Source organism: Prosthecobacter algae, from assembly GCF_039542385.1.
In the GTDB taxonomy this organism is placed as follows: Bacteria; Verrucomicrobiota; Verrucomicrobiia; order Verrucomicrobiales; family Verrucomicrobiaceae; genus Prosthecobacter; species Prosthecobacter algae.
The window spans coordinates 54,470-109,939 of sequence record NZ_BAABIA010000003.1 but is presented as its reverse complement, the minus strand read 5'-3'; the positions used below and the strand labels follow the sequence as shown (position 1 = coordinate 109,939).

At 58.2% G+C, this 55,470-nt stretch carries 60 protein-coding genes (2 of these 60 only partly in view); 29 read left to right on the top strand and 31 right to left on the bottom strand.

Features of this window, described 5'->3' with window-relative positions; genetic code table 11:
• From ABEB25_RS07365 to ABEB25_RS07330, 8 genes are all read right to left on the bottom strand, one after another.
• Window positions 1-577, bottom strand: partial view of a tetratricopeptide repeat protein gene (locus tag ABEB25_RS07365; RefSeq protein WP_345735748.1) — the 5' portion only. Its footprint begins 317 nt before the window's first position; only the first 577 of its 894 coding nucleotides appear in the window; its start codon is at window positions 575-577; its stop codon lies beyond the left edge, outside the window.
• Window positions 578-721: 144 nt separating this feature from the next.
• The gene (locus ABEB25_RS07360) at window positions 722-2,236 is read right to left on the bottom strand and encodes a sugar transferase (RefSeq protein WP_345735747.1); all 1,515 of its coding nucleotides are present in this window, start codon (window positions 2,234-2,236) and stop codon (window positions 722-724) included.
• Window positions 2,237-2,407: 171 nt separating this feature from the next.
• Window positions 2,408-3,631: an FAD-binding domain-containing protein gene (locus ABEB25_RS07355; protein WP_345735746.1), complete on the bottom strand. Its 1,224-nt coding sequence runs from the start codon at window positions 3,629-3,631 to the stop codon at window positions 2,408-2,410.
• Window positions 3,632-3,687: 56 nt separating this feature from the next.
• On the bottom strand, window positions 3,688-4,230 hold the full coding sequence (gene ruvC / locus ABEB25_RS07350) for a crossover junction endodeoxyribonuclease RuvC (RefSeq protein WP_345735745.1): 543 nt from the start codon (window positions 4,228-4,230) through the stop codon (window positions 3,688-3,690).
• A 109-nt stretch (window positions 4,231-4,339) separates the two neighbouring features.
• On the bottom strand, window positions 4,340-4,816 hold the full coding sequence (locus tag ABEB25_RS07345; protein WP_345735744.1) for a TQO small subunit DoxD: 477 nt from the start codon (window positions 4,814-4,816) through the stop codon (window positions 4,340-4,342).
• A 6-nt stretch (window positions 4,817-4,822) separates the two neighbouring features.
• The gene (locus ABEB25_RS07340; RefSeq protein WP_345735743.1) at window positions 4,823-5,521 is read right to left on the bottom strand and encodes a polysaccharide biosynthesis/export family protein; all 699 of its coding nucleotides are present in this window, start codon (window positions 5,519-5,521) and stop codon (window positions 4,823-4,825) included.
• Between the two features lie 141 nt (window positions 5,522-5,662).
• On the bottom strand, window positions 5,663-5,866 hold the full coding sequence (locus ABEB25_RS07335) for a hypothetical protein (protein ID WP_345735742.1): 204 nt from the start codon (window positions 5,864-5,866) through the stop codon (window positions 5,663-5,665).
• 17 nt (window positions 5,867-5,883) lie between these two features.
• Entirely contained in the window at window positions 5,884-6,120 is a 237-nt protein-coding gene (locus ABEB25_RS07330) for a hypothetical protein (protein WP_184211914.1), read from the bottom strand.
• 182 nt (window positions 6,121-6,302) lie between these two features.
• On the opposite strand from ABEB25_RS07330, the gene ABEB25_RS07325 reads away from it, so the two are divergent.
• From ABEB25_RS07325 to nuoF, 9 genes are all read left to right on the top strand, one after another.
• Window positions 6,303-6,977 (top strand): 3-keto-disaccharide hydrolase, encoded by a 675-nt coding sequence (locus ABEB25_RS07325; RefSeq protein ID WP_345735741.1) that lies wholly within the window; start codon window positions 6,303-6,305, stop codon window positions 6,975-6,977.
• A gap of 86 nt (window positions 6,978-7,063) precedes the next feature.
• Window positions 7,064-7,447, top strand: coding sequence for a cytidine deaminase (gene cdd, locus ABEB25_RS07320; RefSeq protein ID WP_345735740.1), 384 nt, complete (start codon window positions 7,064-7,066; stop codon window positions 7,445-7,447).
• Window positions 7,448-7,580: 133 nt separating this feature from the next.
• Window positions 7,581-7,976 carry a BamJ family beta-barrel-assembly machinery protein gene (bamJ, locus tag ABEB25_RS07315; protein ID WP_345735739.1) on the top strand — a complete coding sequence of 132 codons (396 nt, stop codon included), beginning with the start codon at window positions 7,581-7,583 and terminating at the stop codon, window positions 7,974-7,976.
• Window positions 7,977-8,134: 158 nt separating this feature from the next.
• A complete protein-coding gene (gene rpmH / locus ABEB25_RS07310; RefSeq protein WP_184211906.1) occupies window positions 8,135-8,317 on the top strand; it encodes a 50S ribosomal protein L34 in 183 nt (60 codons plus the stop codon).
• 18 nt (window positions 8,318-8,335) lie between these two features.
• Window positions 8,336-8,701, top strand: coding sequence for a ribonuclease P protein component (rnpA, locus tag ABEB25_RS07305; protein ID WP_345735738.1), 366 nt, complete (start codon window positions 8,336-8,338; stop codon window positions 8,699-8,701).
• Window positions 8,698-9,036, top strand: a complete 339-nt coding sequence (yidD, locus tag ABEB25_RS07300) for a membrane protein insertion efficiency factor YidD (RefSeq protein WP_345735737.1) — start codon at window positions 8,698-8,700, stop codon at window positions 9,034-9,036. The genes rnpA and yidD overlap by 4 nt, the downstream gene beginning before the upstream one ends.
• Window positions 9,037-9,084: 48 nt before the next feature.
• On the top strand, window positions 9,085-10,959 hold the full coding sequence (locus ABEB25_RS07295; RefSeq protein ID WP_345735736.1) for a YidC/Oxa1 family insertase periplasmic-domain containing protein: 1,875 nt from the start codon (window positions 9,085-9,087) through the stop codon (window positions 10,957-10,959).
• A gap of 154 nt (window positions 10,960-11,113) precedes the next feature.
• Window positions 11,114-11,569 (top strand): Jag family protein, encoded by a 456-nt coding sequence (locus tag ABEB25_RS07290; RefSeq protein ID WP_184211898.1) that lies wholly within the window; start codon window positions 11,114-11,116, stop codon window positions 11,567-11,569.
• Window positions 11,570-11,681: 112 nt separating this feature from the next.
• The gene (gene nuoF, locus ABEB25_RS07285) at window positions 11,682-13,079 is read left to right on the top strand and encodes an NADH-quinone oxidoreductase subunit NuoF (protein ID WP_345735735.1); all 1,398 of its coding nucleotides are present in this window, start codon (window positions 11,682-11,684) and stop codon (window positions 13,077-13,079) included.
• 128 nt (window positions 13,080-13,207) lie between these two features.
• Here nuoF and ABEB25_RS07280 read toward each other — a convergent pair whose 3' ends face one another.
• From ABEB25_RS07280 to ABEB25_RS07270, 3 genes are all read right to left on the bottom strand, one after another.
• A complete protein-coding gene (locus ABEB25_RS07280) occupies window positions 13,208-14,287 on the bottom strand; it encodes an inorganic phosphate transporter (protein ID WP_345735734.1) in 1,080 nt (359 codons plus the stop codon).
• A gap of 13 nt (window positions 14,288-14,300) precedes the next feature.
• A complete protein-coding gene (locus ABEB25_RS07275) occupies window positions 14,301-14,930 on the bottom strand; it encodes a DUF47 domain-containing protein (protein WP_345735733.1) in 630 nt (209 codons plus the stop codon).
• A gap of 148 nt (window positions 14,931-15,078) precedes the next feature.
• Complete coding sequence (locus ABEB25_RS07270; protein WP_345735732.1) at window positions 15,079-16,389, bottom strand: hemolysin family protein; 1,311 nt, start codon at window positions 16,387-16,389, stop codon at window positions 15,079-15,081.
• Window positions 16,390-16,533: 144 nt separating this feature from the next.
• Here ABEB25_RS07270 and ABEB25_RS07265 point away from each other — a divergent pair, with 144 nt between their 5' ends.
• From ABEB25_RS07265 to ABEB25_RS07245, 5 genes are all read left to right on the top strand, one after another.
• A complete protein-coding gene (locus tag ABEB25_RS07265; RefSeq protein WP_345735731.1) occupies window positions 16,534-17,466 on the top strand; it encodes a ribose-phosphate diphosphokinase in 933 nt (310 codons plus the stop codon).
• Window positions 17,467-17,530: 64 nt separating this feature from the next.
• A complete protein-coding gene (locus tag ABEB25_RS07260; RefSeq protein ID WP_345735730.1) occupies window positions 17,531-18,187 on the top strand; it encodes a 50S ribosomal protein L25 in 657 nt (218 codons plus the stop codon).
• Between the two features lie 33 nt (window positions 18,188-18,220).
• Window positions 18,221-18,841, top strand: coding sequence for an aminoacyl-tRNA hydrolase (gene pth, locus ABEB25_RS07255; protein ID WP_345735729.1), 621 nt, complete (start codon window positions 18,221-18,223; stop codon window positions 18,839-18,841).
• A gap of 22 nt (window positions 18,842-18,863) precedes the next feature.
• Window positions 18,864-19,148: a 30S ribosomal protein S6 gene (locus ABEB25_RS07250; RefSeq protein WP_184211879.1), complete on the top strand. Its 285-nt coding sequence runs from the start codon at window positions 18,864-18,866 to the stop codon at window positions 19,146-19,148.
• A 150-nt stretch (window positions 19,149-19,298) separates the two neighbouring features.
• On the top strand, window positions 19,299-20,051 hold the full coding sequence (locus ABEB25_RS07245; protein ID WP_345735728.1) for an AAA family ATPase: 753 nt from the start codon (window positions 19,299-19,301) through the stop codon (window positions 20,049-20,051).
• A gap of 1 nt (window position 20,052) precedes the next feature.
• Here ABEB25_RS07245 and ABEB25_RS07240 read toward each other — a convergent pair whose 3' ends face one another.
• A complete protein-coding gene (locus tag ABEB25_RS07240) occupies window positions 20,053-20,784 on the bottom strand; it encodes a 7-carboxy-7-deazaguanine synthase QueE (RefSeq protein ID WP_345735727.1) in 732 nt (243 codons plus the stop codon).
• Window positions 20,785-20,895: 111 nt separating this feature from the next.
• Between ABEB25_RS07240 and ABEB25_RS07235 the strand changes: the two genes are divergently transcribed.
• The 9 genes from ABEB25_RS07235 (at window position 20,896) to ABEB25_RS07195 (ending at window position 32,371) form a co-directional block, all read left to right on the top strand.
• Window positions 20,896-21,405, top strand: coding sequence for a C40 family peptidase (locus ABEB25_RS07235; protein WP_345735726.1), 510 nt, complete (start codon window positions 20,896-20,898; stop codon window positions 21,403-21,405).
• Window positions 21,406-21,707: 302 nt separating this feature from the next.
• Window positions 21,708-24,578 carry a tetratricopeptide repeat protein gene (locus tag ABEB25_RS07230; protein ID WP_345735725.1) on the top strand — a complete coding sequence of 957 codons (2,871 nt, stop codon included), beginning with the start codon at window positions 21,708-21,710 and terminating at the stop codon, window positions 24,576-24,578.
• 37 nt (window positions 24,579-24,615) lie between these two features.
• Window positions 24,616-25,506 carry a tetratricopeptide repeat protein gene (locus ABEB25_RS07225; protein ID WP_345735724.1) on the top strand — a complete coding sequence of 297 codons (891 nt, stop codon included), beginning with the start codon at window positions 24,616-24,618 and terminating at the stop codon, window positions 25,504-25,506.
• A gap of 65 nt (window positions 25,507-25,571) precedes the next feature.
• A complete protein-coding gene (locus ABEB25_RS07220; protein ID WP_345735723.1) occupies window positions 25,572-26,426 on the top strand; it encodes a MotA/TolQ/ExbB proton channel family protein in 855 nt (284 codons plus the stop codon).
• A 43-nt stretch (window positions 26,427-26,469) separates the two neighbouring features.
• Entirely contained in the window at window positions 26,470-26,907 is a 438-nt protein-coding gene (locus ABEB25_RS07215) for an ExbD/TolR family protein (RefSeq protein WP_184211865.1), read from the top strand.
• Between the two features lie 4 nt (window positions 26,908-26,911).
• Window positions 26,912-27,379 (top strand): ExbD/TolR family protein, encoded by a 468-nt coding sequence (locus tag ABEB25_RS07210; protein WP_345735722.1) that lies wholly within the window; start codon window positions 26,912-26,914, stop codon window positions 27,377-27,379.
• Between the two features lie 149 nt (window positions 27,380-27,528).
• Complete coding sequence (locus tag ABEB25_RS07205; RefSeq protein WP_345735721.1) at window positions 27,529-29,334, top strand: prenyltransferase/squalene oxidase repeat-containing protein; 1,806 nt, start codon at window positions 27,529-27,531, stop codon at window positions 29,332-29,334.
• A 369-nt stretch (window positions 29,335-29,703) separates the two neighbouring features.
• A complete protein-coding gene (gene rpsO, locus ABEB25_RS07200; protein ID WP_345735720.1) occupies window positions 29,704-29,961 on the top strand; it encodes a 30S ribosomal protein S15 in 258 nt (85 codons plus the stop codon).
• Between the two features lie 253 nt (window positions 29,962-30,214).
• Window positions 30,215-32,371, top strand: a complete 2,157-nt coding sequence (locus ABEB25_RS07195; RefSeq protein ID WP_345735719.1) for a polyribonucleotide nucleotidyltransferase — start codon at window positions 30,215-30,217, stop codon at window positions 32,369-32,371.
• Window positions 32,372-33,085: 714 nt separating this feature from the next.
• Here ABEB25_RS07195 and ABEB25_RS07190 read toward each other — a convergent pair.
• From ABEB25_RS07190 to ABEB25_RS07175, 4 genes are all read right to left on the bottom strand, one after another.
• Window positions 33,086-34,354: a glutamate-5-semialdehyde dehydrogenase gene (locus ABEB25_RS07190; RefSeq protein WP_345735718.1), complete on the bottom strand. Its 1,269-nt coding sequence runs from the start codon at window positions 34,352-34,354 to the stop codon at window positions 33,086-33,088.
• Between the two features lie 213 nt (window positions 34,355-34,567).
• Window positions 34,568-36,571, bottom strand: coding sequence for an ATP-dependent zinc metalloprotease FtsH (ftsH, locus tag ABEB25_RS07185; protein WP_345735717.1), 2,004 nt, complete (start codon window positions 36,569-36,571; stop codon window positions 34,568-34,570).
• Between the two features lie 193 nt (window positions 36,572-36,764).
• A complete protein-coding gene (locus ABEB25_RS07180) occupies window positions 36,765-37,196 on the bottom strand; it encodes a hypothetical protein (protein WP_345735716.1) in 432 nt (143 codons plus the stop codon).
• Window positions 37,197-37,269: 73 nt separating this feature from the next.
• A complete protein-coding gene (locus ABEB25_RS07175) occupies window positions 37,270-38,553 on the bottom strand; it encodes a glucuronyl esterase domain-containing protein (protein ID WP_345735715.1) in 1,284 nt (427 codons plus the stop codon).
• 149 nt (window positions 38,554-38,702) lie between these two features.
• Here ABEB25_RS07175 and ABEB25_RS07170 point away from each other — a divergent pair, with 149 nt between their 5' ends.
• Window positions 38,703-39,101, top strand: coding sequence for a hypothetical protein (locus ABEB25_RS07170; protein ID WP_345735714.1), 399 nt, complete (start codon window positions 38,703-38,705; stop codon window positions 39,099-39,101).
• Between the two features lie 51 nt (window positions 39,102-39,152).
• Window positions 39,153-39,335, top strand: a complete 183-nt coding sequence (locus ABEB25_RS07165) for a hypothetical protein (RefSeq protein WP_345735713.1) — start codon at window positions 39,153-39,155, stop codon at window positions 39,333-39,335.
• 54 nt (window positions 39,336-39,389) lie between these two features.
• Here ABEB25_RS07165 and ABEB25_RS07160 read toward each other — a convergent pair whose 3' ends face one another.
• From ABEB25_RS07160 to sppA, 6 genes are all read right to left on the bottom strand, one after another.
• Window positions 39,390-40,634: a polysaccharide pyruvyl transferase family protein gene (locus ABEB25_RS07160; RefSeq protein ID WP_345735712.1), complete on the bottom strand. Its 1,245-nt coding sequence runs from the start codon at window positions 40,632-40,634 to the stop codon at window positions 39,390-39,392.
• A gap of 74 nt (window positions 40,635-40,708) precedes the next feature.
• A complete protein-coding gene (tsaB, locus tag ABEB25_RS07155) occupies window positions 40,709-41,365 on the bottom strand; it encodes a tRNA (adenosine(37)-N6)-threonylcarbamoyltransferase complex dimerization subunit type 1 TsaB (RefSeq protein WP_345735711.1) in 657 nt (218 codons plus the stop codon).
• Window positions 41,362-41,796: a tRNA (adenosine(37)-N6)-threonylcarbamoyltransferase complex ATPase subunit type 1 TsaE gene (gene tsaE, locus ABEB25_RS07150; RefSeq protein ID WP_345735710.1), complete on the bottom strand. Its 435-nt coding sequence runs from the start codon at window positions 41,794-41,796 to the stop codon at window positions 41,362-41,364. Before tsaE ends, tsaB begins: the two co-directional genes overlap by 4 nt.
• A 4-nt stretch (window positions 41,797-41,800) precedes the next feature.
• Window positions 41,801-42,685, bottom strand: coding sequence for a thiamine-phosphate kinase (locus ABEB25_RS07145; RefSeq protein ID WP_345735709.1), 885 nt, complete (start codon window positions 42,683-42,685; stop codon window positions 41,801-41,803).
• Window positions 42,669-43,532, bottom strand: coding sequence for a CPBP family intramembrane glutamic endopeptidase (locus ABEB25_RS07140; protein WP_345735708.1), 864 nt, complete (start codon window positions 43,530-43,532; stop codon window positions 42,669-42,671). Before ABEB25_RS07140 ends, ABEB25_RS07145 begins: the two co-directional genes overlap by 17 nt.
• 18 nt (window positions 43,533-43,550) lie before the next feature.
• Window positions 43,551-44,567, bottom strand: a complete 1,017-nt coding sequence (gene sppA, locus ABEB25_RS07135) for a signal peptide peptidase SppA (protein ID WP_345735707.1) — start codon at window positions 44,565-44,567, stop codon at window positions 43,551-43,553.
• A 184-nt stretch (window positions 44,568-44,751) separates the two neighbouring features.
• Here sppA and ABEB25_RS07130 point away from each other — a divergent pair, with 184 nt between their 5' ends.
• From ABEB25_RS07130 to ABEB25_RS07115, 4 genes are all read left to right on the top strand, one after another.
• Window positions 44,752-45,645 carry a sugar phosphate isomerase/epimerase family protein gene (locus ABEB25_RS07130; protein ID WP_345735706.1) on the top strand — a complete coding sequence of 298 codons (894 nt, stop codon included), beginning with the start codon at window positions 44,752-44,754 and terminating at the stop codon, window positions 45,643-45,645.
• 49 nt (window positions 45,646-45,694) lie between these two features.
• Window positions 45,695-46,270 carry a DJ-1/PfpI family protein gene (locus tag ABEB25_RS07125; protein ID WP_345735705.1) on the top strand — a complete coding sequence of 192 codons (576 nt, stop codon included), beginning with the start codon at window positions 45,695-45,697 and terminating at the stop codon, window positions 46,268-46,270.
• Between the two features lie 31 nt (window positions 46,271-46,301).
• Window positions 46,302-48,413: a c-type cytochrome gene (locus ABEB25_RS07120; RefSeq protein ID WP_345735704.1), complete on the top strand. Its 2,112-nt coding sequence runs from the start codon at window positions 46,302-46,304 to the stop codon at window positions 48,411-48,413.
• A gap of 68 nt (window positions 48,414-48,481) precedes the next feature.
• Window positions 48,482-49,942, top strand: coding sequence for a DUF7133 domain-containing protein (locus ABEB25_RS07115; RefSeq protein WP_345735703.1), 1,461 nt, complete (start codon window positions 48,482-48,484; stop codon window positions 49,940-49,942).
• Between the two features lie 19 nt (window positions 49,943-49,961).
• Here ABEB25_RS07115 and ABEB25_RS07110 read toward each other — a convergent pair whose 3' ends face one another.
• From ABEB25_RS07110 to ABEB25_RS07070, 9 genes are all read right to left on the bottom strand, one after another.
• Window positions 49,962-50,198, bottom strand: a complete 237-nt coding sequence (locus tag ABEB25_RS07110; RefSeq protein ID WP_345735702.1) for a hypothetical protein — start codon at window positions 50,196-50,198, stop codon at window positions 49,962-49,964.
• A gap of 143 nt (window positions 50,199-50,341) precedes the next feature.
• Window positions 50,342-51,055: a hypothetical protein gene (locus tag ABEB25_RS07105; RefSeq protein WP_345735701.1), complete on the bottom strand. Its 714-nt coding sequence runs from the start codon at window positions 51,053-51,055 to the stop codon at window positions 50,342-50,344.
• Between the two features lie 20 nt (window positions 51,056-51,075).
• Complete coding sequence (locus tag ABEB25_RS07100) at window positions 51,076-51,705, bottom strand: host-nuclease inhibitor Gam family protein (RefSeq protein WP_345735700.1); 630 nt, start codon at window positions 51,703-51,705, stop codon at window positions 51,076-51,078.
• 37 nt (window positions 51,706-51,742) lie between these two features.
• On the bottom strand, window positions 51,743-52,876 hold the full coding sequence (locus tag ABEB25_RS07095; RefSeq protein WP_345735699.1) for a hypothetical protein: 1,134 nt from the start codon (window positions 52,874-52,876) through the stop codon (window positions 51,743-51,745).
• The gene (locus tag ABEB25_RS07090) at window positions 52,851-53,696 is read right to left on the bottom strand and encodes an HNH endonuclease signature motif containing protein (protein WP_345735698.1); all 846 of its coding nucleotides are present in this window, start codon (window positions 53,694-53,696) and stop codon (window positions 52,851-52,853) included. Before ABEB25_RS07090 ends, ABEB25_RS07095 begins: the two co-directional genes overlap by 26 nt.
• A 2-nt stretch (window positions 53,697-53,698) precedes the next feature.
• Complete coding sequence (locus ABEB25_RS07085) at window positions 53,699-53,902, bottom strand: hypothetical protein (protein WP_345735697.1); 204 nt, start codon at window positions 53,900-53,902, stop codon at window positions 53,699-53,701.
• A gap of 4 nt (window positions 53,903-53,906) precedes the next feature.
• Window positions 53,907-54,587, bottom strand: a complete 681-nt coding sequence (locus ABEB25_RS07080; RefSeq protein ID WP_345735696.1) for an ASCH domain-containing protein — start codon at window positions 54,585-54,587, stop codon at window positions 53,907-53,909.
• A gap of 5 nt (window positions 54,588-54,592) precedes the next feature.
• Window positions 54,593-55,093 (bottom strand): hypothetical protein, encoded by a 501-nt coding sequence (locus tag ABEB25_RS07075; RefSeq protein ID WP_345735695.1) that lies wholly within the window; start codon window positions 55,091-55,093, stop codon window positions 54,593-54,595.
• Window positions 55,094-55,115: 22 nt separating this feature from the next.
• On the bottom strand, window positions 55,116-55,470 hold the 3' end of the coding sequence (locus ABEB25_RS07070) for a hypothetical protein (RefSeq protein WP_345735694.1). Its footprint extends 815 nt past the window's final position; 355 of the gene's 1,170 nt are visible here — the last part of the coding sequence; the start codon falls outside the window, past its right edge; the stop codon is at window positions 55,116-55,118.

The window sequence follows — 55,470 nt, the reverse complement described above, 5'->3', positions numbered from 1 at the left end:
CGGCGGTGTAATAGAGGCTGCCGAGGTTGTTGTAAACGGAGGCGACTTCTTCGGTCTCGCGACCGCGTTTGGCCTCCAGGGTTTCCAGGGCACGCAGGTAATGCTGCTCGGCCAGGGCAAACTTGCCGAGGCCCTTGTAAATCATGGCAAGGTTGTTGCGCAGTTGCGCGGCGGTTTCCTCGTTCGCCGGAGTCAGGGCTTCATAGTCACTGATGGCCTGTTCGTAGAGCGGAATGGCTTCAGCTTCGCGCTGACTGAAATCCAGGAGGGTGGCCAGTTGGGTGCGCACGTGGGCCACCTCATCTGCCGGGATCGTGGCGCGTGCGGAAATTTCCAGCGCTTCGCCGTAGCTGGCCTCTGAGCCTGCGACATCTCCCATCTCGCGCTGGATTTCTGCCAGCACCTGCAATCCGGTGAAGAGGCGGGGTAGTTCGGCCGGATCATCTTCGACGGCTTCGCGCAGGCCAGAGAGCGCGCTGGTGGCGGCACTCAGGGCTTCCTCCAGGCGGCCTTGGCCCAAAAGATTGGCGGCGTGGTTGTCCAGCAGGTTGGAAAAGCTCGAAAGACTCGCAGACACGGTGTTTGGGCGGGGGGTTTGGTAAAAGCCTGATAACATCAGGGATGCTACCTTCCAACATCAAGCAAAAAAGAAAGGGTGAGGATATGGCGGGACAACAATCAGACCAATGAGGATTCCCTCCGGGCAGCGGGCGGTCTGGGGTCAGTAAGCGTTGTCACGTTTAAAGAAAGTCAGGAACATGATTTGGACGTCCAGCAGGAGGCTCCAGTTTTCCAAGTACCACAAGTCGCATTTGATGCGTTCTGCCAAGTCTGTGTCGCCCCGCAGGCCCTTGACCTGGGCCCAGCCTGTCATCCCCGGTTTTGCATGGTGCCGGGCGTTGTAATGCGGGATTTCATGCTTGAAGTCGGCGATGAGTTCGGGGCGTTCCGGACGAGGCCCGACGAGGCTCATCTGTCCCTTCAGCACGTTCCAAAACTGGGGAACTTCATCAATGTTCCATTTCCGCATGAAGGCCCCCACTTTGAGACGTCGTGGATCGTCCTGCACACACCACTGGGCTCCGGTATTGGCCTCGGCGTTGAGTTTCATGGAGCGGATCTTGATGATGTCGAAAGGCACGCCGTTCATGCCCCAGCGGCGCTGACGGTAGAAGATGGGGCCGCCAGATTCCCACCAGACCATGAAGCCAAAAAAGGCGATGATGGGAGCGCTTAGGATAAGACCCACAGTGGCACCGGCGATGTCGAGTGCCCGCTTGGCCATCACATTCAGCGTGCTGTCCAGCGGCAGTCGGTTCACGCCTAACACGGGCGTGCCAGCGATGGTTTCCAGCGACAGGCCGGAGACAAAGATTCGGAAAACGGATGGGGCCAGCTTGAACTGGATCATCTCGCGCTCGCAAAGGTTGGCAAGTTCCACCAGGTGCTGGCGGGAAAGGTCTGCGACAATGATCATGTCCACCTCATGCCGTGCGATGACGCGGTGAATGTCCTCCAAGTAACCAACAAAAGGAATGTCTAGCGGCGGGGCACTGGCGTCTCGCCAGCCAGAGGCATCCACCCAGCCGATGAGTTCGAAGGCATGGGCTTTGTCCTGGCTCAGCGTTTCCCAAAGCCTTTGGGCATCCTCATTCCAGCCGACAAATAGCGTGCGCTGCTGGAGGGAGCGGATGCGTGAGGGGGAATGTAGGAAGCGGTTGAAGGCGATGCGCCAGCCCAGCAGCAGCAGCAGGGCACAGGCACCGTTCAGCGCCACATAGACGCGGGAGATCGGAGGCTCCATTTTCAGGGCCAGCGTCATGGCCAGGAAAGCCAGGGTCCAAATCAGGACAGCCTTGCCCAGGCGGGAGGCGATCCAGCGGTTTCGCAGGAGGACATTGCGATGGTAGATGCCCTGCCAGCCAATGGCCAGAATGAGCGTCAGGCTGCCCAGGGTCATGTGGCCTGTATACTGGCGCAGCGTCATGTCATTCCAGTTGCCAAAATCGCGCAAAAAGGAGTGAAAGCGCAGCCAGTAGGCCGCGTGGCCTGCAGCGACGGCCATAATCAAGTCCCCCAAGATGGCGACGAGGACCCAGAGATGGGGAGAAGCCGTTTCCTTCAAACGCCAGGCACGTCGCTCTTCGAGTTTTTGCAGCAAATTACCCGTCACCGCTCCAGGCGTGCCGATCAGCATACGGTCGGAATTGGAAGGTGTTGGATTTACCTTGGACATGGTTGGGTATGGTATTTGTAAATATACCGTCAAATATGGATGAAAATCAACCGGAGAGTGAATTGTTTATAAAAATGAGAATATATTATGCAAGTTTTATCAAATGTGATAAAATGAGGCGTGGCCGCCGTGCTCGTAGTTTAGTCACGCCTCCCTCCCTCTTGAGGGTGCTCACTTGCTCACTTGCGCTCTCGCCTTTTCCCAGAAAGGAAAGAAGCCGGATTTCGCTAAAGTGTGGACTTCCACATCCGATGGGCGGCGGATGAGGTGCAAATGGCAATGGATTTCTGCCAGTCGACGACGGATCTGGGGCAGGGCATCCGCGATGGGACCAACAAAAGGTGCATACGCGACGATGTCCCGAAGCTGCTCCCTCTGCGCCCATTCAAACAGCCCCTCGGCTGTGGTCGGGGCCTCTTCCAGCGTGGTGGGACAGGCAAAATACTCTCCGGACCTTGTGAGGGCATCTGCCAAAGCAGTGTGGAAATGCTGGATTCGTCCACGGCTTAACTGAAAGTGTGCGTAAGCGGGCGCGCTGGTGACGGCAGCGATGGCGGAGGGACTTAGTTGGGCGAGTGGTCCCACTTCCGGGCAGAGATCATCGGGGTGCAGCCAGAGTCCGAAATGGGTGGTGAGCCGGGGGGCTTGGGTAGGGAAATCTGCCGGAGGCTGGGGAGATGTCTCCGCTGGGGCTGACAAAAGGGCCGGGCTGACCCGGTCGTCTTCCAAAAGTTCTAAGCCTGGGCTGTCCTGGAGGAGGTGGGCGGCCATGTATCTTTCCAGATTGCTGCGACGCACGAGGTAGGTCTTGCCCCGGGTTTGCAATCCCGCCACCCAGCGCCAGGAGAGGGTGTTGCTGGCGGGGTCTGCGTCCAGCAGATGACGAAAAAAGAAATCGGCCCCGAGCTGCCACGGCAGACGCTCCACATGGATCCAATAGCTGGCGAACCACATGCGGGCATGGTTGTGCAAATACCCAGTGGCTGCCAGTTCCCTGGCAAAATGGTTCATGACCGCGATGCCGCCCTCACCCTGCTCAATGGCATTTAGACGTGCTTTTTGTTCGGCGCTCAGATTCTGCCTTTCCGTGCGGAGGGCCTGCCGGTATTGCCGCCAGACTTGCGGACGCATTTCCAGCCAGCCTTTCCAGTAGCGCCGCCAGCAGACTTCTTGCAGCCACTTTTCCACACTTGGCAGGCTGTGGCGTGCCAGGGTGTCGGTGATGATTTCATCCTCTAATATGACACGGGTGCGCAGGGCAGGGGACAGTCGTGAAACATGGGGATGCTCTACTTCCACATGGTTTCGTCGTGCCGCGTAGCTAGGGGTGGCGGGGAGAAACTCGTGCCAGCGAGCCAGTGCGGCATGACGGGTGAGTGGAAAGGCGGCAGACATCTCCCGGATACGCTTCCAAGAGAAAGTCTGGACTGCGGATTGGCCTGGGAAGCGAATTACACCCGCTTCATTTCCAGGGCGATGGCGGCTCCGGCATCAGCATTTTGAAAATGGGCAATGCCCACTGCGAGTGCGTCGGCAGCATCTGCCGGGGGTGTTTCACGTAGCCTCAGCATGGAGCGAATCATGAAGGCTACTTGGTCCTTTTGCGCGGCCCCGCGCCCCACCGCAGCCTGCTTGACCTCTTTGGGCGCGTACTCGTAGATGGCCAGCCCGTGCTCGGCGGCCGCAATGAGGCAGGCCGCCCTGGCTGTGCCGAGCACGATGGCCGTTTTGAAGCTCTGCACATAGATGGTGGCCTCGATGGCGCAGACCGTGGGGCTGTGCTGGCGGATGACCTCCTGCAACTGCTCACGAATGGCCACAAGGCAGCCGGAGTGCAGGAGTTTTGGTTTGTTCGAGATCACCCCGTAAGCGATGGCTTTGAGATCCCGCCCTGTCTTTTCCAAAATGGCCCAGCCGGTGTTGCGCAGGGCCGGGTCAATGGAAAGCACGCGCTCCGTGACTGGGGGGCTGGCGGCTGGACGTGAGGCTGGCATAAAGGTGGTGGAAAATCAGTCTGCCGCCAGAAAGGCCCTCAGTCACCCCGAGGGCACAGGCTGAGGGATTGCGGCCTAACTGGAAGTGTGTTGCGGTGGAAGCCGGGGCTCACCATTTTTTCTTTTTGGGCTGACCCCAGCTTTCACCCAGGCGGAAAAGCTTGTCGATCGAGACTGCTCCCGATCCATAGAGCAGCAGGGTAAAGGCGATCAGCAGGTACAGCCAGCCGATCTCTGTGTAAGCAGGTCCTGCCTTTAAAATGACACCGATGGCCACTGGCATGAAGGCCACGGCAAAGAGTCGAGTGAGGAAGCCAATGCACCAGCTTGCAGCGACAGCCGCCACGACGATGGCGATGGTGGGCGCCAGCAAGGCAGGGTAGGGGAGACCAGCATCGTTGAAGGCCTTCACCCAGTCCCATCCCTGCTCCTCCCAGAGGAACTGATAGGCCCCTTCGGCAGCTTTCCAGCCGTGCTGGGTGAGCAGCAACACCCCAGCCCCGATGCGCAGGATGGCGATGGTTTTGAAGAGGCTGCTCCAGGGATTCTGATTTGCGGCTGGATTGCCGCCGATGTGCTCAATCATGAAAGATCAAAGGTCAGGGGACAGATAGATGATGTCGCCGGGCTCAGGCTCGCGCTCGTCCGCCGCTTCCAGGCTGGGGTAATAGCGCCGCTGGCCTTCTCGAATAAGATAGATGCCCTGATTGGTGGAGCCGACCTTGCGTCCGCCTGCCACGGTGACGGCCTGTTTGATGGTCATGTCTTCCCAGGCAGGAATAAACTCATCCTTGATGACATCCCCTGTGATGGAGACCACCGGCACATCTTCTACCGAGAGGATGTGGACGGTGACAGGGCGTGTGATGCGCATGCCCACGCGGAAGGTCGAGGTCAAGGCGGCGACCGCCTCAGGAAGGGTGGCCCCACCGATTTTGGCACTGCCGATTTCATCGCCGAAATCAATGACGCCCGAGGAATCAATCATCGCCACGCCATTGTAGATGCGGTTGGTGGAGCGGCTGCCTTCATAGACATGGAGGCGCAGGGTGTGGCCATAGCCCAGGGTGCCACGGGAATTGAAAGGCATCTGCGGATCATCCTCCGCAGCCTTGTCGCTGTCTGGCATGCCTGGTAGGATGCGAGTCACCTTTTTCAGGGTGGAGAAACTGGGCATCGGCGGCACCGGGATCTTGGTAAGGTCCGGGGTCAGTCGCTTGACGGTGGCGCAGGCGCTGAGGCCAGTCAGCAAGGCCAGGGCCGGCAATAAGGTTTTGGAGAAGGAAGGCATGGAAAGAGAAAGGAGTGAGTAGGCTCAGCGCATTCGCGCCGGGGAGAGACACTGGACGTCACGTCTGGAAATGACAAGGCCAACGTCAAAGACGCTGGCCTCATGTCCGGGTCAGGGAATCCCTGGGGAGGGGCTGGGATATCAGGCGGCCAGCTTCTGCTTGCCTGCCTGCATCAGCATCTGCGCCAGATCGGGCATGTAGCGGACGATTTCATTGGCCAGCACTTCCAGGCGGGCATCGGACTTCCAGCCGCCACGGGGGCTGCGGTCCTTGTCGTTCATTTCCAGGCTCATGATGGTGGTGAACACCTGGGTATCGCTCTCGGCAGTGGATGAAGTGATCATAGTAGGGTAGGGTATCGTTAGGCGGGCAGTGGCAGGGCCACGACGTCGCCGTCCTGAATCATGAACTTTCTCCGAGTCAGCAGCCCATCCTTGATCTTCGCCTCGATCGCCTGGCTGATCAGCAGCCTGGCGGCTTCAGCCGGACTGCTCCCGTATGTACCATCGAGGGTCAGATCCTCCAGATACATCTTGATCTGGGGAGTGACTGCGATGGTCATCGAGACCGAATCGAAGCTGTTAGTAGGGCGAGCCATGGGATAAAAACCCGGAATTAATGGCATTAAAACCGATCCAACTTGTTTGTTCAAGTTGGAACTGGATTATTTTGGGGTTTTAATGGGGTTAAAACCCTCCCTTTTAATTAAGACATATTAAATATATGCGGTTTTTGCAGGCTTGACGATGGATTTTTCTGCGGGCGACGTTTTTTCCGCCCATGAAAAAACAACTTCTCATTTCTCTCGTGGCCGCCCTTTCCCTCAGCGCACAGGCTGAAGACGGCTGGCAAACCTGGTTCAAAGACGGCCTCGGCGATGCCAAAATCGTCAGCGGTCAGGCCACCTACACGGTCGAAAACGGCATCCTCACCGGCACCACGGTGGAAGGCAGCGGCAATACCTTCCTGGCCAAAGGCCCCTTTAAGGACTTCGAACTCCAGTTCGAGGTGAAAGTGGACAACGAACTGAATTCGGGTGTGCAGGTGCGCAGCAAAATCGCCAAAGAGGGCGATCCCGCCCCTGAAGGCGCGAAGGGCGACAAGCCCTTGCCTGCTGGCCGCCTCTACGGTCCGCAGTGTGAGATCGCTATCAACGGCACCGCTGGTGACTTCTACGATGAAGCCCGCCGTGGCACCTGGTGGAGCATCCTGACCAAGACGGAAGCCGTCCGCAGTGACGAAGCGAAGGCTGCCTTTAAAAAGGGGGAGTGGAACCACTACCGCATCGTGGTGAAGGGCGATCACTACCAGAGCTTCGTCAATGGCGTGAAGACCGCTGATTTTACCCAGCCAGGCGATCCTGAAGGCCACATCGGCTTCCAGGTGCATGGCATTAAAAAAGGCACCGGCCCCTACAAGGTGCAGTGGAAAGAAGTGAAGTTTAAGGCGCTGTAAGCAGCCGCAGGCGTTCCCATTTAGCTCTTTTTTGGCGGAGGCAGGTCCCAGTACCTGCCTCCGCTTTTTTATGCAATCGTGGCGGCATGCCAGATCTTCTTGCCCAGGCCCAGACCGTTGCTGAAAGAGCGTATGCGCCGTATTCCAAATTCCAGGTCGGCTGTGCCCTCGAGACGGTCTCGGGTGGCATTTACCTGGGCTGCAATGTCGAAAATGCCAGCTATGGCCTGACGATCTGCGGGGAGCGCAATGCCATTTTCCAAGCGGTGGCTCAGGAAGGTACGGGAATGAAAATCCGCCGTTTGGCGGTGGTCTGTTTGGGCCATGAATTCCCGCCCTGTGGTGCTTGCCGCCAGGTGATGGCGGAATTTTCACTGCCTGCAGGGCTGACAGAAGTCACTTTTTTACAGGGGGGCCAGCCAGTCACGCGGACGATGGCCCAACTCCTGCCGGAAGTATTCGGCCTTTGAAGGGCATGAAAGAGATGGCGGTCCAAAGATCCTTTGCAAGGGATCTGGGATGCTCCGGGGGTTGCATGTCGGCGGGGCCTCGCTAGGCTAGTCCTCCTTTTTTTAACCCAGCCACCCCTCCATTCCATCCATCATGTCCGACATCGCACTCGCCAAAGGTGAAAAATTTCTCGAAGACAACGCCAAAAAAGATGGCGTGGTCGTGACCGCCAGCGGCCTTCAGTACAAGGTCATCACCGAAGGTGCCGGCAAGAGCCCCTCCGCCACGGATACGGTGCTGGTACACTATGAAGGCACACTGATTGACGGCAAAGTTTTCGACAGCTCCTACAAGCGTGGCGAACCCATCGAATTCCCTCTGAACCGCGTCATTGCAGGCTGGACGGAAGGTGTGCAGCTCATGAAGGAAGGTTCCAAATACCGCCTGTATCTGCCATCGAAGCTCGCCTACGGCCCACGGGGTGCCGGACGCGACATTGGCCCCAATGAAGCCCTGATTTTCGACGTGGAACTGCTCAAAGTGCGGTAAACACGATCTGCCCGACGGCAAAGACTGGCTCAGCACTTATTTGACAAAGGGGGGACAATGCGTAATCTCGCGCCCCCTGTTGCTGGGGCTAGGCTGTTTTTGACGATGCGCCGGGCCCGTTGCGAAAGGAAAAAGACGTTTTAGCACCCCACACGATTATGCCCAAGAGGACCTACCAAGCATCCAAGCGCACCCGGAAACGCCAGTTCGGCTTTCGCAAACGCATGAAGACTGAAAATGGCCGCGACATCCTTCGTCGCCGCCGCGCCCGTGGACGCAAGCGCCTCATGCCAGTGGGCGTCGAGGTCCATTACAAGCGCCACGTGCAGCAGCACGCCTAGTGCAGGCAGGCCCGCCCCATGCGTCTTCCCTCACGCCTTCACCTGAAGGAGTCCCGCGATTTCGCGCGGATCAAAGAGAAGGGACGCAGCCAGGCGGGCCGCTTTTTTGTCCTGGCACTGCTGCGTGATGACTCTGTCGCTGATTTTCAGTTCGGTCTGGTCACCAGTAAACGACTGGGAAAGGCGGTGGTGCGCAATCGCGTCCGGCGCCAACTGCGCGAAATCATTCGTGCTCACCGGGCGGAGATCGCCCCAGGGTGGCAATTTGTCACGATTGCCCGCTGGCGGGCGGCAGATGCCCCTTTTGCCGAAATGGAGCAAGACTGGGTTCGCCTGGCCAAACGTCAGGGACTGTTCTTGAAACCCGCGCCTCCCACGCCATGAAATGGCTCGTCCGCATCCTCATCCGTGGTTATCAGCGCGTCATCTCCCCTGTTTTACACTTCATCGGCGGCCCAGGCACGGGCTGCCGCTTCACGCCGACCTGTTCGGAATACTTCCTGCAAGCCGTGGAAAAACACGGCATTTTCAAAGGAAGCTGGTTGGGGACCGTGCGCATCATTCGCTGCAATCCCTGGGGTGGCCATGGCCATGACCCCGTGCCGCCTGCCGTTACAAAAGGCGGACGTTCCTGTCAGGGACAAACTGGCAATTCGTGCTCTGGTCAGCACGGGCAGGAAGATCCTGCGCCAAGCGCTGCCGATGAGGCCGGGCGCTGAGTCCTCTCTTTTCTAGTCTCTTTTCACTCATCTCTTTTTTCTACAAGCATGGATCGCAAAGCCTGGATCGTCGTTACCCTCTGTGTCATTGGCCTCGGTGTGAACCAATGGTTCTCCTTCAAAAACCAGCAGGCCTATGCGGCCCAGTTGGCTCTGGCTGAAGCGAACAAACCCAAAAACACGGAGACCCAGCCTGCGGTGCCAGGCGTGGCCACCACCTCCACGGATGGCGCTGCCACCACCACGCCCACGCTTTCTGCCGCCAAGCCGGATGCCGTGGCGGCCGCGACGGCCAATCTGCCTGAGGAGAAGCACACGCTCGTCTCCGGCAGCGTGACCTATCACTTCAGCAGCAAAGGGGCCGGTGTGGCCAAGGCCGTTCTGGCCGCCGGGGACAAAATCACCCTGAATGAAGTGGGACGTAAGACACTGGAGCCCATCGGTGCCCTGCGTCGTGAGGCCACTGGGATCGACATCGTTCCCTACAAGATCATCGAGAAGAGCGACAAAGGCGTGACCTTCGAAGGCGTGTCTGCCGATGGCATCACCATCCGCAAAGCCTACAAACTGACCGAAGGCGAAAAGTCTGACGAGCACCTGCTGGCCCTGTCCATCACGCTTACCAATACGGGGACCGTCCCGCACAAGTCTGAGGAATATTACCTCTACACGGGTGCTGCCTCCAGCATCAGCCCCGATGAAGTGCTGAAGCCGAGTTTCTTTTGGAATGATGCCGGTGATGCGGATCACAAAGACACCCATTCTTTTGCTGGCGGTTGGTTTTCTCAGGAGAAAAATGAGCACCGCGCCAGCCACACCCGGCTCCGCTACGGCGGTGTCATGAGCCGATTTTATGCGACCATTGTCAGTCGCGTGACCCCTGGCGGCGACAAGCCGGGTAAAATCTGGTCCACTCGTTTCTTGGTGGATCACGGCGGAGACAAGTATGCGGCCTATGACTCTGCGAAGAGTGATTACGCCATCGAGTCCGCTGTCAGCCTGCCTCCTGTGGAACTCGCCCCTGGAGCCAGCCTGACCGAGCAGTATGAGATCTATCTCGGCCCGAAAGAGTATCACCGCCTGAGCAAGTTGGAAGGCCAGCGCGACTTCATCATGTTCTACGGCATGTTCGGCTGGATCAGCAAGCCGCTGAACATCGTCATGCGCTGGATGCACGACGTCAGCGGCAACTGGGGTGTCGCCATCATCCTGCTGACCCTCGTCATCCGCACCGTCCTTTGGCCGCTGCAGTCGAAGGCCCAATATTCCATGAAGCGAATGGGCATGCTGGCTCCGAAAATGAAGGAGCTTCAGGAAAAATTCAAAGACGATCCGCAGAAGCAGCAGATGGAAGTCATGAAGCTGTACAAGGACTACGGTGTGAATCCCGTGGGCGGCTGCCTGCCCATGCTGATGCAGATTCCGATTTTCTTCGGCTTTTACAGCGTGCTGCAAAACGCGGCTGAGCTGCGTGGCCAAGGCTGGCTGTGGGTGAAGGACCTGTCCATCTCCGACACCATCTACACCTTCAACTTCCCCTTCTCCCTGCCGATCATGGGCACGGACTTCGACCTCAACCCGCTGCCGCTGATCATGGGGGTGACCATGATCCTGCAGATGAAGCTGACGCCGCAGCCCGCCACCGTGGACAAGAGCCAGAAGATCATGTTTGCCATCATGCCCTTCTTCTTCCTGTTCATCTCGTATAACTTCGCCGCCGCCCTCTCCCTCTACTGGTCCACGCAGAACCTTTTTGCGATCTTCCAGAGCCGCGTGATGAAGCTCTACATGAAAGACCCGGTCCTGGAAAAAGTGGAGCCCAAACCCAAAGGCCCAGCTTCACAAAATCCCTTCTTCAATCCCATGAATCCGAATCAGAAGGAGAAGAAGACCAAGCCGAAAACCCCGAAACTGGGCGGCTAGCCTCTTTTATTAAGCCCCATTCAGGCAACTGAGTGGGGCTTTTTTGTGCACCGAGGAGCAGGCAGATTGGGTTTTACATGATCTCTCGGCAAAGAATCTCCGCAGTTCCTCATTGAGGCTGGTGGCATTCGGACGTACTTTGAGCTTACGCGCCATGACTCCTCTCTCTCACGCCCGCCAGATTGTGGATACCATGCTGGGTTACCTCGGCTTCACGGTGAAGATTGACGAACTAGAAGGCCCCGAAGGCCCCACCCTCCAACTCCACACGGAGGATTCCCAGCTCCTCATTGGCCGGCGAGGCGCGACCATGGAGGACATCCAGTATCTTGTGAACCGCATCCTCCAGCGCCACATTCCTCAGGCCCCGCGCATCCGGGTGGACATCGAATACTTCCGCTCCATCCGCGAGGACAAGATGGTGGAACAGGCCCGCGAAATGGGCGAGCGCGTCCGCGCTACGGGTCAGAGCCAGACCCTGGACCCAATGAACAGCTACTACCGCCGCCTGATCCACAATGTCTTTGTGAACGATCCCGAAGTGCAGAGCGTGAGCCTGGACGGTGGAGACAGCCGTTTTAAGCGCATTTTGCTGAAAAAGCGGGGTTAAGCGGCTTGGCCTGCCTCAGCAGACCGAAAAAAAGATTCTCCATATCGGTCGCTTGTGAAATTTTTCACAAATCCCGGTTGCCGCCTCCAAGCGTAGCTTGATACTGCAAAATATGGCCTCCGCTGTTCAGTATCTCCCTGGCAAAGAACCGCACTCACGTGAGAAGCGGCTCATCTTCAAAAACATTGACCGTGTCGGTTACGATCCGTCCATCGAATGTTACCTGAACGATGGCGGTTATGAGCAGCTCAAAGTGGCGCTGAAGATGGAGAAGACCGCCATCATCAATGAAGTCAAAACCGCAGGTCTGCGTGGCCGTGGCGGTGCAGGTTTCCCCACCGGGGTGAAGTGGGGTTTCATCCCGCCGACGAACACCAAGCCCGTCTATCTCATCTGCAATGCGGATGAGTCCGAGCCCGGCACTTTCAAAGACCGCTACATCCTGCATCAAGACCCGCACCAGTTGGTGGAAGGCATGGCCATTGCCTGCTTCGCCACTGGGGCCAAACTGGCCTACATTTACATCCGCGAGGAGTTCCCTTACGCCGCTAAGATTGTGGAAAAAGCCATCGCCGAAGCCCGTGCCAAAGGTTTCCTGGGCAAGGATATTCTGGGGTCCGGTTTCGACTGCGAGATCTACGTGCATCGCGGTGCCGGTGCCTACATCTGCGGCGAAGAGACGGGTTTGATCGAATCCCTGGAAGGCAAGCGCCCTTACCCGCGCATCAAGCCGCCTTATTTCCCGGCCGCCCTCGGTCTCTACATGTGCCCCACCATCGTGAACAACGTTGAGTCCCTCTGCCATGTGAAGCACATCATCCAGATGAGCGGTGCGGAATATGCCAAGCTGGGCACGCCTAACAACACGGGCACCCGAATTCTCTGCGTGAGCGGCGACGTGCAAAAGCCTGGCTACTACGAAGTGGAAGTGGGCAAGGTGACCATGGGCGAAGTGATCAACGATCTTTGCGGCGGCCTCAAGCCTGGCCGTAAGCTCAAGGCCATCATCCCTGGCGGTAGCTCCTCCAAAGTCCTGCGTGCCGATGAGAAATTCAAACTCAAGGATGGTCGTGAACTCACCATCACGGACATCCCGATGGACTTCGACACCATGGCCGCCTGTGGTTCCATGGCCGGTTCCGGTGGCGTCATCATCATGGATGACAGCCGCAGCATGACTTGGGTCATCAACAATCTGAATAACTTCTACGCTCACGAGTCCTGTGGCCAATGCACACCTTGCCGCGAAGGCAGCCTGTGGATGAAGAAGATCAGCGACCGCATCGTCGCTGGCACCGCCAGCCCGGACGATGTGGACACCCTGGAAAGCGTGGCCAACCAGATCGAAGGCAAGACCATCTGCGCTTTCGGTGAAGCCTGTTCTTGGCCGACCCAAAGCTTCATCAAGAAATTCCGCGAGGAACTCACGACGAGCTGCAAACCCGAACTCGCTGGCAAGATCGTCTCCGAAGAAGGCCTCGTCGCCGCTGCCAATTTGGCGATGAAGTAACGAGCCGACTCGGAGTCCGCTGATTAGAATCAAAAAAAGGGTGAAGGCGAAGGCCTTCACCCTTTTTGTTAGGTCTTGCGACTTTTTGGAATCCAGGGGCTTTTGCCCGGAAGCCGAGCAGCCCCACCCTACGTCAGCACTTTGTAGATGACGTAAGACAAGGCTGAAGTGACCGGAATGGTGAGCACCCAGGCCCAGACGATGCGCTCGACGAGGCTCCAGCGGATGGAGTTCCAGCGCTTGGCTGCGCCCACGCCCATGATGGAGGTGGTGATCGTATGAGTGGTGGAAACGGGCATCCCTAAGTGGCCTGTGACAGCGAGGATCGTGGCCGCTGTGGTTTCGGCCGCAAAGCCGTGCACGGGCTTCATCTTCACCATTTTATGACCCAGGGTTTTGATGATTCGCCAACCTCCAGCCCAGGTGCCTGCGGCCATGACGAGGGCGCAGGTGATCTTTACCCAGCTCGCCACCTCAAACTCCGGTGTGCGGAGAAAGCCCAAAATGCTAGGCACATTATCCAGCGTTCCTGCTGTGGTGGCCGTGAAGAGGGTGAGGGCGATGATACCCATGGTTTTTTGGGCATCGGCAAAGCCATGGCCGAAGCCCATGTAGGCAGCGGAGACGATTTGGAGCTTGGAAAACACAGTATTGATGGTGTGCGGACGCCAGTTGCGGATGAGCCAAAAAAGCAGCCCCATGACGATAAAGCCGACCACGAAACCCAGCACTGGAGAGGTGATCATGGGGATGACGACTTTGTGGAAAATACCGTCCATGGTCACAGCACCTGTCTTGGCATCCACTTTCGCCTTGGACCAAATGAGCACATGCCAGTTGCCGTTGGCGGAAGCCAGGGTGGCACCGCAGAGCCCGCCGATGAGGGCGTGGCTGCTGCTGCTGGGGAGACCGAAATACCAGGTCAGGAGATTCCAGATGATGCCCCCGAGCATGGCGCAGAGGATGGTCATGGTGGTGACGTGGGCGATATCCACCAGGCCGGCACCGATGGTTTTGGCCACGGCGGTGCCCCAAAAGGCACCGATCAAATTGGCCGTGGCAGCCAGGGCGAGAGCCTGGCGGGGAGTGAGAACCTTCGTGGAGACCACGGTGGCGATGGCATTGGCGGTGTCGTGAAAGCCATTGATGTATTCAAAGGCCAGCACCACCAGCAGCACCACCAGGAGCAGGATGAGAGCAGAAGTCATGCGCGGAGGCGGATCAGGAATACTTCAGCACGATGTGGGACACCACATTGCCAGCGTCGCGGCAGCGGTCATACACCTTTTCCATGAGCTCATAGAGATCCTTGAGCATGATGGTTTGGATGGGGTCGCGCTGGCCGGCGTAGAGTTCCTTCAACAGGCCCATCATGAGTTTATCCGCCTCACCCTCAATGTGCTGCAGCTTGGCGTTCATGTCCTTCACACGCTCCAGGTGCAGTTTTTTCCGCAGTTCTTTGACGATGTTCAGCACCGTGGTGGTGGCTTCTTCCATCATCTGAAGGTGGCGGCTGAAATCCACATCCTGCAAACGCCCACCCGTGATGATGACGCGCTCGGCGATCTTTTCGACGGTTTTTGGGATCTTGTAGAGGACGTTGGAGAGGGCTTCGATGTCTTCGCGCTCCAGCTCGGTGACAAATGTGCGGCAGAGTTCTTCGTTGATCTGCTCGGTGATCTTTTTGTCTTTCCGGCGGGTGAGAATCAGTTCATCCAGGTTCTGGGTGGCGACGGGCTGGGTGATGAGTTTCCCCAGGGCCTGGACGCTGTGCAGGGCCTCTGCGGCGCTGGCTTCCAGCAGGTCGTAGAAGATGTCGTTTTTGCCAAAAAGCTTCTGCAGGGAGATCATGGGTAGGGTCGGGGAGTCCGTTGCGATGAACGGGTCCCCCAAGATGGAGCAGAGCCGATGGAATGTGTCAAATCTGTAACACTCGGCAAATCAGCGATCCGTGTGCCGATCCTGTTTTTAACCCATGAAAATCAGCACGCCTAAACGATCACACCCGCTGTGTGGCGGCTGGACAGATGCGCACTTTGTCAATGCGCTGGCGGTCCATGTCGGCCACCTCAATTTTGCGCCCTTGCCAGTCGAAGGATTCCCCTTCGGCAGGGACGTGCCCCAGGATGTGCATTACAAAGCCCGCCACCGTGCGGTAGTCATCGTCATCAAAAGAGGCAGGGAGAGGCAGGTCGGTGAGACTAGCCGCTTCTTCCATTTCCATCTGGCCATCGACGAGCCATGATCCGTCATCGAGCTGCCGCCCTCCGGGGGCATTGGGCGTGGGTTCATTGGGCATGGTGCCCAGGATGGCCTCCATCATGTCATTGAGGGTGATGAGGCCCTGCATGGCCCCGAATTCATCAATCACGAGAGCTTGATGGCGGTTGTTTTTGCGGAACTGCTCAATGATCCGCGCGGCGGGCATGGATTCCGGCACAAAGAGCGGGGTGACGAGGAGAGATTGCAGATCACTGGCCGTGAGTTTTTCTGCTGCCTTCCAGAGGGCTTTCACGGAGATCATGCCCAGCACGTCATCGCGGGTGCCCTGATAAACAGGGAAGTAGGAGTGGCCGCTCTCGATCATGCGCTTGCGGTTTTCTTCAGGGCTGTCGGCCAGGTTGATCCAGACGATCTGCGGCTTGGGCGTCATCAGGTCGGCTGCGGTCAGTTCATCCAGCTCCAGCACGCTTTCCAGCATGTCTTTTTCGTGGCTTTTCAGGGCTCCTGTTCGGTGGCCTTGGATGATGGAGGCGCGCACTTCTTCCTCAGACATCACTTCCTCCGCGCCTGGCTTGACGCCAAAAAGCCGCACGAGGGCATCGCTGGAAAAATCCAGCAGGCGGACGATGGGGGAAGCGAGGGCCGAAAGGCGGGTCATGGGCCCTGCCAAGGCGGCTGCCCAGCGTTCGGGCGCATGAATGGCGAGGCGCTTTGGCAGCAACTCCCCCACCACCACACTGAGGAAGGTGATGATAGAGACGACGATGACCATGCTGATCGTGGGTGCCCACTGGCCCAGCCAGGGGATGGCGGTTAAAGCGGGCTCCAGTTCCCGAGCCAATCCGGCACCACTGGCCGCACCGGCGATGATACCCACCAGGGTGATGCCCACCTGCACGGTGGAAAGAAAGATCCCCGGATCCGCCTGCAACTCCAGGGCTTGGACGGCGCTCTTTTGCCCTTCATGCGCCATCATTTCCAGTCGGGTGCGGCGTGCAGAGATGAGAGCGGTCTCAGCCATGGCAAAGACGCCATTGAGGAGGAGCAGACCCAAAAGAATGAGAAGTTCAGTCAAAATGCCAGACATGATAATAAAGATAGCTAGAGAGGCGGGAAGGGGATGCAATCGCAGAGGCAACTCTGAAGGCTTTCCCTGTGGAACCCGTCATTCGGACGCATGTACTTTTGAACGGCAGTTGATTTCCATGGCGAGCGCGTCTAGTTCCGCCCGATGACGGACAACTTGAAGATTTTAAGTGGGTCAGCGCACCCCGAACTCGCGCGCCTGATTTGTGAAAATTTGGGCACCAAGCTTTGCGAGGCCACCCTCACCACCTTTCCGGATGGTGAAACCTTTGTGCAGATCCACGAAAACATTCGTGGCAGCGATCTTTTCATTGTCCAGCCCACCTGCCCGCCGACGAACCAGAACCTGATGGAGCTACTCATCATGGTGGATGCCGTGCGCCGCGCCAGCGCCCACCGCATCACCGCTGTTCTGCCGTTTTTTGGCTATGCCCGTCAGGATCGCAAAGACCGCCCGCGTGTGCCCATCACCGCGAAGCTGGTGGCCAACCTTCTGGTGGCCAGTGGTGTGAACCGCGTGCTGACGGTGGACCTTCACGCCGGTCAGATTCAGGGTTTCTTTGATATCCCTGTCGATCATCTCTATGCAGGGCCGGTGCTGATGAAAGCCATCAAAGAGCGCCAGATTGAGGACCTCGTGGTCGTCTCGCCGGACGTCGGCGGTATCAAAATGACTCATGCCTATGCCAAAGCCCTGAAGGCCCCGATGGCCATTGTGGCAAAAAATCGTGTGAGTGCCGAAGAAGTTGAGGCGCTCAATGTGATCGGCGATGTGAATGGTAAAAATGTGCTGCTGGTGGATGACCTTACGGAAACCGCCGGGACTTTGACGGCTGCCGCAGAGCTGCTGCTGAAGCACGGTGCCAAGGCCATCTACGCAGGTGTTTCCCATGCGGTGCTAGGGGAAAAGGGCCACAGCCGCATTTCAAAATCCCCGATTTTGGAACTCTTTTCCACCAATTCCACCCCGCAGGCGCAGGGTGAAAAAGTGACGACTTTGGACATTGCCCCCCTGCTCGCGCAGGCCATCCGGCGCATTCACGACAACGAGTCCGTCACATCTCTCTTTGACATCTGAAAATGGCCGTGTATCCTCGCGGCCCTTTTCCCCTCTAACATACTGTTCAGAAGAACTCACGGACATGGCCAAAATCCTCGACATCATCGCACAACCCCGCAGCAGTGAAGGCACTGCTGCCGTCAACCGCCTGCGCAAGGCCGGTTCCATCCCAGCGGTGGTCTATGGCCGCAAGACCCCTCCTGCCAATGTGCAGGTGGATGCCAAGACCTTCACGAAGCTCATCGAGAGCAGCGCTTCTGACAACATCCTGGTGAGCCTGAAAATTGATTCTGCTGAGCAACTGGCCCTCGTCCAGGAAGTGCAGCACGACCATCTCCGCGGCGGCATCCTTCACGTGGACTTCCACGCGATCGCCATGGACGAAGAAATTCACGCTGAAGTTCCTCTGAACCTCACGGGCGAATCCCCTGGTGCCAAGGCTGGCGGCCTCATCGAAGCCATCCACCACAATCTCGAAGTGCGCTGCCTTCCGAAGGACCTTCCAGAAGGCATCGTGGTGGACATTTCTGACCTCCAGGTCGGCAAAGCCATCCACGTGGGCGACATCAAGCTTCCAGAAGGCGTCCGCGCCAAGCTGGCTGACGATGTGGTCGTCATCATGTGCGAAGAGCCAAAGGTGGAGCCTGAAGCTCCTGCCGCTGCCGCTCCTGCTGCCAAGGGCAAAGCCGCTCCTGCCGCCAAGGCTGCAGCTCCTGCTGCCAAAGCTGCTAAGAAGTAATCCTTGTCCGGAGTCTGACTCCAACCGCCTACGGTGCCCGGTGATGAAACAGTTCCCCGCGCCGCTGGCGGCCTGAAACCCAGGCTCATCATCGGACTCGGCAATCCCGGGATTGATTACCGCGACACTCGTCACAACATCGGCTTTATGGCGGTGGATGAGTTAGCGAGGCTCTCGGGAGTCTCCTTCACGGAGGAAAAACGCTGGCATGGTTGGGTAGCCAAAATTCCTGGTGCCCTCCTGCTGAAGCCTTCGACCTTCATGAACGACAGCGGGCGCTGTGTGCAACTGGTGAGCCAGTTTTACAAAGTGCCCGTTCAAGAACTCCTTGTGATCTACGATGATGTGGATCTCCCGCTGGGCCGCATGAGAATGCGCCTGGCAGGCTCCGCCGGAGGTCACAATGGGCTCAAGTCAATGATCCGCTCCCTGGGGTCAGATGCCTTTCCTCGCTTGAAGTTAGGCATTGCGACTCCTTCGGGCCGCCCTGCTGGCGAACGTCTCGTGGGGCATGTGCTGGGAAAATTTCGTGAAGACGAGCGGACAGAACTCGCCATCATGATTCAGCGTGCTACAGATGCCGTCCGCCTTGCCTGCCAGTCCGGGCTGGAGACCGCGATGAACTATTTCAACCGCAAAGAAGAACAACCTTAAACCTCAACAGAATACACCACCGATGAAGCGCAAATACGAAGCCATGATCGTCCTCGACATGAAGGGCAAGGAAGAATCCGTCGAAGAACTCGTCAGCGGCATCGGCCGTGAGATGGAGAAGTCCGGCGTGAAGCTTGAGCAGATCGACAAGCTCGGCAAACGCAAGTTCCCCTTCAACCCACGCCACGTCGAGAGCGGCTATTTCGTGAATTACCAGATCGAGGCTGACAATGCCGGTCTGGACAGCATCCGCGCCAAGCTGAAGCTGCATGACAGCGTTTATCAGCAGTATTATCAGCGCCGCTAATCGCGGGTTGAGTCGCTTTTAAATCCCCCATGAAACCCCGGCCTGGCGTGCATACGCAGGATCGGGGTTTCTTTTTTGGGTGGGCGGACCTTTGTGGGAGGACTAAAGTCTGGCTTGCGCGGCGGCGAGGAAGCAGAACGTTTGTTCTTCATGCTGAAACCTGCGCCCTCTCAATACCTGCACACGGTGACGCTGCGGCGGGGGGAGGTGCCGGGATTTGAAAATTACCCTTTTGATATTCCGGCAGTGCGTCATTTGGATGCTTTGGAACTGCACCCCAAGGTGACGTTTTTTGTGGGCGAAAATGGATCTGGAAAATCCACCCTGCTGGAGGCCATAGCTGAGAAACTGGGCTTCAGCATGGAGGGCGGCACGAAGAATACGAATCTGATGATGCACGAGTATCGGTCTGCACTGACCTCGAAGATCACGCTTTCGCGCAGCCATCTCCGGCCCATGGATGGCTTTTTCCTGCGGGCGGAGAGCTACTATAATTTCGCCACGCTGATTGATGAGTTAGGGAACTGGTCCTATGGGGGCAAAAGCCTGCATGAGCAGTCGCACGGCGAGTCCTTTTTCGCGACGCTGGTGCATCGCCTCGGTGGCCACGGGATCTATCTTTTTGATGAGCCTGAGGCGGCGCTTTCACCTCAGCGACAGATGTCTTTGCTGGTGAGGATGCATGATCTCATCGGTGAGTTTTCGCAGTTCATCATTGCCACGCATTCCCCCATTCTCATGGCCTACCCCGATGCCTGGATTTATGAGTTCAGCGAGGATGGGATCAAACGAGTGGCTTATGAGGACACGGAGCACTTTCAGATCACCAGCCGATTCATGCGAGATCCCCAGGGCATGATGCGGCGGCTGCTGGGGACCCAGGATGAACTGGACCTCGGTTAAATCAGGTTCCCCGGGTATTGCCGAAGAGCTCGATGTGCAGCCGGGGGCTGAGGCGGTAGCCGTGGGTTAGGCAAGCATTGACCAAGAGATCATAGCGGGTGCGCATGATCTCCATGCTGGTGCCTTCGGGCATCAGGAGGATTTTTTCTGGAGGCACGGGGATGCCGATGGCCGTGACAACCCGCTGAGCCTCATGCAGATCCGCTTCATTGGAGATGACAAATTTGAGCTGGAAATCCCGGGACTGCTCCAGCCAGGCCCGCAGGACTGCGGGCTGAAGGCGGGTCTGATCATGGCGGGTAGCCCATGCAGCCCCGGCTTTTTCGGTGCTGGGGACGGAATTGGCCAGCTTCGGGCTGAGGGAGGCCAGGTCAATGGTGACCGGAGAGGGGAGGACGGTGCCGGCGGTTTCGATGGTGATGTGTTTGCCTGCGTCACGCAGTTGGAGAAGGAATTCGTGGATGCCCTTGGCCACCATCGGCTCTCCTCCGGTGACCACGACATGGCGGGTGGGGTGGCGCAGCACTTCCGCCAGGATGGCATCCAGGCTCATTTCGGGGCCTTCCGGCGACCATGAGGCATAGGGCGTGTCACACCAGGTGCAGCGCAGGTTGCAGCCAGAGGTACGCACAAACACCGATGGCACGCCCGTGAGCGAGCCTTCCCCCTGAACTGAATAAAAAATCTCCGAAATGCGCATCGGCTCCAGGATAACGAGGAGTCGCCTTGGCACAAGGGGAGCGGCGGTCTGTGGGTGATGAGGACGGCCTCATGGGATTTTTAATGGTGGAGGTGTAAAGACGGGCGGGCCTTGCCACTTTGAAAAGGCCGTTTAATTTCGCCGATGCCCGTCCGTTTTTGGCCCTTATTTTTCATCGTCCTCGCCCTCTGCCTCAGCAGTTGTTCTTCGCAGAAAAAAGTCTGGGATTACGAGTATAGCCGGGGCAAAACGGCCGTGGTTGTGGGTGGCAAGGCGGTGCCGCCGGCAGGTCTGCCAGCGCCTGTGATGCGGGCGATCAGTGCGGGCAATCGCATCGCCGGGTTGCCGTACAAATACGGTGGCGGCCATCGTTCCTTTGTGGACTCGGGGTATGATTGCTCGGGAACGGTGTCTTACGTTCTGCATGGGGCCGGTTTTTTGAGCAGTCCAGGCACCTCTAGCAGCTTGCGTAGCTATGGCAAGGCGGGGGTGGGCAAGTACATCACCGTGTACTCACGCAACGGCCACACTTTCATTGTGGTGGCTGGCTTGCGCCTGGATACCGGCTACAATGGGGAGCGAAAAGGCCCGCGGTGGTCCAATAAATCACGCCCGATGAAGGGCTACGTGGCTCGGCATCCACCTGGGTATTGATATCGAGGTGTCGCTTGGTTGACGTTTGAAAACCCGCCGATGGCTGAGGGGGATCGCCAGTCTCTTGCCGGAAGTGCCATGAATGCAGATTTTTCTGACATTCTTTGGGACCGAGTTTCAGATCGTTCGTGACAAAAAAAGTGCTCCTGGTAATCTCAGCTTCCTTTTTCACGAAAAATGTCTGGTTATTGCCCTGTGATTCAACGCCCCTGGATTATCTTTGATCATTCCCACCCGGGGTGCGTGTCAGAATTGTGATTGTTCTGATCAGGTCCGCCATGATTTACTCGTCTCCGTCTGCCATGCGAAACGCTCTCTGCTTTGCTCTTGTCCTTGCCTCCGGGCCTCAGTTGATTGCCCAGGCCCCACCGCCTGCAGCCCCGGCCGCGCCTGCGGCTCCGGCTGCTCCTAGCGGTGCCCTGAACATCCAGCAGGAAACCGAGGCGCTGATGGCCGAGGCCATGCGTCTTTTCCAGGAGGCCAAGTATCCTGAGGCGCTTTCGAAAATTGATCAGGTGAAGAAAAACCTGAGCAACAAACCCTTTGCTCAGGTGCTCTTCATCGAAGGGGCCGCCTACTTCAATCTCAACGAGTACGACAAGGCCATCACGGCCCTGGAGGAGTACATCAAGTCCTTCCCGGAAGGGGAGCAGATCAGCCCCGTGAAGATGGCCCTGGGCCGTAGCTACATCAACAAGGGCGATGCAGACAAAGGCATCACCATCCTCAAAGAGGTGGTGGCCCAGTCTCCCGATCTCAAGTCCGAAGCCGGTCTTTTCGTGGCTGAGGCGCTGAAAAAGCAAGACAAGGTGGATGAGGCTCTGGCCGTCCTGAAATCAGTCCTCGAAGGTGGCATCCGCAGTTCCGAGGCCATCCAGGCCGCGATGATGGCGGCAGATCTGCATGTGGCTAAAGGTGAACTGGATCAGGCGGGTGAGCTGATGGAGAAGGTGAAGGGTTTTGCCACCGGCGGTGACAACGTCGCCCAGATGAACAACATCTACCTACGTCTGGGTGACCAGATGCTAGAAAAGAAAAGCTTCCGCGAGGCCCTGGGCGCCTACCAGTTTGTGCGCCGCAAGAGTGAAATCACCCGGCTTCAGAAGGACGTAATCGCCAAGATCGAGCAGAGCCTGAAAAGCCCCGGCAAAGGCCCCATCAAGGGCACGAAGGAAGAGCTGGAAGAAAAGCTGAAGACCAACAACGGGCTGCTGGAGGAAATCGAAAAGCGCACGGATTACGATGCCTCCCTCTACTACCGTCTGGGCCGTTGTTACTTTGAGATGGGCCGTTTCTGGGAGTCGCTGCTGGCCTTTGATGTGATCGTCAAGGAGTTCAAGGAATTCCCCCAGCGCGACCGCTGCGTCTTCGGCATGATCATTGCCAATGCCCAGCTCAAGCGAGTCACCTCAGCCCGCAAGCTTTGCGAACGCTACATCAACGAGTTCCCAGACGGCGCTGATCTCGGCACCGTGTCTGAAATGTACGGGATGCTGGCCTATGAAAACGGCAAACTCCAGGATGCCGCCGACGCTTTCAATAAGGCTGAAGGCTTTCCCAAGTCAGACAAGGAGCGCCTGCGCTTTCTGCGTGGCAACGTGCTTTTTGAAATGCAGCGTTTTGACGATGCCCGTACCACCTATGAGCTGCTGCTAAACGAGTTCCCTGAGTCTGCCTATAAGGACGACTCCCTCTACCGCATCGCCCTCATTTACTTCTATCAGAACGATTCGATCAACACGACGAAGGCGCTGAATAACTACATGAAGGAGAACCCGAAGGGGCAGTTCATCGTCGATGCACGCTACCGTCTGGCCTTCATCAAGTTCCAGAGCCGGGACATCGACAATGCGATGAAGGATCTTGAGAGCATCGTCAAGGATGCGCCGAACGATCCCAACATCGGTCAGGTGCACAGTTTGTTAGGCGATGGCTACAACCAGAAGGGCGACTATGACAAGGCCCTGGAAAACTTTGCCGCAGGCGTGGATAAGGCCAAGTCGGAAGACGTGCTCAGCTACGCCATGGACCAGGCGACCGACCTTTATGCCGGCACTGGCAAGTGGAAGGAGCTCGGCGACATGTGGCAGAAGTACCTGAACACCCACAAGGACAATGAGGAGCAGGAGCTGAAAGCCGTGCTATGGATCTCCCGCGCCCGGGTGAAGGAGAACAAGCTGGACGAAGCCAAGCAGTTGCTCGCCACTGCGATCAAACCAAAGATCGGCAATGCAGCCAATGAGCAGGTGGAAGGCCTGATTCAGCAACTCGTCAGCCTCGTGGCTCCTAAACGCCGCCGCCCTGCCGCACCTGTGGAAGGCGCACCAGCGGCACCTGCAGAACTCACTCATGAGCAGGTGGAAAAGCAGCTCGAAGAGCTCATCACCCCGCCTGAGGCTGGCATGAACGGCACGGCCCAGATGCGCATCCTGTTTGCCAAGGCCTGGCTGGCCAAGGTGATGCGCGAGCCCGTGAAGGCTGAGAAGCTTTTCGCAGTCATCATTGAGGTGGCCAAGCCGGAAGACCTCAGCCCCATGCTACTGGCCACGGTGGGTGACAATGCCCGCACCAAAGGGGACTTGGACAAGGCGGCCGGCTGCTACAACCGCCTGAATGAATTCTACAAGGACACGGAATATGCCGACGGTGCTGCCGTGGGCCTGGCCGAGATCGCCTACGCCAAAGGGGAATTCGACAAGGCCCTGGAGCTGTTCACCACGGCCATCGAAGGTTACGCCGCCAGCTCCCGTCTTCTGGATGCTACGCTAGGTAAGGCCAAGACGCTCTTCAAACTGAAGAAGTATGACGATGCCAAGAAGCTGTATGTGCAGATTCTGAACACCAAAGAATGGCGCGGTGAGGCCCATGCCACCTCCCTCTTCATGCAGGGCGAGATCGAATTCGCCAACCAGAAATGGGGTGAGGCCATCCCTTACTATCAGCGTGTGTTCATCGCCCATCAGAAGTGGAAGAGCGTGATGGCGCAGTCCTATCTCCAGTGCGCACGTGCCTTCATCAAGCTCAACCGCCCGGCCGCCCCTACGGACATGCCACCGCGCCAGTATGCCGACCGTGAGGCTGCCAAGCTGCTGCTCATCGAAATGACTAAGCGCCAAGACCTGAAGGATCTGCCAGAGATGAAGCAGGCTGAGCAGGAGCTCACCAAGCTGTAATTCCAGTCCTTTGAACTTTCTTTTTCTTTACGTCTCCATGTTTCGTCACACCTTCATTTTACTGGCTTCGGCCCTGCTGTGCGGGGCCGCCTTCGGGCAGGCCATCGTGCTGAAAGACGGCACGCGCATTGCCAGCAACGAGTTCACCATGGATGGTGACAAGATCGTCCGAACGATCAAAATCGGTGATAAGTCGGCGACGACGGTTCTGCCTTGGCAGAACATCGGTTACCTCGACTGGCCGGAGCCGGAAGAGCTGCTGGAAGCCAAAAACCTGATGGCCCAGGCCAAGTCCGAAGAAGCCCTGGCGCTGCTGAAGAAGTCCCTCGATTTCTTCCAGAAGTTCGAAAAAGTAGAGGGCAACTGGTATCAGCCCGTTTTCTTTGCCTATGTCGAGACGCTGAGCCAGGCCGGGAAGTTTGAAGACACGATCAAGCTCATCCCACTGCTGAAAACTCTGCCGCTCACCCCCGAGCAGAAGATGTCACTGCGCATCATCCAGTTGGACATTGACCGCCAGACGTCCTCTGAATACACCTCCATCCTGGCTGAGGCCGAGAGTATTTTGTCGGACACAAATGACTCCGGCGTCGGTGCTTCCATCTGGATGATCATTGCCGACATCCACGCCAAAAAGAAGGAGTGGGAAAAAGCCCTGATGGCCTACCTGCGCATCCCGGTGTTTTACGGCACTCAGATGCAGCGTGTGCCGGACGCCGAACTCAAGGCCGGTCAAATGCTTGCCAAGATGAAACGTTATGAGGATGCCCAGGCCCTCTTTACCCGCATTTCAGATTCCTATAAAGGCTCCGCCATCGCAGATACTGCGGCCAAAGAAAAAGCCGCGATCAATGGCATGAAAAACGAGCCTGAAGAGGAAGCCGAACAATCCCCAGAAGGCGAAAAAACCGACAAAGCCGCCCAGTAACCATCCTTTCTTTAACGAATCCAACCCACCCACTGCCTCCCATGCACACCCGCAATAACCCCTCTATGATCCAGACTCTTCTCCGTGGTTTCGTCCGCCTCAGCGCCTGTGCGTTGCTCCTCGCTGGCAACCTCATGGTGGTAGCCCCGATGCACGCCCAGGAGCCCGCAGCCCCTGCTGCCGGTGAAGCCGCCGCCCCGGAAGTACATCAGCACACTCTGATGGATCGCTTTCGTGAAGGTGGCTGGGTGATGTACCCGCTCACCCTTTGCTCTGTCGCGCTGGTGTGGCTGACGGTGGACCTTTGGATGCGCACGGCGCTGAAGAACATGGCCCCTCCTGGACAGGTTAGCCAGGTGCAGGACCTGTTCCGCGCTGGTGACTATGTGGGCGCTTACCAGTTTGCCAAAAACAACAACTCCTACTTTGCCGATGTGAGCCGCGTGGGCCTGAGCTTTGTCGGGGAAGGGCAGAATGCCGTCGAAGAGGCCCTTTTCTCCGAGCTGAACAAGACCAACGCCACCATTCAGACCCGCATCAACTACCTTTCCGTGTTGGGTGTTTGCACACCGATGATCGGTCTGGTCGGCACGGTGACGGGGATGATGAGCGCTTTCGCCACCCTGGGTACCAGCGGTGTTGGTGACCCTTCCAAGCTCTCTGGCGCCATCGGTGAGGTGCTCGTCGCGACGGCCTCCGGTCTGGCCGTGGCTGTGCCTGCGTTCATGGTGTTCTACATTCTGCGCAACCGCCTTCAGGGTTCCATGCATGGTCTGCAGGAAATCGTCAGCTCCCTGTTCCGCAAGATGCCCTACGAGCATCTCAAGGACGCCCATGTCGGTGAAGAAGAATTCTACGCCGCACTGCCAAACTGGGTGGCCGGTGGCAATGATGGTGCCGCTGTTGCCGTGGCTGTTTAATCTGATTTTCGTTCTGTTGGTACAACCTTAACCTGATACCCTTATGGCTGGAGGAGGAGGCGGTGGAGACGGAGAACCGGAGTTTCAAATTGCTCCGATGATTGACGTGCTTTTGGTGCTGCTCATTTTCTTTATGAGCATCACCTCGGCGCAGGTCTTGAGAATTGACAAGGACATCAAGCTGCCGGTGGCAGCCGATGCGAAGAAGAAGGAGGACAAGAACACCATGTTCGAGGCCGCCATCAACGTTCGCTGGATCGCCGCCAGGCAGGAGTCCAAAATCAAGCTCGACGACCGCGAGATGGAAAATGAGGAGATCGTGAATACGCTCACTCAACGCAAAAATAGCAATCCCACTTACCGGGTCGTCATTCGCGGAGATCGCGACGTGCCTGCGGTGGAGATTCAGAAAGTCATGGCGCTGATTGCCCAGTCGGGCATTGACGACATTTCCTTCTCAGCCCTCAACAAAGATTCCTGATCCCATGGCTCACGGTAAAAAACATCGCGCCCTGGAGGCAGACCAGGCCACCATGGGGTTTCAGATCGCACCCATGATTGACGTGGTTTTCGTCATCATGCTTTTCTTCATGGTCATGGCGGGTGCCGTGAAGGTGGAGCGCGAGCTGAAAACGCAGCTTCCTGGTCTCGGAACCCCGGCTTTGAGTGATGAAACCACTCCACCTGACGAGATCATGGTGACGGTGGAGGAGTCCGGGGCGGTCACCCTGAATGAGGAGGAGTTTGACTCCCCCACAGACAAGGCGCTGCCCAACTTCACCAACACGCTTTTCCGTCTGAAGCAGGAGGCTGACCATCGCAATGCGAAGGTGATGGTCACCATCCAGGCTGAGGAGCAGGCCCGCTATGAGCGTGTCATCGACGTGCTGAACTCCATGGCCAAAGCCCAGATCGGCAATGTGACCTTCACGGTGGGTGGCGAGGATTTCTGATCCCTCACCCGCTTTTTTAAACTCCCTCCACCCCCTGTGGCCGCAACCTTCGGCGGCTCCACATTCGTTCTCTTTTAGTTATGTCTGATACCCCTCCTCCGAATTCTGGTGGCCCCCCTCCGCCCTCGGATCCAGGTGCCACACAGCCTATGGTTTATCCTCCAGGCTACCCCCAGCCTGGAAACCTGGGGTACCCTGTTCAGGGAAATCTGGGCTATCCGGTGCAGCCGAATTTGGGCTACCCCGTGCAGCCCGGCATGATGCCGCCTGGCCATCCCGCCCCCACCTCTGGCCCTGTTCCTGTCGCTGCGGCCATCGAGGATGAGGCCGTTGCCGTCGAGGCCGCTCATGGCGAAGTTTTTCACCCGCCCGCCCTCAATCATTTCGAGCCCGTGAAACCGGCCAACGCCCTGGTGAAGGCCTGGCGCAAGGTCGGAGGCGGTTCTTTGACCCTCAGTCTGGCCATCCATGCAGGCATCCTCATCGTGGGCGGGGCCATCGTGGTCAGCACTCAGATGATTCAGAAGCAGGTGGACTTCCTGCCTGGTGGCGGCACCCAGCAGGGGGCGCAGGCCTCGGCCGAGATGAAGCATCAGGTGAAGCAGAAGAAGCAGAAGACGCTGAACAAAACGATGCCGATGAAGAAGATCGTGAGCACGAGCCAAAACTCGGCGATCACGCTTCCCGATGCACCGCCAGATCTGCTGGACGTGCCGGATGTGAGTTCGATGCTGGGCGGCGGGAGTCTGGGCAGCGGAGGATTTGGCAAAGCGGGAGCGGGAGGCGGCTTTGGGACAGGGATGGGAATGGGCGGGATGCAGGGTTTTGTGAGCCTGCCTCCCTCCATGCAGCAGCGCTGCTCCCCAGCGGAGCGGCTTGAAAAACTACGCCAAAACGGCGGTAATCCCGAGTGTGAACGCGCGGTTTCCGCCTCTCTGGAGTGGCTGAAAACGCAGCAGAACGCCGATGGTTCCTGGGGACAGGGCGGCGGCAAACGTAACAAGGCCGCCATGACGGGCCTCGCTTTGCTGTGCTTCTTGGGTCGCTGTGAAACACCCGATTCGCCTTTCTACGGGGACAATGTCATGCGTGGCATCCTGTTTCTGGTCGAGCTTTCCAAAACCAATGAGCACGGTGCTATCACCGATGACTTCAAAAGCAATGCGGGCGCATACGAGCACGGCATCGCCACCTACGCGCTGGGCGAGATGTACACTCTGGCCCGTCTGGGCAGCAAGCAGTTGCCAGGGATGAGAGAAGCCTTCGAAAAGGGCGTGCAGCTCATCATCAAGACTCAAAACAAGGCCGATGCCAAAAATGGCGAAGGGTCCTGGGACTACTACACCAAGAACATTGCCGAGGGGAAAGCCACCTCCTCGCGTGAAGACTTGTCCGTCGCGGGCTGGCAATACCAAGCGCTGAAGGCTGCCAAATACACCGGTTTGAAGATCGCCGGCCTGCAGAGCGCCATTGACCGCACCTGCGACTACATCGAGCGGAAGCAGACGAAGGACGGCGGCTACGGGGTGAGCAACCGGGATGCCCACTACAACCAGTGGAGCCTCACGGGCGTCGGGTCCTTGGGCCTGCAGACTCTGGGAAAGGGCCGCACCGCCTCCATCAAGAAGGGCATCAAATTCCTGCGTGAGTTCATCACCGCCGAGCCGCTGGACTGGAATAAAAACTGCAATCTCTACTGCTGGTACTACTACACTCAGACCTTCTTCCAGGCGGGTGGCGATGACTGGAAATTTTACAATGAGCAGTTCCTCCCACAGATCCTGGCTGCCCAGCAGCCCGATGGAAGCTTCAAAAAGGGCCGACCCAACTGGCCTGGTGGGGACGCGGCAGACCCGCTCTACCGCCAGGTGCTGTGCACTCTGCAACTGGAGGTCTACTACCGTTACCTGAAGGTGGGCGACCGCGACGAAGAAAGCTTCTTTGATCGTCAGTAAGTCCTCGTTTTCCAAAGGCTCTGCGTTACTGACGCAGAGCCTTTTTTATTTTCAGAAGAATGTCCAGATGGTCATCCGACGCGCAGGTGCCACAGGCGCTGTTTTCGTGAAGTAAACCCGGCCTACAGCTCTGTTTTTGGGGTGGCGATTCCGGGAAAGATTTGTCAGACTCTGAGCCTCTGTGCATGGAGTCTCTTTGTGTGTCTCCATCAAAGGGGGAAGGGGAGGACAAAAGTCAGATTTTGAGCGAGATCGGGATGGCATTCGCACGAATTTCCTCTTGCCAATTCCGGCTTTCGTGATTTCTTCACGGCCCTTTCAACTTTAAACACAACCCGCCTGACAAGGTGTCGGGTTTAACAACAGACCATGAGCGAAGCTACCACCAGCCCCAAAGAATTCAAACTGCACGAAAAAGACACCGGCAGCGCCGACGTGCAGGTCGCGATCTTGACGGCCCGTATCAATGAACTGACGGAGCACCTTACGGTTCATTCCAAGGACCACTCCACACGCCGCGGCCTTCTGAAGATGGTCGCTCGTCGCCGGAAACTGCTCGACTACCTGAAGCTGACCGCCAATGAGCGTTATCTGAAGCTTCTGAAGAGCCTTAGCCTGCGCCGCTAATAGCCTATTTTCCAGACGAGGGGTGATGAGAACCATCACCCCTTGTTTTTTATTTGGGGCGCTTGCTGCCTCGGCTTGAAGTATTCAGTGACCAGCATTCGGCTTTCAATGGCTGAATCTGTCTCCCCCCGTGGAATGCCTTTTGAGGCTCCAGACTGAATGCCGATGACTGACCACTGAATACCTTTTTCAGTCTCGCCGCGCCCCCACCCTTCCCCCAAACGAAACAAAGAAGACAAAGAAGAAACACACTATGGCCATCCATAAAGTAACAGCTCCCTGCGGTTCAGGGATCATCGAAATCGAAACAGGCAAGCTTGCCCACCTCGCCGACGGCGCTGTGACCGTCCGCCTGGGTGACACCATCGTCATCGTCACTGCCGTCTCCGCCACCAAGATCAAGGAAGGTCTCGACTTCTTCCCCCTGTCCGTGGAATACAAAGAAAAAGCCTCGGCTGCCGGAAAGTTCCCTGGTGGCTACTTCAAGCGCGAAGGCCGCCCAACGGAGAAGGAAATCCTGACCTGCCGCATGACGGACCGCCCATTGCGCCCGTTGTTCCCAAAAGGCTACCTCTACGAAACCCAGATCGTCGCCCTCTTGCTCAGCGCTGATGGCCAGAACGATTCGGACATCCTCGCCATCAACGGTGCTTCGGCCGCTCTTTGCGTGTCCGACATTCCTTTCGCAGGCCCCATCGGTGCCGTGCGTGTCGGCCGCGTGAACGGTCAGTTCATCGCCAACCCTACCCACAACCAGCGTGAAGACAGCGATCTGGACCTGGTTTACGTCGGCAACAAGACGGACGTGATCATGATCGAAGGTGCCGCCCTCGAAATGCCCGAGAGCGACTTCATCGCCGCCCTCCGTTTTGCCCAGGACAGCATCCAGAGCCTGGTGAAGGCCCAGGAAGAGCTCGCCGCCCTCGCTGGCAAAGTGAAGCGCGTGGTGCCTCTGATGCTCGTCAAAGACGAGCTCCTGGAAGTCGCCTACGAAATCGCTGGCGACCGCATCGAAGGCGCCATCTATCAGCCAAGCAAAGTCGCCCGTAACAAGGCTGTCGGCGCACTGAAGGATGAAGTGGAAGCCGCCATCAAGGCGAAGTTCCCTGAAGCGACCAACTTCGAAATCGGCCAGGCTTTTGATTACCTTCAGAAGAAGGCTTTCCGCATCTCCATCCTGGACAAAATGAGCCGCTGCGACGGCCGCGCCGTGGATCAGATCCGCAACCTTTCCGGCGAAGTCTCCGTGCTTCCCCGCACGCATGGTTCGGCTCTGTTTGCCCGTGGTGAAACTCAGGCTCTCTCCATCTGTACGTTGGCTCCGGCTGACGAAGCCCAGGAAATGGACACCTACGCAGGTGGCCCAGACTCCAAGCGTTTCATCCTTCACTACAACTTCCCTCCCTTCTCGGTGGGTGAGTGCGGCCGCTTCGGTGGTCAGAATCGTCGTGAAATCGGTCACGGTGCCCTCGCTGAGCGCTCCATCGACGCCGTGATCCCGCCGAAGTCCCAGTTCCCTTATGCGATCCGTATCAGCAGCGAAGTGATGGCCTCCAACGGCTCCACCTCCATGGCTTCGGTTTGCTCGGGCGTCATGGCCCTGCTCGACGCTGGTGTGCCTCTCATCCGCCCTGTGGCGGGCATCTCCGTCGGTCTCGTCACCGAGTTCGAAGGCGACAACATGAAGCGCTACTTGACCATGATGGACATCCTGGGCTCCGAAGATCACTTCGGCGACATGGACTTCAAGCTTTGCGGCACGGACGTCGGTGTGACCGGTTACCAGCTTGACCTCAAGCTTCCTGGCATCCCTCTGAGCATCCTTGAAGAAGCCATCGCCAAGGCCAAGAATGGCCGTGGTGAAGTCCTTCGCGCCATGGCAGACGCCATCAGCGAAGTGCAGCCTCTGAGCCCGCATGCTCCTCGCATCGAGATCCTGAAGATCAACCCGGACAAGATCGGTGAACTCATCGGTCCTGGCGGCAAGAACATCAAGGGTATCCAGGCCGAGTCCGGCGCTGAAATCAGCATCGAAGACGACGGCACCATCTACGTTTACGCCACCCGCAAGGAAGGCCTTGAGCGTGCGATCGAGATGATCAGCGGCGTCTCCCAGGAGATCGAGCCCGGCAAGATCTACACCGGCAAGATCGTCAGCACGACGAACTTCGGTGCCTTCATGAACCTCGGTGGCAAGAAGGACGGCCTGATCCACGTGAGCGAACTGGCTGACTTCCGCGTGAACCGCGTGGAAGACGTCGTCAAGGTCGGTGACATCGTCACCGCCAAGTGCCTCGGCATTGACGAAAAAGGCCGTGTGAAGATGAGCCGCAAGGCCGCCATGAAGGAGAAGGACGACGCTGCCAAGGCTGAATCCGGCGCTCCTGCTGAAGCGGAAGACTTGGGCTAATCCAGCCCGTTGGTTTTAAAACCAGCGAAAACTTATCAGCGGCAGCCAGGAAACTGGCTGCCGCTTTTTATTGGGATGGTGGTGCAGCGAAGTCCGACGGAGCGCGGGTTTCCAAACCCGCAGCGGGCCGTAGTGCGCTGGCATTCGAGGGTTTGACGACGTCACCGGAATCCATGCCCAGCTCCACTGATCTGGCGTGCTGGCGGTGTTGATGGTTAGCTCATGATCACGCCGTGCTGCGATCCGCTGCGGACTCGGAGGTCCGCGCTCCAGTGCCTCCTCCAGCCTGCATGGTCGAGTATCCGATGGAGCGCGGGTTTCCAAACCCCCAGTGGGTCGTAGTGCGCTGAGATGTGAGTGGTCTGGTGACATCACTGGAATCCATGCGCAGCTCCACTGATCTGGCGTGCTAGCGGTGTTGATGGTGTCAGCTCATGATCACGCTGGCTGCGACCTGCTGCGGACTCGGAGGTCCGCGCTCCAGGCTCCTTCAGCCAGCGTGGCCCGCGCATCCGACGGAGCGCGGGTTTCCAAACCCGCAGCGGACCGTAGTGCGCTGAGATGTGAGTGGTCTGGTGACATCACTGGAATTCATGCCGTGCTCCACTGATCTGAGGCGCTGGCGGTGTTGATGGTCAGCTCATGATCACGCCGTGACGCGACCTGCTGCGGACTCGGAGGTCCGCGCTCCAGCCTCCTTCAGCCAGCATGCCTTTACTTCCGCACCTGTCCGCTGCCATCCACGAGGTACTTGTAGCTGCAGAGTTCAGCTAGGCCCATGGGACCACGGGCGTGGAGCTTGTCCGTGCTGATGCCGATCTCGGCTCCAAAGCCAAATTCGCCACCGTCATTGAAGCGGGTGCTGGCATTGTGAAGGACGACGGCGCTGTCCACTTCATGCTGGAATCGCTCGGCGGCGGCTCGGTCACGGGTGATGATGCTGTCCGTATGGTGGCTGCCGTACTGGTTGATATGGGTGATGGCTTCATCCAGGCCGGAGACCGTTTTGGCTGAAAGTATCAGGTCCAACCACTCGGTGCTCCAGTCCTGCTCGGTGGCGGGGATGCTGGAGATGCCTAACAAGGTTTGGGCTTCCGAATCTGCGTGGACTTGCACCTGGGCGGCAGCCAGTTGCTGGCCGACGATAGGGTAGAAAGCTGCGGCGATGTCCCGATGGACCAGGATGGTTTCCAGGGCATTGCAGACGCCGGGTTTTTGCGTCTTGGAATTCAGGATGATGCGTGCGGCCATGTCCTGATCCGCATCGGCATGAACGTACACATGGCAGACGCCGTCGTAGTGTTTGATGACTGGCATGCGGGCGGTGGCGACGACTTTTTCAATCAAGCCTTTGCCACCCCGGGGGATGATGAGGTCCAGGTGCTGGTCCATGCGGGCCATGTGCTCCACGCTGGCGCGGTCGGTGAAGGGAATGAGCTGCACGCTGTCCGCTGGCAGTCCGGCACGTTCTCCGCCTGCCTGGAGGGCAGCGGCGAGGGCTACGTTGGAATGGATGGCCTCGCTGCCACCGCGCAGGAGGGTGGCATTGCCCGTTTTGAAGCAAAGGCTGGCGGCGTCGGTGGTGACATTGGGGCGGGATTCAAAAATGATGCCGATGACACCAATAGGGACACGCTTTTTGGTGATGTGCAGGCCATTGGGGCGTGTCCAGTCGGTGAGCACTTCGCCCACAGGATCAGGCAGGGCGGCCACATCGCGCACAGCCTGAGCGATGGCGGTGAGACTTTTGGAATCCAGCTTGAGACGGTCCAGCATGGCCCGGGACAGCCCGTTCTCTTCGGCGCGGGCGAGGTCTTTAGCATTCTCTGCCAGGATGGTGGCCTCCCTTGCCTGGATCTCATCCGCCATGGCCAGCAGGATGGCGTTTTTTTGTTCTGTGCTCAGCTTCACCAGTTCGCGGGAGGCGGCGCGGGCGCGGCGGCCCATGTCGTGGATGGCGGATTGGATTTCGGAGTCAGTCATGGGGCAGAGGGCGGGGAAAAAGGGAAAGCTGGGCGGCCAAACAGGGCATTAACCCTGACATTAAATTCGATGGGTCGCCACGGAAGAATGAGGTCTTTGAAAGGGGGGGACGTGCGACAATCGGGTATACCGACATTGACAGGAAGAAACAAAAAGCGGTGACGCGTTCTCACACGTCACCGCTTGGTCAGAAGGAGAGTTTCCTCAAATTAATCAGGCTGGAACGCCGGCGAGACCGCCAGGAAGCCCGCCGAGGTCCTCTTCATCCTGGGACACGGGACGTGCATCCGTGACTTTGGGGAGAGGCGGCGGCGTTGGCGGCTTGGGCTTGTCCTTCGGTGGGTTGATCATGTAGCCGTGCTGCATGATCTCTTTGATCTGGGCTCCATCGAGAGTTTCATATTCCAGCAAGGCAGCGGAAATCGCATCCAGCTTGTCCTTGTGATGAAGGAGGATTTCTTTGGCTTTGGAGTAGGCGCTATCAATGAAGTGCTTCACTTCTTCATCGATCTTCTGGGCAGTGGCACCGCTGTAGTTGCGGTTACGAGCGAGGTCACGCGCCAGGAAGATGGCTTGTTCGCCTTCGCCGTATTCCACCATGCCCATTTTGTCGCTCATACCCCAGGCGCAGACCATGTTGCGGGCGATGGCGGTGGCCTGGCGGATGTCGCCCATGGCCCCGTTGGTGACGTCGCCAAATTGGATCTCTTCGGCCACACGACCGCCCATGGCGACGACGAGGTCGTCCAGGAGTTCGCTCTTGCGATGGGTGAACTTGTCTTCTTCAGGAAGCCACATGGTGGAACCCAGGGAAGGACCGCGAGGGATGATGGTCACTTTGTGGAGAGGATCGGTGTGCTCCAGCACTTCGATGAGGATGGCGTGGCCAGCTTCATGGTAAGCGGTGTTTTCCTTTTCCTTCTCGCTGAGCGCCAGGCTGCGGCGCTCACGGCCCCAGCGGACTTTGTCGCGGGCCTCTTCGAGTTCGGGGGTGCCGATGGACTTGAGGTTTTTGCGGGCAGCCAGGAGGGCGGCTTCGTTGATGACGTTGGCCAGTTCTGCACCTGAGAAACCAGGAGTCCCGCGGGCGACCTTGGAGAGGTCGGCGTTTTCGCTGAGCTTCACACGCTTGGCGTGGACATTGAGGATTTCCTCACGGCCTTTCACGTCAGGCAGGCTGACGGTGACCTGACGGTCAAAACGGCCTGGACGCAGAAGTGCAGGGTCGAGAACGTCAGGGCGGTTGGTCGCCGCGATGATGATGATGCCTTCCTGGGTGTCAAAGCCGTCCATCTCCACAAGGAGGGCGTTGAGGGTCTGCTCACGCTCGTCGTGACCACCGCCCATGCCATGACCGCGATGGCGGCCGACGGCATCGATTTCATCAATGAAGATGAGGCAAGGCGCATTCTTTTTGCCCTGCTCAAACATGTCACGCACACGGCTGGCACCAACCCCGACGAACATTTCGACGAAGTCCGAGCCGCTGATGCTGAAGAATGGCACATCGGCCTCGCCAGCGATGGCTTTGGCCAAGAGAGTTTTGCCCGTGCCAGGGGAACCGACCATGAGCACGCCTTTGGGGATCTTGCCGCCCAGACGCTGGAAACGCTTTGGATCCTTGAGGAACTCGACGAGCTCCTGCACTTCTTCCTTGGCTTCTTCCACGCCAGCAACGTCCTTGAAGGTCACCTTGTTGCGGTCCTGGGACAGCATCTTGGCCTTGCTCTTGCCAAAGCTGAGGGCGCCACGGCCCGCGCTTTTGATCTGCTGGCGGACCAGGAAATAAAGCAGGAACAGAAGGAGCAGGATCGGGAGCATGGAAATCAGCACCGTACCCCAGGGACTGTTGTCATACTTGGGGATGAGAATGAGCCCTTTGGAGTTCATCAGAGCCTGCAGCTCTTCCTTTTGATACTGAATGCTGACAGGCACTTTGAACTTCACGGAGCCGGTGGCTGCGGTTTTGGTTTCCGGTGCAACCGGTGCCACCAGGGGCTTCGTCGTGCTGTCGGCAGGGACGGCAGCGGCGGTGCGGAAGCCGTAACCTTCGATGAATTCGGCCGTCGTCGTATCCTGCTGGATCAGGAAAAGATCCTTGGTTTTGTCGATCTGGTCTTTTTCGACCATTTCTTTAAAAGCCTTGTAGGAGATATCTTCGGAACGGGAGCTCTGATTGCTGGCGACATAGGCCGAGGCCATCAACAGGACGGCCATGGCAAGCAGAAGGAAGCCTCTCCAGTTAAACTGGGGCTCTTGATTGCGCCTGTTGGGGCCTTCGTTTTTGGGTGTGGGGTCGTCTGACATGAATGGATGTGGGAACGAAAAGAATTACGAATGGCGAGCATACACGTCACTCCATCTTTTGCAAAAACCGATTCGTCGGCGTTTTTAGCAGTATTTCCAGGGCCTATTTCTTGAGGCGGTAGGGGGTACCGCAATACATGCAGCGGAAAGAGCCCGTGCTGAGGATGGAAGCAACGGCGGAAGTTCGGTAGGAAAGCGGCGCGATTTTGAAGGCCTCGGCATGCTTGTGACAGCGTTTTTCATGCAGCACGGGACCGTGACAGAGGGTGCAATTCAGATGCCGACCCAGGATGAAGCTGGAAACCCGGCCCAGAGTGAAAATCACCAGTCCTCCCAGGGCCAGCCAGCCTGCCAGGCTGGCTCCAGTGCGCCATAGGCTGAAGGCATAGGCCGCAAAAATACCCAGTCCTAACCAGGAAAGCATCAGGAGAAGTGACACGCTGACGACGCGACCCGGGCGCGGATGATGGCGGGCCCGGCGCGTCTTAGCGCGCACCAACGGCTGGGGTTCGGCTGCCTGAAAACTGGCCTTCATTACGAAAATTATAAACCAACCCGAAGGATCAGCAAATTAATCGTATCTAGAAAGCTCATTTTTCTGGGGTGTCTTACTTGCTGAAGTGCCGTTTGGCAAAACGCAGATACTGCTCCCAATCATAGCTGGTGACGTCATGCTTCCCGGTGCGGACGTGGTAGGCGATGGCATCGCCGATGGGAGTATCAATAGCGGGTTGCTCCTTCACACCGTAGCCTTTTTGGCCAAAAAGGGCATACACAGGCTCTGCATGCAGGCCGGAGAGGAACTCGCCTTTGGGGTCTGCCCAGGTATCCTCCACCGCGCTGGCGATGTAGATGGGGCGCGGGGCAGCCAGGGCGATGAGCATGTGTTTGTCAATGGGGCAGGCGGCTTCGTTATTGGCGTAGCTGGTGTACGTTTTGGTGAACCAGTGGGGGAAGGCTTTGGTGATGATGGCGGTGGTTTCGCCAATGTTCCGGCGCATGAGGGCCGCGCCGCCTTCGCCCGAGTTGTTGGAGATGACGACGCCGAAGCGCTGATCCTGAGCCCCGGTCCAGAGGGAGGTTTTACCCAGGCGAGAATGACCGATAACGGCGAGCTTTTTGGCATTAACGCTATCGTCGGTCTCCAGGTAGTCGGCAATGCGGCTGAGGCCCCAGGACCAAGCGCCGATGGCACCCCAGTCGCCATTTTTCCATTCGGTGTTCGCTCCGTCTTTGCTCAGGACGGCGCGCAGGCCTTCTTTCCAGCCGTCGGCGTGGTCGGGCTCGATGTCCCCATAGTAGTAGGTGGCGACAGCGAAGCCTTGGCCGATGATCATTTCCAGGGGCCAGCGGCTGCTTTCATTGCCACGACTGGCTTCGGTGGCGCGGTTGTCCACGATGTGCTTGTCCTTGCTGGGACGCATCCAGCGGGTGGAAAGAGGGACATCGGTCTCGGTGCTGACGGCATGGTTGCCGCCGAAGCTGGGACCGACGAAGCAGGGGGCGGGCAGGGAAAGGCCATTGGGGATGTACAGCATCACTTCCATGCCGGCCCAGGTGGGGTGCTCTGGCAGGGCGATGTGGATGAGCTTGCGTGTGGCTTTGCCGCCGAGGGCATCTTTTTTGACCTCGCGAGTCTCAAAGCTGACCTTGCCCCAGTTCGCTGGAGTGCGGCCAAAGACGTGCTCTTGGAACAGGGCCAGGACTTCGGGGCGTCGGGCGTCAGTCCAGGCCTCGGCAGAGGAGACCTTGCCGCCATCCTGAGTGGTCAGCAGGGCAGGCAGGGTGTAGGGAGGGATCTTGGACTCGTCGTAGTTGGCCGTCTTTTGCTGGGCATTGGCCCAGTCTTCACCGATGAGGATCATGAGAGAGAGAAGGATGCTTTTTCGCATGGGAAATTCATTGTCACAGGGACGGGGTTGAATGGGCAAGGAAGCAATCGTTGCGAGCAGTCGCTTTCCTTCAATGGATGGATTGACTGGCGGCTGGCGATGCCGAGGATTGTCTCGACACTGGGAAGCAGATTGGATACAACGCGTTCATGGAAGAGGACGACATCGAACAGCCTCCCGTTTCGGAACCGACCTTGGATGAGGCAAGCGAAACGCAGATCAACCGCATGGCTGGCTGTGCGCGGCTGGGAAAGTGGATGCTCTATGCTCTTCTGGCTGGGATTGCCGTGTCCCTTATGTACCGGGGGTGCTCACGGATGATGTCGAGAACGGAAAGCGGACGGTGGGATGGCGTCAAATCCACGATGAAAGATCTGACGATCGCAACGGGGCACTTCAGGGTGGAGTACAATCGGTTTCCCCTGCCTGCTCCGATTGATGAAACCAAGGACATGTTCCTCCGCTCCAAAGGGGCAATGTTTGCAGCCCTGTTGGGTCAGGACGACAAACTGAATCCACGCAAGATCAAGTTCGTGGATTTGCCTTAGGCCAAAGATCAGAAAAATGGCCTTTCTCAGGAAACCGGAGAGTGGGTGCTCGTGGATCGCTGGGGCGAAATGTATTACCTGGGTATGGATACCAATGCAGACAACCGCATTGATAACCCAGAGCCTGAAGGGCCCAAAGCACCAGCGTTCCTGAACACCTCGATGATGGTCTATTCCTCCGGGCCAGATCGTGACCCGAAGACATGGGAAGACAATGTGTGTTCTTGGCGGTGAGGTTTTATCTGTGACGGTGTTTAAAACCGGGCAGGCAGGAGTGCCCGCCTCACTTTACATTTTGCCGACGATCTCCATGGTTAGGCGCTGGCGTTCATGGACCACGGCCTGGCCTTTGAGGGCTTTGGCTTTGGCGGCGGCGGGATCTTTGGCCATGGCGACGACAGCGGGGACGATGCCGGGGATTTCGGATTCTTCGTCCATATTGAAGAGCCACTCGCCGAGGCCGATATCGCGCCACATGAGGCCCTTGCTGGTCTGCTCCGTCCAGCGGCAGACGATGGCGGGGATGCCATTGCCGATACACATGATGGGGCTGTGCATCTCGGCCCCGAAGAGGCCGGCGCTACGCACGTAGGTGCTCAGGGCCTCACCCGTGAGCCAGTAGGTGGGCCGCCAGACGACCTTGGCTTTCACGTCTTCGGGCAGCTTGTCGTAGAAGTTCTCTTTGTTGACTTCCATCTGGCTGGAGTCTTCAGGACAGAGGAGGACCTTCATGTCGGTCTGTTTTACCACTTCGATGATGGCCTGGCGCAGGGGGCCCAGGTCGTGCTCCTTCATGGCATCGTTGCGCTTCTGTTTCGTTTCGTCGAATTTCACGCCGGGCTTCATTTTCCAGTAAGGCGTGAAGCGCAGGCGGCCGATGCAGCAGAGAAATTTGCCTTCTTCCAAACCGTGCTCTTTCAGGAAGGCGACTGCCTTTTCATCATCGCGCAGATCGGTGGCAAAGGCACCATCCGGGCCGAACTCCAAGATGGGGCAGGTGCAGCCGAGCTTCTTGACAAGGCCCAGGGAAACGGTGTCGCGGAAGAAGGCGAACTTAGCTCCACTGAGGACAGAGATGGTCTTTGCGATGTAGCTTTCAGAGGCAGGTTTGGTGGAGGTGGACGCCTGGGCAGCGACGGTGATGCCATAGACGCCGTAAGGTTTGCCGGTGGCTTCTTTCCATTTCACTACATCGTTCTGGGCTACCAGCGAGGGGCCGGAACCATGCAGGAGGAAGTCGCATTCTTCGAAGGCCTGCTTGAGGTCTTCTTTTTTGAGAATAACCAATTTTGGGAAACGCTTCATCAGCATTTCGTCCACGCCATTGTCCACCTTGCTGGGCCACAGGCGCACTTCGACATGCGGGAGATGCTTTTCCAGAAGGGCAAGGACACCCGGTGTGTGGGCGATATCGCCAATGTTCACCGTCTGCCAGGAGGAGCGCAGGATGATGCGCGGGGCGCGGCCTTGCTGGGCGGCGATAGGTGCGAGAGTGGCGGCAAGGGCGGTGGTGAGGAAATGGCGGCGGTTCATGTGAAGCCAAGAGTCTCTTGTGGCCCCTCTTTGGACAAGATATTTTCCGTCCGGTCTTCTGCGCCGCAAGGGAATCAGATCGGCAGAGCAGCACCGGGTACTTTTTTGCCTGCCTTTTTGGCCGTGGTGATGAAGGCTTCCTGCAAATAGACGGGCTCGAGCGGTTGGGCGGCCAGCGTTTGGATGGTGTCATCCGTCAGCGTGGCGGCGATTTGGGCCAACTTGCCAGCGTCGGGCGGGCACAGTTGGACCTGGGGCAACGCAAGAGGGGCTTTGGCGTCAAAGCTGAACCAGTCACCTCCCGCTTCCACAGCCGCTTGAGCTGTAGCTGCATCCACGATCTCAATGGGGCCTAACGTGGATTGCTTCACGGAGGTGAGATAAAACATGCCGCGTCGGGCATCGCCAATCACCTGATAATCGGCCTGAGGTCCGCTGGTGATGGAGGGCCAGCCAAAGACGGGCCAACCGCGTGAAAGGGCGATGCCCTGGGCTGCGGCGATGGCGATGCGCACGCCTGTATAAGAGCCGGGCCCAGTGCCGATAACCACGATGGCGGACTCCGTGCCGATGGCCTCCAAGGCCTGCCCGAGGGGGGCAAAGACTTGGGCATTGTGAGATCTCTCTGCCGTGAAGGCAGCCTCAAAAAGAACCTCGCCGTCACGCAGCACAGCTATGACTCCCCGGGTGGAGGAAAGGTCGAGAGCGAGGATGGTGCGAGGGGAGATCATGCGGTGGCGGAGTCGCTTTCCTTCACCCGTCTTTCGCCCGTGGGCAAGGAGGTGAAATGAAACCAGCGGGTGTGGTCCGGCAGGAGTTCCGGGAAAAGGTCTGCCCACTCTACGATGACCACGCCGGGTTCATCCAAAAAGTCATCCCAGCCGACGGTAAGCACCTGCTGGGCGGTATCCATGCGGTAGAAGTCGAAATGGAAAATGGGCACGCGGCCATCTAAGTATTCATGCACTAGGGTGAAGGTGGGGCTGGTGACATCTGCCCGGGAACTGAGGCCGCTGACGATGCCCTTGGTGGCCTGGGTTTTGCCAGCGCCGAGATGACCGCACAGGGCGATGACGCTGCCGGGTTGCAGGGTGCGAGCAAGCTCGGCCCCCCATTCAAGGGTAGCCTCGGGAGTGGGCAGAGTCACGTCAGGATCCATCATGCAATCAGGAACGAAAGTGCTGCCAGCCGCCATCGGGGGCAAGTGGGGCGTGTTGTTTTTCCACCAGGCGACCGATGCGTGTAAGCTTTAGTTTGGGGAAAGCGTGTTTCCAGGCGGCGAGTTTTTTTGCCTGAGTTTTGGGTGAGATAGCCAGCAGCAGTTCGTAGTCCTCACCATCGCCCCAGGCCTGCTGCGGTGTGCATCCCGGAGTGCGGGGAAGGGCGGAGAGGTCCACCTCAAAACCCAGTCCGCAGGCGGCGGCCATGCGGGGCAGATCCTGGGCAAGGCCGTCGCTGATGTCCATCATGGCATGCACGGACAGGTTCTGGGCCAGCCAATGAGCCTCGGCCATGCGAGGGTGAAACTTCAGGTGCTTGCCCCGGATGGAGCCGCCGAGGCGACCGGTGACGTAAAGATCATCGCCTGCACGCGCTTGGTTTCTGGAAACCCATTGATGGTTAGGCGCGGTGCCGGTCATGCTCACGGTGAGGATGAGCTGGCTGCCACGGGAGGTTTCACCGCCGACGATGTTCACGCCGAAGGACTCGGCCATGGAGCGCAGGCCTGCATACACTTCCAAGGCGCGTTTCACCGGCGTATGAGGCGGTGCGATGAAGGTGATGAGGGCATGGCGCGGAGTGGCGGCCATGGCGGCGAAGTCGCTGATGACACGAGCCATGGCCTTGCGACCGATGAGGCGTGGTGGGGTGGCTTCCGTAAAATGCACACCTTCGACGACGGTGTCGGTTTTGAGCACGAGGGCCTCGAGATTGCCCTGCACGACAGCGCAATCATCCCCCGGTCCGGCGATGACGCTGGCATCCTGCTTCAGCCCACGCACGAATCGGCGGATGAGCTCATCCTCACCGATGTCAGCTAGGGTTTGCATGAGGAGCTTCCGGAAAGAGGATCATGAGGCCGATACTGGTCCCATTGAACAGGCCGTGCATGACCATGGGAACGGCGAGACTGCCGGTGCGTTCATAGGCGGCGCAAAAGATGAGGGCCAACACCGCCAGCGGGATGACGCTGCCCATGTGCAAATGGACGATGGCAAACAGAACGGCTGAGCACACGGCGGCAAAGTAGCTGTCGGTGAAACGTTTGATCACCCCATAAATGAACCCGCGAAAGACGGTCTCTTCCACGATGGGGGCCACAATCACGGCGGCGATGATGAGCATGGCCTTGGCCATGGGATCTTTGGAATTACGAAAAGCTTCCACCGAAGCTTGCTGCTCCAGGTCCGGCCAGAAACCCTGCATCCACTGTGTGACACCGGCGGAGGTGGCCATGACCACGAGGCAGGTGGGAATCATGAAAACCAGTGCCGCAGTGGCGACTTGGCGGACGGTGAGACGCCGCAGGCCAAAGAGCTCCACCGGATTGAGATTGCGCACCGCCCGTAGGTAAAAGAGCAGGACGGTGCAGATGAGCAGTTGCAGGACAATGCTGGAAAACAGGGCTACGGCGTTGAGCTCATTGGCAGCGGCATCCACTGAGCCCTGTGCTGTGGGCTCTGCGCGCTGCAGGCCTATGAGAATCATCAGGGAAAGCGCCGCGACGATGATCGCATCAAAATACAGATATGGGCGTGCGTCCACGTTGCCTTCCCAGTTCCAGCAGGCGGTGGGGCGTGTCTGGCGGATCCATTTGTAAGCCGCGACGCCGATGAGCAAGGAAAGCCAGACCCAGAGGGTGATGTCGCGTAAAACTCCGGCGGTGGGGGCGTCCATGAGAAGAGGGCGTGTGGATCAGCGGAGGTAGGCGCCGGGCAGGTAATACATCATACCGGGCTGCAGTTTCGGCAGGGCCCCGCCAGTGAGGTCGAGCTCCACTTTGGCCGGAGCCTGGGCTTTGGCGGAGGCCACCCCGAGAATGCTCAGCAGATTGGGCACCGACTGGTATTTGATGACGGCTGCATCGGGCGCATCCGCCAGTTCCTTGGCCAGGGCATAGGCGTCTTCGATGTAGCCGATCTGGTCCACCAGCTTGGCCTCGAGCGCCTGGCGTCCTGTGACCACACGGCCATCGGCCACGGTGCTTTTGAGCACGTCTTTGGGCACTTTGCGCGCTTCAGACACGATGCCCAAAAAGCGGTCATACATGGTGTCCACGAGGCCCTGGACGTACACCTTTTCATCGTCGCGCATGGGGCGCGCGCCGCTCAGCGTGTCCTTGAAAGCACCGCTGGTGAAAGTCTGGGAACCGAGGCCCACCTTGCCAAAGAGTTCGTGGTAGTTCATGGACTCCATGATGACGCCGATGCTGGCCGTTAGGGTGGTCTCGCTGGCGATCACCTTGGTGGCCCCGCAGGCCACGTAGTAGCCGCCACTGGCTGCGACAGAATCCATGTAAACGATCACCGGTTTTTGCGCTGCTGCCTTTTTGACAGCGGCATAGATGATGTCGGAGGCAGTCACTTCACCGCCAGGGGAATTGATGCGGAGGACGATGGCTTTGACCTCGGAATCTGCCACGGCCTGTTCGAGGCCGCGTTTGATCCCTTCGACACTCGGCATAGCGCTTTCCAGAAAACCGCCGGTGCTCATGGAGCTGATGATGCCTTCCAGATCGAGGTGGACAATTTTGTCGGGGACATTCGCCTTGCCCTGGACTTCGATTTTTTCAGTGAGGGTTTCCTTTGGCTGAGGAATGCCCGCAAACTGTTCCCCCACGAGCGCCATAAACTGCACCGCGTTAAGCCCCAGGCTGACGAACAAAAAAAGGATGAGTGCGCCCAGAAGGCAGCCATAAACAGAACGATTCATGTCCGAACCGTAGGCGGGACCTGGGGCTGGCGCAAAAGGAATGAGGTGGCAACCTCCCAGAGTGGGATAGCCAGCAGGGGCTGGCCTTGAAAATCGGAGTTTGAATGTGCCGCAAAATCTGAAGAAGGTGCTTCAAAGTCTGAATGAATCCTGTCGTCAGACCCCGTTCAATAAGAGCACAACCATGAACCGCCGCCATTTTCTTCAATCCCTCGCTGCGCTGACTGCGGCACCTGCCTGGGCCGCCACTTCCCCCTGGAAGCTGAATTACATGCTGGCCTCTGCCATGTATGGCAATCTTTCCCTGACGGAAATTCTGCCTGAGGTCAAAAAGACTGGGGCCACAGCGATCGAACTATGGCCGAAAAAGCATGGCACCCAACGCGAGGAACTGGATGCGATGGGGCACGACAAATTTGCCGATTTGCTGAAGCAGCACGGAGTCGGTTTTGGCGGCAGCACACGTTATGACCTCGGGCCGCTCAAACTGACGGAAGAGATCAAGCTGGTGAAAAAGCTGGGAGGTACATTCATCGTCACCGGAGGCACGGGCGAATATAAAGTCACCCCAGAGCAACTCCGCCTGAACGTGAAAGCTTTTGTCGAGAAAATGAAACCGCACGCTGCCCTGGCGGCTGAAAACGGCGTGGAGATCGGCATCGAGAACCATATCAACAACCTGATTGATACTCCCGATTCGTTGCGCTGGCTGGCCGATGACATCCGCGACCTGCCGGGCATTGGCATTGCCCTGGCTCCTTACCATCTGCCGCAGGATTCGAAGCTGCTTTCAGATCTGATCCGCCACATTGATCAAAAAATGACGCTGTTTTATGCCTGGGAGCATGGCCTGGGCTGCATGAAACCGATGCCCAAAGAGGAAGAAATTCAGCAGATGCCCGGCCGTGGCAAGCTGGATTGGAAACCCCTCTTGCAGGCTCTCAAAGAAGTGAATTTCACCGGGCCGACGGAGATCTTCATGCACCCCACTCCACGCGGCATCCCCATTCTGCCCACGGCGGCGGAAACGACCGCCGAAATCGTGCGCGCCAAAAACCATCTCGACAGCCTGATTTAACTTTCTGTTCCATCCCCCAACCCTGTAAAAGACCCAGTCTCATCCCTCTATGTCTGAAGCCAAAGTCCTCCTGATCGTCGGTGATGCCACCGAAACCGTTGATACCCTTTATCCTTTTTACCGCCTGATTGAGGGTGGCTACAAGCCCATCGTTGCTGCGCCGGAAAAACGGAAGTACCAGATGGTGCTGCACGAAGTCAAACCCGGCTGGACCATCACGAAAGAGTGGGAAGGCTACAGCATTGATGCCGACATCGCCTTCAAAGACATCAATCCTGAAGAATACGTGGGCATCTTTTTCAGCGGTGGTCGTGCCCCAGAATACATCCGTGAAGATGCCGACCTGCTGCGTATCACCAAGTGGTTCTGGGAGCAGAAAAAGCCCTGCGCCAGCGTGTGCCACGGTGTGGAAATTCCGGCCCGCGCGGACATCGTCAAAGGTCTGCGCATGGCCACGGTGGCGAAGTGCAAGTTCGATCTGGAAATCTGCGGAGGCATCTACGTGAATGAGCCTTGTGTGATTGATCAGCACATGTACTCAGGCCGCACCTATCATGACAGTGGTCACTTCATTGGTCCCTGGATCAAGGCCCTGGACGCTGAACGCGCCAAGATGGGCATCTAGCAGATAGAGTAAACGCCAAGGTCCACCCACCATGACCCGTTCCACCAAGCTCCTGGCCATTTTGGCGCCCATGGCGTTTCTTGGCGGCCCTGCCCGGTCCCATCCGCTCCAGGCAGAGCCCATCAACCATGCCTACGTCTTTAATTTCGATCAGTTCAACCTGCCCGAAGATCCAGACGAGCATGTGGTGGAAGGTGGATACTTGTTGTTAGGCGAGCTGAACTGCACCGCCTGTCATGTGCCGCCCAAGTCATGGCAGGAAAGGCTGGCTCCCAAGGCTGGGCCCAACTTGACCAAGGTGGGCTCCCGCCTGGATGCCGACAGTCTCTGGCAGATGATCCGCAGCCCGCAGCATCGCAAAAAGGGGACCCAGATGCCCGGCCTGTTTGCCGGAGAAGAGGGGGATGCGGAGAAGGTGGAGGCGCTCACGGAGTTTTTGGGATCGCTGAAACCCGCCACGCCGAAGATGCCAGCGGGAGACATGGCGCGGGGCAAGGACATCTATCATAAGGTGGGCTGTGTGGCCTGCCATGAGCCCGCCACGGACTACCGCCCAGCCAAGGCGGCGGCTGATGCGGAAATCGAGAAGCCGGGGCTAGGATCGGTGCCTTTGATCTTGGCGGAAGCTTATTCGGTCGATGCGCTGACGGAGTTTCTTTTTGATCCCCTGTCACATCGTCCTGCGGGACGCATGCCAAACATGCGACTGAGCCTACAGGAGGCGGCGGACATCGCCGCCTATATGCATCTGGGGCGCGAGGTGGAGCCTGCGGCAGAGCGTGCTGCCCTCAAGATGCCCCCACAAGGAGTGGAAAAGGGCAAGGAAGTCTTTGCCCAAATGAACTGCGTTGCCTGCCATGCAGGGGTATTGCCGGAAGACTTGACCAAGGCCTCCGCTGTCAAAACCAAAGCGCTGGCCGCACTGAAGGTGGATGCGGGCTGTCTGGCGGGAACCCAGCCGAGCGGGGTGCCTCGCTACGATCTCAATGATCTACAAAAGCGCGCTCTGCGCCTAGCCATCACGGCCATTCAGAAGCAGGATGCACCGAAGCTGACCGCCGCGCAAAAGGTGGACTGGCAGATGACGCGGCTGAACTGCTATGCCTGCCATGACCGTGATGGTAAAGGTGGTCCTGAAGATCCTCGTGCGCAGTATTTTGGCTCCAACGACGGCAGCGCCGAATCTCTGGGCGAACTTGCACACCTGCCCCCCAATTTGGACAACGTGGGACGCAAGCTGACGAAGGACTGGCTTGGCAAAGTGCTGTGGGGTGAAGGCGGCAGTGTGCGCCCCTACATGGATACCCGCATGCCCAACTTTGGCCGGGCGCACACGGAGATGTTGTTAGGCCTACTGCCTGAGGCGGATAAGCGGGAAACACCCGTGACCATTGATGTCAGCGGCCTGGGTAAACATCATCGTGCGGAGACCGGGCGGCAGCTCCTCGGCTCCACCGGACTGGCTTGTGTGGCCTGCCATGGGCTGAAGGAACGCAAGTCTCTGGGGCCCCCGGTGATCCGTCTGACGCACACCGTCGAGCGGCTGCAGCCAGAGTATTTTAAGGAGCTGCTGTTGAACCCACAGGCCACTCAGCCAGGGACCATGATGCCTCCTATGTTCATGGGGAGGAAGAAGGCGGACCAGGAGATTGAGTCCATCTGGATCTATCTCAAGGAGCTGGAAGGACAGCCGTTGCCGGAGGGGCTTTTGTCTACGGAAGACTTTGAACTGAAGCCTGAGAAACTGGGGCGTCCGATCGTCTTCCGCAGCTTTATTGAAGGTGCTGGCAGCCATGCCATCGCGGTCGGTTTTCCTCAGGGATTGCATGCCACTTTTGATGCCGTCCAAGTTCGCTGGACGCAGGTTTGGCGTGGCCGGTTCCTGGATGCGATGAGCAATTGGCAGAGCCGAGAGATGCTGCCCATCAAACCGCTGGGGACCGATCTGAAGGAATTGCCAGCCGCGACGGGTAAGCGGGTGTTTTCGGGTTACCGTCTGGACAAGGCCGGTGTGCCGACTTTCCTGTATCTGCAAGATGGTCAGCCGGTGGAGGATACGCTGCGGCCCGCCAAAGATGGCAAGGGCTTCGACCACGAAATCAAGATCAACGGCGAGATCACGAAGGAGGTGCTGTCATGGTAATGTCATTCAAGAAAGCGTGCAGGCTGGTTCAGTTACGGCTGCGCAGTCGCATGCAGCGCGTGCTGCCAATGGTTTCTATCCTGGCCCTGCCTGCCATGCAGGCGGAGGAAGCGAATCCGTATTATCGCATCGTGACCTACGCCGTGCCGAAAGGCACCAATCTGGAGGCCAGCGGCCTGGCCGTTTTGCCCGATGGCAAGCTAGCGGTCTCTCTCCGCAAAGGGGAGGTCTGGATCATTCAGAACCCCCAGGCGGAACCGGCCACGGTGGAGAAACTGGGCTACAAGCTCTTCGCCTCCGGCATGCACGAGATACTGGGCCTAGCCTGGCATGAGGGCGCGCTTTACGTGACGCAAAGATCCGAGGTGACGCGTCTGCGTGACACTGACGGCGATGGCTCGGCGGATGAATACCAGACCGTGGGCCAGGGCTGGGGCGTCTCCGGTGCCTACCATGAGTATGCCTACGGGCCCGTGTTTGACCGCGAAGGCAACATGCACAACACGCTCAATTGCTCGATGGGCAAAAAGTGGGCCGGGGCAGGGGAGGAGGGCGTGCATCCGCTGTGGCGCGGCTGGTCCGTCATCACGCCGAAGGGCAGCACGCAGGCCACGGGATTTAGCGCCGGGTTTCGCAGTCCGTGCGGTATCGGCCTGAATGCCGAAGGGGACGTTTTTGCTACTGACCAGCAAGGCAACTGGATGCCGACGAATCCGCTAATGCACATCCGCAAAGGGGCCTATTTCAGCCATGCCGATTCGCTGGTGGACATGAAGCGTGCGGATTCGCCCATCCCAGCCCCTGAAGGAAAACAGCCCGATGGTATCACGGTTGCGGAGGCCATGAAGCAAGTCCCGCATTACACACCGCCAGCGATCTGGTTTCCATACGTGAAGTTAGGCCAGAGCCCCACGGGCCTTCGCTGCGATGAGACCGGTGGCAAGTTCGGGCCTTTTGAGAAGCAGCTTTTTGTCGGTGAGTTCGTGCTTTCCGGGGTGAATCGTGTGTTCCTGGAAAAGGTGGGTGGCGAATATCAGGGGGCCTGTTTCCCTTTCATCAGCGGCCTGCAGAGCGCGGTGCTGACGCTGAACTTCCTCCAGGATGGTTCGATGGTGGTGGGGCAGTCGAACCGTGGCTGGAACAGCTATGGCAACCGGCCCTTCGGTATCCAGCGCCTAGTGCCAACGGGCAAGCCTCTGCTGGAAGTGCAGAAACTGGAGTCTCTCAAGGACGGTTTCCGCTTCACCTTCACCCGCCCCATCAAACCGGCCAACTGGACGCTGACGAAGGCGCAGAGCTACACCTACCTGTTCACGGCGAAGTATGGCAGCCCCGAGGTAGAAACCCAGCCTCTGAAACTGAGCGGCTGGCAGCTTTCCAAAGACGGACTGAGCCTGACGGTGAAATGTGCAAACCTGCGCGCCGGGTATGTTCACGAGTTCGAACTGCCTGAGGTGAATGCCAAAGATGGTTCGCCTCTGTGGCATCGCCTTTCGGCTTACACGCTGAACCGCATCCCCGCCGAATGACGGAGAGGATGGGGGCAGGTCATGGGGCCTGCTTGGCCAGGGACTCTTCGCTCGCTGCTTCGGCTGGGTCCACTTCTGCACCGAGAAGTTGGAGCCCGATCTTGGGCGTGTGCATGAGTTGGCTGGTCAGCAGAGCGATGGATTCATCACGAATCGGAGCCATCGGGGTGGGAAGGTGCCGGGTGGCGAGTTCCCATTCCAGGCGGATGTATTCGGCGATCACGCTGGCGAGGCTGAGCTGGAAGAAATGGGCCACGGCTGCCCAGACGATGAGAAAGTGGCCAGCGGTCTGGGCTTCCTCTTGGAGTGCCCTGTTGAAGGAAAGAAACCGGATTGACCCGGAAAAGGGCGGATTCGGGCGGTACATTGTGACCCACACGGACCGCTAGACGGGGGGATCTACAGGCGATCTGACCCACTTTCCGCCAGATCCGGCATGCTTGGGGCAACGTGGCCCCGGCGACCTTGATCGGCGGTTGAGAAGCTCTTCAGCGCCTTTTTAGAGGTTTTTGAGCGGCGCTGGCTCTTGTTGCGGGTCCAGGAGTCACCGACGCCCCTCTTGGCGCTGGTCCGGTTGATGATCGTGAAGCCCAGTTGCTCCAGTTGGTCAGGATCCAGGGATTCCATGGACCGGCCCGCAAAACGGGCCACCGCGATGCTGCGTGTGTAGGCCCAGGCTTGGCGGGCGGCTTCTTCGGCGGACATCCTGGGGATTTCGGGGAGCTGCTCCTCGGGGCGCAGGGCGCGGATGGCCTCATTGGTGGCCTTGTCGTGTGCGTTGGTCGCCAGGGTATCTGCGAGGGCGGAGACCTGGCCAGCGAGACGCCAGGCCATCTGGCGGCGGGCCTCGTTTTCGGGGCCCGCGTTCAGGAAGTCGTAAAAGGCCCGCTCCAGGTTGCCAATGACCGTCCACCACTTGCCCCGGATCTCCAGATAATGGCCTTGGTTGGCTTCCTTCAGGGAGGCCACTTGCGCGGCCTCCATTTGACCTTCGCGGCGGTACTGTTCGGCGGTCATTCCATCGTCCAGGGCCCCGCGTGCTTGGGCGGCTTTGAAGGCCTTCGAAGCCAGGGCGCAAAGCTGGGTGATTTGGACCTTAGAAAGGGGCGTCATGTACCGCGTGGTTTTCATAATCAGGCGGCCTCCTTTTTCTTGCTTTCGCCCTTCACTTTGCCGCCGGTGGCGGTGGTGATCACGAAGGTCTCTTTTTTGACGACAGTCGCCCCGATATTGGCGAGTTTTTCGCGTTCAGGAGAACCGGGGGCGGTGGAGTTCCAAAGCACCCGGAAGGCTTCGCGATCTAGCTGGGGATCAATGCGGATCAGTTGGTCCCTGAGGTCGGCATCTTCATCAGGCAGGGCCATGATCCGGGCGATGACATCGGCATCATCCAGATCCGGGGAAAGCTCGCACTTTCCAGGGGTGGCCTTGAAGCGGAGTTCAGCGGCCAGGATCGTGATGGATTTCTTGTCTCCGAAGAGTCTTTCACGGTTGGATTCACACCATGCGCGGGCGCGGCTTTGTTCGGCGTCCAGCTTGGATTTCAGGTTGTCGATTTCCAGGCTGTAACGCTCTTTGATGGCCTGCTCTTTTTCCTTCAGATCGGCCAGTTCCTGGATCATCTGCGCCTGCTTGCGTTCGATGGAGATTTCAAGGTCGCCGGCACTGGCTACGGCCAGCTCCAGTTCTTCATCGGAACGGATGGCGTTTGGAAGGAGGAAGAGGCCGGATTTTTTGAGGTCTGAGACTTTGATTCGTGACATAATAGTGGGGTGGGTTTGGGTTGAGAAAATGAGGAGTTCAGGCGGCCTCCATGGAGGGGAGGAGGAACATGTTGGCGATGCGTTTGACGCGGTCGGGTTGACGGGATCTCCAGACCTCGATGCCTTGGGTGTCCTGGACCAATTCGGAGACGATCTGGCCACGCTCCTGCAGCCAGATGGACTGCAAGACGAGTTCGGCCAAAGCGCGGTCGTTTCCACGGGTCAAAAGGATGGCGTCCGGGCTGGTCAAAAACCGATACAAAAGGGTGATGACAGAGCCTTCCGGCGCCGTGCCTGTGACGAGCTGGTCAAACATCTCAGCGACGGCCCCGTCGGTGCCATCCACAGCCAGAGCAAAAGCGAAGCCGGCCAGTACGCCCACCTGTTTCAGCCCGTGGGCCTTGGGGCGGTTGGCAATGACCCAATCCACGGCCTCTTCAAAGGCTTCGTGGATGTCCAAAACTTCCCCCACCGTCAGGCGGCGCGTGCGCTCCGGGCTGCAGATCCCGGCAAGCCTGGCGCAGATCCCGGCGAGGATGCTACCACCTTTGAGACCATGCTGAATTTTGAGCTGATCCGCGACGGTGCGAGTCTTGCCACGATCAACGGCATCCATCCCAGTCATTCGGGTGTTTTCCACACGAGTGGGAAGGCCAAAAGTCACCAGCATGCGGACGGTTTCGCCGCTCATTTCGATGGCCATCAGGCGATGTTGTCCATCAATGAGTTCATCCCGCGAATTGAAGGCAATGCCCTGATGTGTTGGGATCCATTTGTTGTTCACCATCTCCCGGGCGTAGGAGCGGACGGTATCCATCGAAACCTTGCGGTTGTTAAAGTTGTTCAGCAGCCAAAGCCGGGCCATTTCCGGGCTGACATCCATCCAGCGGGTTTGCACCCCGGCTAGGTTGGTGACCAGCTCGCCACCCGTCTTATCAATGGGCAGGGCCTTGACCAGAGGGCAGCCATTCGGGAGGGCCTTGAGCTTGCGGCCATTGATGGCTGTGAGGATGCCCCGCGCCTCGATGTTGGTCAGTTTTCGGGCCTGGGCTTCACCGCCCATCACCAGGCCTTTTTCGCGGGCCTGATCCACAAGGGATTTCACGTCCAGCGGCCCCACCCGGGAAAGCTCTTCAGCTTCCAGTTCATCCAAGAATTTTTCCAAGTTCATGTGCGGTTCCTTTCGAGGTTTGATTGACGCGCTTCAGCAGAGCGGCGGTATGGGCGCGAGATCTGCGCGTGAGGCCGGCGGCTTGGTTCTGCCTTGCCAGGTCATTCCGGGTTTCCAGATACAGGTTGGCCGGATCCATGTTGTTCTGATTACCGTCGCGAAAGCGGACAATGCCATCGGATGGAATGGGGCCGTGGTAACGGCTGTAAAGGAGGCGGTGAAGGCATTCCCGCCCTTTGCCCTTCGTGAAGCCTCCTCTCACGTAGCCATACTTCTGGATCCAACAGTAAAGCTTGCCCTCAAAGATCACTCCCCGGCTGCAGATTTTAAGATGACAAATCCAGTCGCGGGAGGCAAGCCCGGCATTCATTTGGGCCGCCACCTCATGAGCACGGGGGCTGGTGTAATCGAAAGGTTCCAAGCCTGCGCTAAATGGGCCTTCCGGGCGCGGGTTGGGCCATCCATGTTTAGCTACCATCTGACGGACCAGCGAAGCGCGTTTCTCCAGCGGCCATTCGCGCCATTCAGTAGCCAGCGGACGAGGCACCACGAAGCGCGTGCTTTTCTCCACAAAGGCAGCGATCTCAGCTTCCGAATGAAAGTACAGCGTCTTTTGAAAACGACCGTCGCCCCGCTTGATGAGTTGCAAACCAGCGCCTTCAAAAGCCTTCCGAATGTTCCAGCGACCATAGCCATACTTTGCCTCCAGCTCAAACAGGCGGAGTCCGGCCAAATGATCCTCGTGCATCTTCTTCAGCAGGCCGGGGACTTTTTTAATGTAAGGCTTAAAGCTGCGGCCTTTGGTGGATTCAGGGGCCATAATTAGAGGGCGGGTGGGCAGTAGCGGGCGAGGGTTTCCCAGTCTTTTTGTGCGACCAGTTCTTCGATGGCGGCGAGGCGATGGAGGGAGAGAAAGACCAGCTCCACTTCGGGTTCTGTCAGGGTGTACTCTGCTCCTTGGGTGAAGGCTGGATCCAGTTCCTGCAGGAGGCTGCGAAAGTCAGGCAATGGGAGGTCTCCAGTCATGGATTTAAAGCTCGTCGTAATTGACCTTGAAGAAGCCCAGGCGGCCTTTGCAGGGTTTGAATGGGATTGCCTTCACGTTGATGAGTTCAATGCCGCTGGTGAAGGCCCAGGGGGCGTCGCCAGGATCGACTTCGCTAAACTCGACAAAGTTGGCGGCATGGGCCTCACCGATGATACCGCCTCTTTGAAGCTCTTCGAAGGGGGGCAGGATCACGCCATTTTCCTCTGCCATGCCATGGGCCATGGCGTACTCGTCGCGGGTCATTCCCTGGGCAGCGTGAATGAGGAAAGGGCCTCGAAAATGGCGGGCAGGATTCAACTTTGACCACATGCGGTTTTCAAAACGCTTTGGGCCGTGAACGATCAGCCAGGCCCAGGGCTGACGAATGGAAAGGGCATGTGAGGGAAACCTCGCGACGCCAGCCAATGGGGGCCATTTGGCCTGATGCCGTCTTGCAATCCGTTGGACCCTGCGAAAGACCCGCGCATCCATCTGCCGCCGCTCTTCATTGGCGCGTTCCACCTGCAGGAGGACCCAGGAAGGCCGTTTGTAGAGGAAGCATTTGCGTAGCAGCCCCCAGGGATGGGTAAGGGTAAGATGAGGGTTCTGTAATTGAGCTTCGCGGATGGCCACATATCGGGCCAGTGGATCTGCTGGCGCGGGGAGGGCGAGAAGGGCAGGCATAAGCGTTAGGCGGCTTTGCGGGTGGTGGTGGAAGCGCGTTGAATGGACTCGTATTCAGAGGCTTTGATCTCCTCAATTCCGGCCCGATTCTTTGGCAGCCAGCAGTCATCACATGCCAGATAGAAATCAGAGCCTCTTTGCTTGATTCCTGGGGTGCCAGTCTGATTGACACGCATGATGTCTTTGCAGGTGCTGACCGTCATCATGGCCATAAGTACTTGCATCCCTCCGGGACGAGATGGGAGGGCCGCCATTTCTGCCGCCAGGGCTTTCCCTTCTTTGCAGCCTTTGTTAGGCGTGAAGCCGCCTTTTTTATGCTTTCTCCAAAGGTTTCCCGTTGGGACATGACCTTCGACAAACGTCACGCATAGCCCCCGGATGCCTTCAATCTCAGGGTATTTCTTTCCCCATTCTTTGGCGGCAGCTTGAGCAAGTTTGTTTTGCTCACTGATTTCATTCAATATGGTGTAAAGAGAGCCAGACGTGATCTTGAAATAGCTTTTCATAAGGGGCTGAATATGGGTTTTGTTAGGCGGCTTTGCGGGTGGTGGTGGATGCGCCGAAGAGGGCGCGGGTGGTGCGGACGATGGGGACATGGCTGCGATAGTCAGCGATGGCGGCGTCCACGATCTGGTCAGTGATGACAGCTCCGGTCTTCACATCGGCGCGGATCATGTCGGTGATGCGGCGGACGGCGCTCAGGGCTCCCAGGTCATTGGCGGCCTTGGCGATGCGGACGAGCTGGCCCTCGTGGGCCACCTGGGCATAAAGCGCGGGGTTGAAGAGGCGGACGATTTCGGCGGTGATGGGCGAGGCGGGGAGGTTGGCTTCGGCCCGGGCGAAGAGCTGCGCGAGTTCGTTGCCACCTTTGCCCAAAAGGGTG

Coding starts and splice junctions, on each gene's coding strand:
- cdd (WP_345735740.1), top strand. CDS start 7,064: ATGCCAGATCTTCTTGCCCAGGCCCAGACCGTTGCTGAAAGAGCGTAT.
- ABEB25_RS07330 (WP_184211914.1), bottom strand. CDS start 6,120: ATGGCTCGCCCTACTAACAGCTTCGATTCGGTCTCGATGACCATCGCA.
- tsaE (WP_345735710.1), bottom strand. CDS start 41,796: ATGATGGATCCTGACGTGACTCTGCCCACTCCCGAGGCTACCCTTGAA.
- ABEB25_RS07085 (WP_345735697.1), bottom strand. CDS start 53,902: ATGACTGGAGACCTCCCATTGCCTGACTTTCGCAGCCTCCTGCAGGAA.
- ABEB25_RS07095 (WP_345735699.1), bottom strand. CDS start 52,876: ATGAACTTGGAAAAATTCTTGGATGAACTGGAAGCTGAAGAGCTTTCC.
- ABEB25_RS07260 (WP_345735730.1), top strand. CDS start 17,531: ATGGCCAAAATCCTCGACATCATCGCACAACCCCGCAGCAGTGAAGGC.
- ABEB25_RS07205 (WP_345735721.1), top strand. CDS start 27,529: ATGGTTTATCCTCCAGGCTACCCCCAGCCTGGAAACCTGGGGTACCCT.
- ABEB25_RS07175 (WP_345735715.1), bottom strand. CDS start 38,553: ATGCGAAAAAGCATCCTTCTCTCTCTCATGATCCTCATCGGTGAAGAC.
- ABEB25_RS07210 (WP_345735722.1), top strand. CDS start 26,912: ATGGCTCACGGTAAAAAACATCGCGCCCTGGAGGCAGACCAGGCCACC.
- ABEB25_RS07270 (WP_345735732.1), bottom strand. CDS start 16,389: ATGTCTGGCATTTTGACTGAACTTCTCATTCTTTTGGGTCTGCTCCTC.
- ABEB25_RS07250 (WP_184211879.1), top strand. CDS start 18,864: ATGAAGCGCAAATACGAAGCCATGATCGTCCTCGACATGAAGGGCAAG.
- rpsO (WP_345735720.1), top strand. CDS start 29,704: ATGAGCGAAGCTACCACCAGCCCCAAAGAATTCAAACTGCACGAAAAA.
- ABEB25_RS07230 (WP_345735725.1), top strand. CDS start 21,708: ATGCGAAACGCTCTCTGCTTTGCTCTTGTCCTTGCCTCCGGGCCTCAG.
- ABEB25_RS07080 (WP_345735696.1), bottom strand. CDS start 54,587: ATGCCTGCCCTTCTCGCCCTCCCCGCGCCAGCAGATCCACTGGCCCGA.
- ABEB25_RS07120 (WP_345735704.1), top strand. CDS start 46,302: ATGACCCGTTCCACCAAGCTCCTGGCCATTTTGGCGCCCATGGCGTTT.
- sppA (WP_345735707.1), bottom strand. CDS start 44,567: ATGAATCGTTCTGTTTATGGCTGCCTTCTGGGCGCACTCATCCTTTTT.
- ftsH (WP_345735717.1), bottom strand. CDS start 36,571: ATGGCCGTCCTGTTGATGGCCTCGGCCTATGTCGCCAGCAATCAGAGC.
- rnpA (WP_345735738.1), top strand. CDS start 8,336: ATGCGTCTTCCCTCACGCCTTCACCTGAAGGAGTCCCGCGATTTCGCG.
- bamJ (WP_345735739.1), top strand. CDS start 7,581: ATGTCCGACATCGCACTCGCCAAAGGTGAAAAATTTCTCGAAGACAAC.
- yidD (WP_345735737.1), top strand. CDS start 8,698: ATGAAATGGCTCGTCCGCATCCTCATCCGTGGTTATCAGCGCGTCATC.
- ABEB25_RS07125 (WP_345735705.1), top strand. CDS start 45,695: ATGTCTGAAGCCAAAGTCCTCCTGATCGTCGGTGATGCCACCGAAACC.
- nuoF (WP_345735735.1), top strand. CDS start 11,682: ATGGCCTCCGCTGTTCAGTATCTCCCTGGCAAAGAACCGCACTCACGT.
- ABEB25_RS07235 (WP_345735726.1), top strand. CDS start 20,896: ATGCCCGTCCGTTTTTGGCCCTTATTTTTCATCGTCCTCGCCCTCTGC.
- ABEB25_RS07180 (WP_345735716.1), bottom strand. CDS start 37,196: ATGAAGGCCAGTTTTCAGGCAGCCGAACCCCAGCCGTTGGTGCGCGCT.
- ABEB25_RS07160 (WP_345735712.1), bottom strand. CDS start 40,634: ATGAACCGCCGCCATTTCCTCACCACCGCCCTTGCCGCCACTCTCGCA.
- ABEB25_RS07290 (WP_184211898.1), top strand. CDS start 11,114: ATGACTCCTCTCTCTCACGCCCGCCAGATTGTGGATACCATGCTGGGT.
- ABEB25_RS07195 (WP_345735719.1), top strand. CDS start 30,215: ATGGCCATCCATAAAGTAACAGCTCCCTGCGGTTCAGGGATCATCGAA.
- ABEB25_RS07280 (WP_345735734.1), bottom strand. CDS start 14,287: ATGACTTCTGCTCTCATCCTGCTCCTGGTGGTGCTGCTGGTGGTGCTG.
- rpmH (WP_184211906.1), top strand. CDS start 8,135: ATGCCCAAGAGGACCTACCAAGCATCCAAGCGCACCCGGAAACGCCAG.
- ABEB25_RS07325 (WP_345735741.1), top strand. CDS start 6,303: ATGAAAAAACAACTTCTCATTTCTCTCGTGGCCGCCCTTTCCCTCAGC.
- ABEB25_RS07170 (WP_345735714.1), top strand. CDS start 38,703: ATGGAAGAGGACGACATCGAACAGCCTCCCGTTTCGGAACCGACCTTG.
- ABEB25_RS07340 (WP_345735743.1), bottom strand. CDS start 5,521: ATGCCTTCCTTCTCCAAAACCTTATTGCCGGCCCTGGCCTTGCTGACT.
- ABEB25_RS07275 (WP_345735733.1), bottom strand. CDS start 14,930: ATGATCTCCCTGCAGAAGCTTTTTGGCAAAAACGACATCTTCTACGAC.
- ABEB25_RS07355 (WP_345735746.1), bottom strand. CDS start 3,631: ATGTCTGCCGCCTTTCCACTCACCCGTCATGCCGCACTGGCTCGCTGG.
- ABEB25_RS07220 (WP_345735723.1), top strand. CDS start 25,572: ATGATCCAGACTCTTCTCCGTGGTTTCGTCCGCCTCAGCGCCTGTGCG.
- ABEB25_RS07090 (WP_345735698.1), bottom strand. CDS start 53,696: ATGGCCCCTGAATCCACCAAAGGCCGCAGCTTTAAGCCTTACATTAAA.
- ABEB25_RS07105 (WP_345735701.1), bottom strand. CDS start 51,055: ATGACGCCCCTTTCTAAGGTCCAAATCACCCAGCTTTGCGCCCTGGCT.
- ABEB25_RS07115 (WP_345735703.1), top strand. CDS start 48,482: ATGGTTTCTATCCTGGCCCTGCCTGCCATGCAGGCGGAGGAAGCGAAT.
- ABEB25_RS07100 (WP_345735700.1), bottom strand. CDS start 51,705: ATGTCACGAATCAAAGTCTCAGACCTCAAAAAATCCGGCCTCTTCCTC.
- ABEB25_RS07130 (WP_345735706.1), top strand. CDS start 44,752: ATGAACCGCCGCCATTTTCTTCAATCCCTCGCTGCGCTGACTGCGGCA.
- tsaB (WP_345735711.1), bottom strand. CDS start 41,365: ATGATCTCCCCTCGCACCATCCTCGCTCTCGACCTTTCCTCCACCCGG.
- ABEB25_RS07360 (WP_345735747.1), bottom strand. CDS start 2,236: ATGTCCAAGGTAAATCCAACACCTTCCAATTCCGACCGTATGCTGATC.
- ABEB25_RS07335 (WP_345735742.1), bottom strand. CDS start 5,866: ATGATCACTTCATCCACTGCCGAGAGCGATACCCAGGTGTTCACCACC.
- ABEB25_RS07345 (WP_345735744.1), bottom strand. CDS start 4,816: ATGATTGAGCACATCGGCGGCAATCCAGCCGCAAATCAGAATCCCTGG.
- ABEB25_RS07145 (WP_345735709.1), bottom strand. CDS start 42,685: ATGCAAACCCTAGCTGACATCGGTGAGGATGAGCTCATCCGCCGATTC.
- ABEB25_RS07075 (WP_345735695.1), bottom strand. CDS start 55,093: ATGAAAAGCTATTTCAAGATCACGTCTGGCTCTCTTTACACCATATTG.
- ruvC (WP_345735745.1), bottom strand. CDS start 4,230: ATGCCAGCCTCACGTCCAGCCGCCAGCCCCCCAGTCACGGAGCGCGTG.
- ABEB25_RS07295 (WP_345735736.1), top strand. CDS start 9,085: ATGGATCGCAAAGCCTGGATCGTCGTTACCCTCTGTGTCATTGGCCTC.
- ABEB25_RS07140 (WP_345735708.1), bottom strand. CDS start 43,532: ATGGACGCCCCCACCGCCGGAGTTTTACGCGACATCACCCTCTGGGTC.
- ABEB25_RS07190 (WP_345735718.1), bottom strand. CDS start 34,354: ATGACTGACTCCGAAATCCAATCCGCCATCCACGACATGGGCCGCCGC.
- ABEB25_RS07215 (WP_184211865.1), top strand. CDS start 26,470: ATGGCTGGAGGAGGAGGCGGTGGAGACGGAGAACCGGAGTTTCAAATT.
- ABEB25_RS07265 (WP_345735731.1), top strand. CDS start 16,534: ATGACGGACAACTTGAAGATTTTAAGTGGGTCAGCGCACCCCGAACTC.
- ABEB25_RS07225 (WP_345735724.1), top strand. CDS start 24,616: ATGTTTCGTCACACCTTCATTTTACTGGCTTCGGCCCTGCTGTGCGGG.
- ABEB25_RS07245 (WP_345735728.1), top strand. CDS start 19,299: ATGCTGAAACCTGCGCCCTCTCAATACCTGCACACGGTGACGCTGCGG.